Source organism: Curtobacterium sp. VKM Ac-2887, from assembly GCF_015350935.1.
Classification (GTDB): domain Bacteria; phylum Actinomycetota; class Actinomycetes; order Actinomycetales; family Microbacteriaceae; genus Curtobacterium.
On the sequence record NZ_JADKSB010000006.1, the window covers coordinates 173,015 to 229,439 of the forward strand.

General features: G+C 72.3%; 55 protein-coding genes (2 of these 55 cut by a window edge). 31 read left to right on the plus strand and 24 right to left on the minus strand.

The features are described 5' to 3' along the window. Together ITJ69_RS09085 and ITJ69_RS09090 are read left to right on the plus strand one after the other, a co-directional pair. A protein-coding gene (locus ITJ69_RS09085; RefSeq protein WP_123671673.1) for a dihydrolipoyl dehydrogenase family protein crosses the window boundary here: on the plus strand, positions 1-706 show its 3' portion. Its footprint begins 698 nt before the window's first position; 706 of the gene's 1,404 nt are visible here — the last part of the coding sequence; its start codon lies off the left edge, out of view; its stop codon occupies positions 704-706. 2 nt (positions 707-708) lie between these two features. After that, positions 709-1,077: a Fe-S oxidoreductase gene (locus tag ITJ69_RS09090; protein ID WP_194672581.1), complete on the plus strand. Its 369-nt coding sequence runs from the start codon at positions 709-711 to the stop codon at positions 1,075-1,077. 731 nt (positions 1,078-1,808) lie between these two features. Here ITJ69_RS09090 and ITJ69_RS09095 read toward each other — a convergent pair. Together ITJ69_RS09095 and ITJ69_RS09100 are read right to left on the minus strand one after the other, a co-directional pair. Next, positions 1,809-2,606, minus strand: coding sequence for an ABC transporter ATP-binding protein (locus ITJ69_RS09095; protein ID WP_243650039.1), 798 nt, complete (start codon positions 2,604-2,606; stop codon positions 1,809-1,811). Between the two features lie 26 nt (positions 2,607-2,632). Next, complete coding sequence (locus tag ITJ69_RS09100; protein WP_323743074.1) at positions 2,633-3,550, minus strand: siderophore-interacting protein; 918 nt, start codon at positions 3,548-3,550, stop codon at positions 2,633-2,635. A gap of 66 nt (positions 3,551-3,616) precedes the next feature. Between ITJ69_RS09100 and ITJ69_RS09105 the strand changes: the two genes are divergently transcribed. From ITJ69_RS09105 to ITJ69_RS09135, 7 genes are all read left to right on the plus strand, one after another. Further along, complete coding sequence (locus tag ITJ69_RS09105; RefSeq protein ID WP_194672582.1) at positions 3,617-4,558, plus strand: alpha/beta fold hydrolase; 942 nt, start codon at positions 3,617-3,619, stop codon at positions 4,556-4,558. 58 nt (positions 4,559-4,616) lie between these two features. Then, on the plus strand, positions 4,617-6,170 hold the full coding sequence (locus tag ITJ69_RS09110; RefSeq protein ID WP_194672583.1) for an ABC transporter substrate-binding protein: 1,554 nt from the start codon (positions 4,617-4,619) through the stop codon (positions 6,168-6,170). Between the two features lie 28 nt (positions 6,171-6,198). Further along, positions 6,199-7,152, plus strand: coding sequence for an ABC transporter permease (locus ITJ69_RS09115; protein WP_194672584.1), 954 nt, complete (start codon positions 6,199-6,201; stop codon positions 7,150-7,152). Further along, a complete protein-coding gene (locus tag ITJ69_RS09120; protein ID WP_194672585.1) occupies positions 7,149-8,036 on the plus strand; it encodes an ABC transporter permease in 888 nt (295 codons plus the stop codon). The genes ITJ69_RS09115 and ITJ69_RS09120 overlap by 4 nt, the downstream gene beginning before the upstream one ends. After that, complete coding sequence (locus ITJ69_RS09125) at positions 8,033-8,857, plus strand: ABC transporter ATP-binding protein (protein ID WP_194672586.1); 825 nt, start codon at positions 8,033-8,035, stop codon at positions 8,855-8,857. The genes ITJ69_RS09120 and ITJ69_RS09125 overlap by 4 nt, the downstream gene beginning before the upstream one ends. Further along, a complete protein-coding gene (locus tag ITJ69_RS09130) occupies positions 8,854-9,636 on the plus strand; it encodes an ABC transporter ATP-binding protein (protein WP_194672587.1) in 783 nt (260 codons plus the stop codon). Before ITJ69_RS09125 ends, ITJ69_RS09130 begins: the two co-directional genes overlap by 4 nt. Before the next feature lie 283 nt (positions 9,637-9,919). Continuing rightward, the gene (locus ITJ69_RS09135) at positions 9,920-11,512 is read left to right on the plus strand and encodes a DUF4832 domain-containing protein (RefSeq protein WP_194672588.1); all 1,593 of its coding nucleotides are present in this window, start codon (positions 9,920-9,922) and stop codon (positions 11,510-11,512) included. Positions 11,513-11,591: 79 nt separating this feature from the next. Here ITJ69_RS09135 and ITJ69_RS09140 read toward each other — a convergent pair whose 3' ends face one another. The 4 genes from ITJ69_RS09140 to ITJ69_RS09155 all read right to left on the minus strand — a co-directional run bounded on the left by ITJ69_RS09140 (position 11,592) and on the right by ITJ69_RS09155 (position 16,594). Beyond that, complete coding sequence (locus ITJ69_RS09140; protein WP_194672589.1) at positions 11,592-12,251, minus strand: ThuA domain-containing protein; 660 nt, start codon at positions 12,249-12,251, stop codon at positions 11,592-11,594. Then, positions 12,248-14,146, minus strand: a complete 1,899-nt coding sequence (locus ITJ69_RS09145) for a heparinase II/III family protein (RefSeq protein ID WP_194672590.1) — start codon at positions 14,144-14,146, stop codon at positions 12,248-12,250. The genes ITJ69_RS09140 and ITJ69_RS09145 overlap by 4 nt, the downstream gene beginning before the upstream one ends. 85 nt (positions 14,147-14,231) lie before the next feature. Continuing rightward, entirely contained in the window at positions 14,232-15,344 is a 1,113-nt protein-coding gene (locus tag ITJ69_RS09150) for a hydroxyacid dehydrogenase (RefSeq protein WP_228505244.1), read from the minus strand. Between the two features lie 146 nt (positions 15,345-15,490). Beyond that, on the minus strand, positions 15,491-16,594 hold the full coding sequence (locus ITJ69_RS09155; RefSeq protein WP_194672592.1) for a substrate-binding domain-containing protein: 1,104 nt from the start codon (positions 16,592-16,594) through the stop codon (positions 15,491-15,493). Positions 16,595-16,703: 109 nt separating this feature from the next. On the opposite strand from ITJ69_RS09155, the gene ITJ69_RS09160 reads away from it, so the two are divergent. Genes ITJ69_RS09160 through ITJ69_RS09170 form a run of 3 tightly spaced genes read left to right on the plus strand, consistent with a single transcriptional unit; the run spans position 16,704 to position 20,280 of the window. Continuing rightward, positions 16,704-17,687 carry an ABC transporter permease gene (locus ITJ69_RS09160; protein WP_123294248.1) on the plus strand — a complete coding sequence of 328 codons (984 nt, stop codon included), beginning with the start codon at positions 16,704-16,706 and terminating at the stop codon, positions 17,685-17,687. Further along, positions 17,684-18,577, plus strand: a complete 894-nt coding sequence (locus tag ITJ69_RS09165) for a carbohydrate ABC transporter permease (RefSeq protein WP_123294247.1) — start codon at positions 17,684-17,686, stop codon at positions 18,575-18,577. The genes ITJ69_RS09160 and ITJ69_RS09165 overlap by 4 nt, the downstream gene beginning before the upstream one ends. 47 nt (positions 18,578-18,624) lie before the next feature. Beyond that, complete coding sequence (locus tag ITJ69_RS09170) at positions 18,625-20,280, plus strand: extracellular solute-binding protein (protein WP_194672593.1); 1,656 nt, start codon at positions 18,625-18,627, stop codon at positions 20,278-20,280. 93 nt (positions 20,281-20,373) lie between these two features. Here the strand turns inward: ITJ69_RS09170 and ITJ69_RS09175 are convergent, their stop codons facing one another. Beyond that, positions 20,374-21,819 carry an amidase gene (locus tag ITJ69_RS09175; protein WP_194672594.1) on the minus strand — a complete coding sequence of 482 codons (1,446 nt, stop codon included), beginning with the start codon at positions 21,817-21,819 and terminating at the stop codon, positions 20,374-20,376. Between the two features lie 72 nt (positions 21,820-21,891). Further along, the gene (locus tag ITJ69_RS09180) at positions 21,892-22,758 is read right to left on the minus strand and encodes a 3-hydroxyacyl-CoA dehydrogenase family protein (protein ID WP_194672595.1); all 867 of its coding nucleotides are present in this window, start codon (positions 22,756-22,758) and stop codon (positions 21,892-21,894) included. 80 nt (positions 22,759-22,838) lie between these two features. On the opposite strand from ITJ69_RS09180, the gene ITJ69_RS09185 reads away from it, so the two are divergent. Genes ITJ69_RS09185 through ITJ69_RS09195 form a run of 3 tightly spaced genes read left to right on the plus strand, consistent with a single transcriptional unit; the run spans position 22,839 to position 25,180 of the window. Then, the gene (locus ITJ69_RS09185) at positions 22,839-23,603 is read left to right on the plus strand and encodes an acetoacetate decarboxylase (protein WP_194672596.1); all 765 of its coding nucleotides are present in this window, start codon (positions 22,839-22,841) and stop codon (positions 23,601-23,603) included. Between the two features lie 9 nt (positions 23,604-23,612). Then, on the plus strand, positions 23,613-24,296 hold the full coding sequence (locus ITJ69_RS09190) for a TetR/AcrR family transcriptional regulator (RefSeq protein ID WP_123937741.1): 684 nt from the start codon (positions 23,613-23,615) through the stop codon (positions 24,294-24,296). Continuing rightward, positions 24,293-25,180 carry an alpha/beta hydrolase fold domain-containing protein gene (locus tag ITJ69_RS09195; RefSeq protein WP_194672597.1) on the plus strand — a complete coding sequence of 296 codons (888 nt, stop codon included), beginning with the start codon at positions 24,293-24,295 and terminating at the stop codon, positions 25,178-25,180. The genes ITJ69_RS09190 and ITJ69_RS09195 overlap by 4 nt, the downstream gene beginning before the upstream one ends. Positions 25,181-25,279: 99 nt before the next feature. On the opposite strand, the gene ITJ69_RS09200 is transcribed toward ITJ69_RS09195, so the two are convergent. Beyond that, on the minus strand, positions 25,280-26,179 hold the full coding sequence (locus ITJ69_RS09200) for an NmrA family NAD(P)-binding protein (RefSeq protein WP_194672598.1): 900 nt from the start codon (positions 26,177-26,179) through the stop codon (positions 25,280-25,282). 98 nt (positions 26,180-26,277) lie between these two features. Here ITJ69_RS09200 and ITJ69_RS09205 point away from each other — a divergent pair, with 98 nt between their 5' ends. Next, positions 26,278-26,625 carry a hypothetical protein gene (locus ITJ69_RS09205; RefSeq protein ID WP_123339786.1) on the plus strand — a complete coding sequence of 116 codons (348 nt, stop codon included), beginning with the start codon at positions 26,278-26,280 and terminating at the stop codon, positions 26,623-26,625. Positions 26,626-26,734: 109 nt separating this feature from the next. Here ITJ69_RS09205 and ITJ69_RS09210 read toward each other — a convergent pair whose 3' ends face one another. Then, positions 26,735-27,040, minus strand: coding sequence for an EthD family reductase (locus ITJ69_RS09210; protein WP_123294430.1), 306 nt, complete (start codon positions 27,038-27,040; stop codon positions 26,735-26,737). 84 nt (positions 27,041-27,124) lie between these two features. After that, on the minus strand, positions 27,125-27,541 hold the full coding sequence (locus ITJ69_RS09215) for an HIT family protein (protein WP_194672599.1): 417 nt from the start codon (positions 27,539-27,541) through the stop codon (positions 27,125-27,127). Positions 27,542-27,622: 81 nt separating this feature from the next. Here ITJ69_RS09215 and ITJ69_RS09220 point away from each other — a divergent pair, with 81 nt between their 5' ends. Together ITJ69_RS09220 and ITJ69_RS09225 are read left to right on the plus strand one after the other, a co-directional pair. Next, positions 27,623-29,287 (plus strand): ABC-F family ATP-binding cassette domain-containing protein, encoded by a 1,665-nt coding sequence (locus tag ITJ69_RS09220; protein WP_173168680.1) that lies wholly within the window; start codon positions 27,623-27,625, stop codon positions 29,285-29,287. A 64-nt stretch (positions 29,288-29,351) separates the two neighbouring features. Further along, positions 29,352-30,266, plus strand: coding sequence for a L,D-transpeptidase (locus tag ITJ69_RS09225; RefSeq protein WP_194672600.1), 915 nt, complete (start codon positions 29,352-29,354; stop codon positions 30,264-30,266). On the opposite strand, the gene ITJ69_RS09230 is transcribed toward ITJ69_RS09225, so the two are convergent. After that, complete coding sequence (locus ITJ69_RS09230; RefSeq protein WP_194672601.1) at positions 30,263-30,790, minus strand: gluconokinase; 528 nt, start codon at positions 30,788-30,790, stop codon at positions 30,263-30,265. The genes ITJ69_RS09225 and ITJ69_RS09230 overlap by 4 nt on opposite strands. Beyond that, complete coding sequence (locus ITJ69_RS09235) at positions 30,787-32,337, minus strand: GntP family permease (protein ID WP_208320946.1); 1,551 nt, start codon at positions 32,335-32,337, stop codon at positions 30,787-30,789. Before ITJ69_RS09235 ends, ITJ69_RS09230 begins: the two co-directional genes overlap by 4 nt. A gap of 206 nt (positions 32,338-32,543) precedes the next feature. Between ITJ69_RS09235 and ITJ69_RS09240 the strand changes: the two genes are divergently transcribed. Continuing rightward, on the plus strand, positions 32,544-33,242 hold the full coding sequence (locus ITJ69_RS09240) for a FadR/GntR family transcriptional regulator (protein WP_131846445.1): 699 nt from the start codon (positions 32,544-32,546) through the stop codon (positions 33,240-33,242). 379 nt (positions 33,243-33,621) lie between these two features. Here ITJ69_RS09240 and ITJ69_RS09245 read toward each other — a convergent pair whose 3' ends face one another. The 5 genes from ITJ69_RS09245 to ITJ69_RS09265 form a co-directional block, all read right to left on the minus strand. After that, a complete protein-coding gene (locus tag ITJ69_RS09245; RefSeq protein ID WP_123294233.1) occupies positions 33,622-34,224 on the minus strand; it encodes a GNAT family N-acetyltransferase in 603 nt (200 codons plus the stop codon). A 9-nt stretch (positions 34,225-34,233) separates the two neighbouring features. Next, entirely contained in the window at positions 34,234-34,917 is a 684-nt protein-coding gene (locus ITJ69_RS09250; protein ID WP_194672602.1) for a uracil-DNA glycosylase, read from the minus strand. 5 nt (positions 34,918-34,922) lie between these two features. Beyond that, a complete protein-coding gene (locus ITJ69_RS09255; RefSeq protein ID WP_194672603.1) occupies positions 34,923-35,642 on the minus strand; it encodes a Type 1 glutamine amidotransferase-like domain-containing protein in 720 nt (239 codons plus the stop codon). Further along, on the minus strand, positions 35,639-36,172 hold the full coding sequence (locus ITJ69_RS09260) for a phosphoribosyltransferase (RefSeq protein ID WP_173168683.1): 534 nt from the start codon (positions 36,170-36,172) through the stop codon (positions 35,639-35,641). Before ITJ69_RS09260 ends, ITJ69_RS09255 begins: the two co-directional genes overlap by 4 nt. A 69-nt stretch (positions 36,173-36,241) precedes the next feature. Further along, the gene (locus tag ITJ69_RS09265) at positions 36,242-37,015 is read right to left on the minus strand and encodes an SDR family oxidoreductase (protein ID WP_194672604.1); all 774 of its coding nucleotides are present in this window, start codon (positions 37,013-37,015) and stop codon (positions 36,242-36,244) included. Positions 37,016-37,133: 118 nt separating this feature from the next. Here ITJ69_RS09265 and ITJ69_RS09270 point away from each other — a divergent pair, with 118 nt between their 5' ends. The 6 genes from ITJ69_RS09270 to ITJ69_RS09300 all read left to right on the plus strand — a co-directional run bounded on the left by ITJ69_RS09270 (position 37,134) and on the right by ITJ69_RS09300 (position 44,741). After that, the gene (locus ITJ69_RS09270) at positions 37,134-38,222 is read left to right on the plus strand and encodes an acyltransferase family protein (protein ID WP_123294229.1); all 1,089 of its coding nucleotides are present in this window, start codon (positions 37,134-37,136) and stop codon (positions 38,220-38,222) included. Between the two features lie 279 nt (positions 38,223-38,501). Then, positions 38,502-39,833, plus strand: coding sequence for a bifunctional o-acetylhomoserine/o-acetylserine sulfhydrylase (locus ITJ69_RS09280; protein WP_111086406.1), 1,332 nt, complete (start codon positions 38,502-38,504; stop codon positions 39,831-39,833). 264 nt (positions 39,834-40,097) lie between these two features. Next, a complete protein-coding gene (gene metX, locus ITJ69_RS09285) occupies positions 40,098-41,300 on the plus strand; it encodes a homoserine O-acetyltransferase MetX (RefSeq protein WP_194672605.1) in 1,203 nt (400 codons plus the stop codon). Between the two features lie 202 nt (positions 41,301-41,502). Continuing rightward, positions 41,503-42,660 carry a sensor histidine kinase gene (locus tag ITJ69_RS09290; protein ID WP_123294227.1) on the plus strand — a complete coding sequence of 386 codons (1,158 nt, stop codon included), beginning with the start codon at positions 41,503-41,505 and terminating at the stop codon, positions 42,658-42,660. Further along, positions 42,657-43,982 (plus strand): hypothetical protein, encoded by a 1,326-nt coding sequence (locus ITJ69_RS09295; protein ID WP_123339799.1) that lies wholly within the window; start codon positions 42,657-42,659, stop codon positions 43,980-43,982. Before ITJ69_RS09290 ends, ITJ69_RS09295 begins: the two co-directional genes overlap by 4 nt. 87 nt (positions 43,983-44,069) lie before the next feature. Continuing rightward, complete coding sequence (locus ITJ69_RS09300) at positions 44,070-44,741, plus strand: response regulator transcription factor (RefSeq protein WP_111086410.1); 672 nt, start codon at positions 44,070-44,072, stop codon at positions 44,739-44,741. A gap of 177 nt (positions 44,742-44,918) precedes the next feature. Here ITJ69_RS09300 and ITJ69_RS09305 read toward each other — a convergent pair whose 3' ends face one another. Together ITJ69_RS09305 and ITJ69_RS09310 are read right to left on the minus strand one after the other, a co-directional pair. Continuing rightward, positions 44,919-46,184, minus strand: coding sequence for an MFS transporter (locus ITJ69_RS09305; protein WP_123312344.1), 1,266 nt, complete (start codon positions 46,182-46,184; stop codon positions 44,919-44,921). A 306-nt stretch (positions 46,185-46,490) separates the two neighbouring features. Further along, the gene (locus ITJ69_RS09310) at positions 46,491-46,676 is read right to left on the minus strand and encodes a hypothetical protein (protein WP_131919968.1); all 186 of its coding nucleotides are present in this window, start codon (positions 46,674-46,676) and stop codon (positions 46,491-46,493) included. A 124-nt stretch (positions 46,677-46,800) separates the two neighbouring features. Here ITJ69_RS09310 and ITJ69_RS09315 point away from each other — a divergent pair, with 124 nt between their 5' ends. Continuing rightward, a complete protein-coding gene (locus tag ITJ69_RS09315; protein WP_194672606.1) occupies positions 46,801-46,995 on the plus strand; it encodes a hypothetical protein in 195 nt (64 codons plus the stop codon). A gap of 62 nt (positions 46,996-47,057) precedes the next feature. Here ITJ69_RS09315 and ITJ69_RS09320 read toward each other — a convergent pair whose 3' ends face one another. Continuing rightward, entirely contained in the window at positions 47,058-47,366 is a 309-nt protein-coding gene (locus ITJ69_RS09320; protein ID WP_123294222.1) for a thiamine-binding protein, read from the minus strand. Then, positions 47,363-48,628 (minus strand): glycosyltransferase 87 family protein, encoded by a 1,266-nt coding sequence (locus ITJ69_RS09325; RefSeq protein WP_194672607.1) that lies wholly within the window; start codon positions 48,626-48,628, stop codon positions 47,363-47,365. The genes ITJ69_RS09320 and ITJ69_RS09325 overlap by 4 nt, the downstream gene beginning before the upstream one ends. Positions 48,629-48,733: 105 nt before the next feature. Here ITJ69_RS09325 and ITJ69_RS09330 point away from each other — a divergent pair, with 105 nt between their 5' ends. Then, positions 48,734-49,444: a YceI family protein gene (locus ITJ69_RS09330; protein WP_185094174.1), complete on the plus strand. Its 711-nt coding sequence runs from the start codon at positions 48,734-48,736 to the stop codon at positions 49,442-49,444. A gap of 265 nt (positions 49,445-49,709) precedes the next feature. Here the strand turns inward: ITJ69_RS09330 and ITJ69_RS09335 are convergent, their stop codons facing one another. Beyond that, positions 49,710-50,570 (minus strand): ADP-dependent NAD(P)H-hydrate dehydratase, encoded by an 861-nt coding sequence (locus tag ITJ69_RS09335; protein ID WP_194672608.1) that lies wholly within the window; start codon positions 50,568-50,570, stop codon positions 49,710-49,712. A 24-nt stretch (positions 50,571-50,594) separates the two neighbouring features. Between ITJ69_RS09335 and ITJ69_RS09340 the strand changes: the two genes are divergently transcribed. The 4 genes from ITJ69_RS09340 to ITJ69_RS09355 all read left to right on the plus strand — a co-directional run bounded on the left by ITJ69_RS09340 (position 50,595) and on the right by ITJ69_RS09355 (position 54,906). Then, on the plus strand, positions 50,595-51,227 hold the full coding sequence (locus ITJ69_RS09340) for an HAD family hydrolase (RefSeq protein ID WP_194672609.1): 633 nt from the start codon (positions 50,595-50,597) through the stop codon (positions 51,225-51,227). Between the two features lie 10 nt (positions 51,228-51,237). Continuing rightward, entirely contained in the window at positions 51,238-52,320 is a 1,083-nt protein-coding gene (locus ITJ69_RS09345; RefSeq protein ID WP_194672610.1) for an NADH:flavin oxidoreductase/NADH oxidase, read from the plus strand. 157 nt (positions 52,321-52,477) lie between these two features. Continuing rightward, complete coding sequence (locus ITJ69_RS09350; RefSeq protein ID WP_194672611.1) at positions 52,478-53,872, plus strand: hemolysin family protein; 1,395 nt, start codon at positions 52,478-52,480, stop codon at positions 53,870-53,872. Next, entirely contained in the window at positions 53,869-54,906 is a 1,038-nt protein-coding gene (locus ITJ69_RS09355) for a hemolysin family protein (RefSeq protein WP_123294216.1), read from the plus strand. The genes ITJ69_RS09350 and ITJ69_RS09355 overlap by 4 nt, the downstream gene beginning before the upstream one ends. Positions 54,907-55,058: 152 nt before the next feature. On the opposite strand, the gene ITJ69_RS09360 is transcribed toward ITJ69_RS09355, so the two are convergent. Then, positions 55,059-56,425 carry the 3' portion of a GuaB1 family IMP dehydrogenase-related protein gene (locus ITJ69_RS09360; protein WP_194672612.1) on the minus strand. Its footprint extends 73 nt past the window's final position, so the window shows 1,367 of its 1,440 coding nt (coding positions 74-1,440); its start codon lies off the right edge, out of view; it ends in the stop codon at positions 55,059-55,061.

Genomic DNA, 56,425 nt, shown 5'->3' on the forward strand with positions numbered 1-56,425 from the left:
GGTCGACCGCGACGAGCACGGGCTCGTCACCACCACACTCGACGACGACACCACCGTCATCACGAGCGAGGTGCTGGCCGCCACCGGCCGCACCCCGCACACCGCCGACCTCGGCCTCGAGTCCGTCGGGCTCACCGCCGGCGACTGGCTCGAGGTCGACGACACGATGCTCGTGCACGGCACCGACTGGCTGTACGCCGTCGGCGACGCCAACCACCGCGCCCTCCTCACCCACCAGGGCAAGTACCAGGCCCGCGCTGCCGGCGAGGCGATCGCCGCCCGGCACCAGGGCACGCCGCTGCACACCGAACCGTGGGGCGCACACGTCGCGACCGCCGACCACGCCGCGGTCCCCCAGGTCACGTTCACCGACCCCGAGGTCGCGAGCGTCGGCCTGACCGAGAAGGCCGCGCGCGAGCAGGGGCTGAACGTCCGTGCCGTGGAGTACGACCTCGGCGGCGTCGCGGGTTCCGCGCTGCAGGCCGACGGCTACACCGGCCGCGCCAAGATGGTCGTCGACGAGGACCGCGGGGTCGTCGTGGGCGTCACCTTCGTCGGCCAGGACGTCGCCGAGATGCTGCACGCGGCGACGATCGCCGTCGTCGGCGAGGTACCGGTCGACCGCCTCTGGCACGCGGTGCCGGCCTACCCGACGATGAACGAGATCTGGCTCCGGCTGCTCGAGACCTACGGTCGCCCGGCCTGAGCATGCGCAGACTGGCACGCCGGACGCTGCTCGACTCCCCCGTGTCGCGGGTGGGCTGGCTGTTCGCCACGGCGGTGGGTCTGGCGATCGGCGTGCCGCTGTCGACCGGCCGCGTCCGCGTGGTCGACGGGCTCGTCGTCTGCTCGGGCCTGCCGCGGTGGGTGTTCCGTCGTGGTGGCACCTGCGTCGGTTCGGTGTACCTGACCCGGGACAACGACGGGCCCCGGGTGCTGCGGCACGAGCGGGTGCACGTCGAGCAGTGGCGGCGGTACGGCATGCTCATGCCCGTGCTGTACGCCGTCGCCGGCCGAGACCCGCTCCGCAACCGCTTCGAGGTCGAGGCGGGGCTGGAGGACGGCGGCTACCGCTGACGGGTGCCCGTGCGCGGCGCTCTTCCTGCTGCGCTGCCCTGCGTTGCCCTGTGCCGTGTGCCGTGTGTGCCGATCGGTCACGACACCCCGTCGGGCTGGCGCCGAGTGGTCGCAGACCGTCGGCGGCTCCGGCCGCATCCGACTGTCTGCGACCGCTCGGCGCGGCACGCGCGGCGCGGCGTGACTTCGGTGAGGGCCGGCGGGCGACGAGACGTGACCGAACGGCGGACGGGAGGCACGGATCACGGCCGCCACGGGCCTTCCGTCCGCCGTGGTCCGGCCCACCTGCCCGGCTGAGGAGCGCTGATCGGTCGCGGCACCCCGCCGGGGCGGTGCCGAGCGGTCGCTGACCGTCGGTCGCACCGGCCGTGGCCGACGGCACGCGGCCGCTCCGCGACGCGCGCGCGTCGCGCCGCGTCTCGTCGCGGTCGGTCAGACGCCCTCCACCCCTGACGCCGAGGTTCCACGACACGCCGCGTGCCTTGCGCCGAGGTTCCACGGGCGGCCCGGATGCGGCGCGAGATGCCGAGATCTCGGAACCTCGGGGAGTCGCCTCGGCGGCACGTGGAGCGCACTCGCGACTGGACGGGTGGGTGGGGAGCGATGCGTCTCCGCCGCCGCGAGGTTCCACGACATGCCGCGTGCGTTGCGCCGAGGTTCCGCGGACGGCCCGGATGCGGCTCGAGATGCCGAGATTTCGGAACCTCGGGGCGCGGGGGCGGGCGCGCGGGTCAGGCGGCGGGACGACGGGGGACGATGAGGGGCGTGCCGGTCTCGGGGTCGGGGACGACCACGCACGGCAGGCCGAAGACGTCCTCGACGAGGTCGGCCGTCAGCACCGCGGCCGGGGGGCCGGCAGCGACGATCGACCCCTGGCGCATCGCGATGACGTGGGTGGCGTACCGCGCCGCCTGGTTCAGGTCGTGCAGCACCGCGACGACCGTCCGACCCGCGGCGTGCAGGGCGGAGGCCAGCTCGAGCACGTCGTACTGGTGGGCGATGTCGAGGAACGTCGTCGGCTCGTCGAGCAGCACGATGTCGGTCTCCTGCGCCAGGACCATCGCGATCCACACGCGCTGCCGCTGCCCGCCGGAGAGCTCGTCGACGCTCCGGTCCGCGAGCTCCACCGTCGACGTCTGCTCCAGGGCGGCCTGCACGGCACGCCGGTCGGACCCGGACGACGGGTGCAGCAGGTCCTGGTGCGGGAACCGCCCTCGGGACACGAGGTCGCGCACGGTGATGCCGTCCGGTGCGATCGGCGTCTGGGGCAGCATGCCGACCCGCCGGGCCACGGCCTTCGGGCGGTAGGAGTCGATCGGCGCCCCGTCGAGGTACACCGTGCCGGCTCGGGGCTTGAGGGTGCGCGCGAACGACTTCAGCAGCGTCGACTTGCCGCACGCGTTCGGACCGACGATGACGGTCAGTTCACCGTCGGGGACGTCCACGTCGAGCCCGTCCACCACGATGCGGTCGTCGTACGCGAGCGTCAGCCCACGCACGCCGAGCGCGGTCGTCGGGACTCCGACCACGCTGGTCGGCAGTCCGGCTGCGGCGTTCAGTTCTCGGCCTTGCCGTGCCGCCAGTACCCCATGAACGCGACCTGCTTGCGGTCGATGCCGACCCCGCGCACCAGGTGCCGGCGGAGCTCCTTGACGCAGCCGGCCTCGCCCGCGATCCAGGCGTAGACGGGGCGCGACTCCTCGGTGGCCGGCACGTCCCAGAGGACCTGCTCGTCGACGTCGACGTCCGCCAGCTCGACGACGTCCCCACAGGCGGGACCCGCGGCGACAGGTGCAGCACCGGCGACGACCGTCGACGCCCACGCGTGCACCTGGTCGGTCATGCGGACGCCGTGGGTCGCACCGTTCCGGGCGATCCAGCGGACCTCGACCCCGGCGGGCGCGCTCACGGGCAGCCGGTCGGCGTCGGTCGGCACCTCGATGAAGACGTGTCCGACGGTCGAGACGTCGAGCGCCTCGAGGATGGCGCAGATGGCCGGGGCGGCGGTCTCGTCCCCGGCGAGCAGGATGCGGTTCGCGTGCCCGGGTGCGAACTCGGCGGCACCGGTCGGCAGGTCCTCGGGCGACTCCGGCACGCGGGGTCCGACGATCCGGAGTTCGTCGCCGACCCGGCAGGACGACACCCACCGGGATGCGGGTCCGGCGTCGCCGTGTGCGACGAAGTCGATGTCGAGCTCACGGGCATCGGGCCGGAACGAGCGGACCGTGTAGGTGCGCAGCGGGTTGCGTTCCGCGTCCGGCAGCGCACGCCAGGCGGCGTACCAGTCCTCGTCCTCGGGCAGTTCGGAGAACCCCACACCGTCGAGCGGCAGGACGACCTTGATCCGCTGGTCGAGCCCGACCGAGGAGAAGTCCGCCAGGGCATCGCCCGTCAGCGTCACCCGGACGAAGTGCGGGGTGAGCGACGTGACCGCTGCCACACGGACGGAGAAGACGCGGTACCGGGTTGCCACGGATCCGAGTATGGCATGCCTTACCTAACGTCTCCAGACCCCGCAGACGGTGCGAAGATCGGTTCCGTGCCCGATGCCCCCGACGACGAATTCGCAGACCTGGCCGCCCTCGCCCGCGCGAGCGGCGTGACGGAGCCGCTCCGCGCCTCCAGGCAGGTGGTCCGCACCGATGACGGGCAGGAGACGTCCGCCATCCGGTGGGGCGACCGGGAGGCCCGGATCACCTACCTGCACGGGCTCGGCATCGACGCCCACAGCTTCGACCAGACCGCGCTCGCCGTCGGCGAGCCGGCGGTCGCCCTCGACCTGCCCGGCCACGGGCGGTCGTCGTGGCGGGACGACGCCGACTACGGGGCGTCCGTGACGGCGCCGACCGTGCTCGCGGCGCTCGACGCCCTGGAGGTCCCGCCAGGGATCGTCGTCGGGCACTCGCTCGGCGCGATCCTGTCGGCACGGCTCGCGGCCACGGCACCGGAGCGGGTGACCGGGCTCGTCCTCGTCGACATGTCACCGGACTTCGCGCAGCGGGCGGTCGACCGGATCGCCCGCGCGCTCGAAGCCGAGGAGCCGTTCGCCACCCTGGACCAGGTCGTCGACCGGGCGATCGAGGCACGCGTCGGCGATGACCGGCACGTGCTGCTGCGTGAGGCGCGCCACACCACGCGGCTCGGTGACGACGGAGCGCTCGTGCGGCGCCACCACTTCCCGCACCTGCCCGCCGGCCGCACGTCGTCGGTGGGGCGCTTCGCCGACGCCTGGCCCGATCTCGAGGCCCTGCGCGTGCCGATCCTGCTCGTCCGCGGCGACCGCGGGTACGTGTCCCCGAAGCTGCACGCCGCGTTCGCCGAGCGGCTGCCGGACGCCGAGATCGTGACGGTCACCGCACGGCACGCGGTGCAGAACCAGGCACCCCTCGAACTGGCTTCGGCGATCCGGGCATGGGCCGCACGTCACGGATTGTTGCACCGGATCGATGAACCGTCGCGGGACCGTACCGGCCCCCGGTAACCTCGTGCGAGCGCGAGCTGTGACCATCGCCCTCGCGTCCGGAAGGAACCCACACCCCATGAGTCCGCTCCTGCCTCGCCGTACCGCTCGGGCTGCGCGCACCACGCGCCTCGGACGTGCTGCCCTCGCCGCCACCGCGGTCGCCGTCGTCTCCGCCCTCGCGCTGACCGGCTGCTCCGGCTCGTCGAACGAGGACGGCGGCGCCGACGCCACCGTCCGCGTCGGCCTGGTGCTCGAACCGACCAGCCTCGACATCCGCACGCAGTCCGGTGCAGCGCTCGACCAGGTGCTCATCGACAACGTGTACCAGGGGCTCGTCGGCCGGACCGCCGACGGCGACATCCGTGACGTGCTGGCCTCCGAGCACGAGGTCTCCGACGACGGCCTGACGTACACGTTCACGCTGCGCGACGGCATCACCTTCCAGGACGGCAAGGACGTCACCGCGGCCGACGTCGTCTGGTCGCTCGAGCAGGTCAAGTCGAACGAGACCTACGTCGACTCCGCCAAGCTCGCGGGCGTCACCTCGATCACGTCCCCGTCGACCGGCGTGGTCGAGCTCAAGCTGGCGAAGCCCGACTCGGACCTGCTCTGGAACCTGACCGGCCGCTCCGGCTTGGTGCTCGAGAAGGCCGCGACGAACGACCTGTCGGACACCGCGAACGGCACCGGCCCGTACGAGGTCGCGAGCTGGAAGCAGGGCGACTCGCTCACCTTCGACCGCAACGACGACTACTGGGGCACGAAGGCGAAGGTCGCGAAGATCATCTTCCGGTACATCACCGACCCGTCGACGGCCGTCAACGCCATGGCGAACGGCGACCTCGACGTCCTCAACCCGGTCGACGGCACACTCAAGAGCCAGCTCGACGGCAACTCGGACATCGCGCTGCACTCCGGCAAGACGACCGACAAGTACACGCTCGCGTTCAACGACCAGAAGGCGCCGTTCACCGACAAGAAGGTACGCCAGGCGATCCGGCAGGCGATCGACCCGAAGGCGCTCATCAAGGCCATCGGTGGCACGGGCGTCGAGCAGGGCGGCCCGATCCCGGAGCTCGACCCCGGGTACGAGGACCTGACCGACATCGACGCGTACGACCCCGACAACGCGAAGCAGCTCCTCGCCGCCGCCGGTCAGGAGAACCTGAAGCTCACGCTGACGTACGCGAACATCTACCCGGCGACCATCGGCGACGTGCTCAAGTCGCAGCTCGCCGACGTCGGGATCACCCTGACCGTCAAGCGCGTCGACTTCGCGACCTGGCTGTCGACGGTGTTCCAGGCGCCGAAGTCGGGTGAGCGCGACTTCGACCTGTCGATGGTGGACCACGTCGAGGCCCGGGACTTCGGCAACTGGGCGAACCCCGACTACTACTTCGGGTACGACAACGCCGAGGTGCAGTCGCTGTACGCCGAGTCGATCGCGGCCACCGACGAGGACGCCAAGGTCGACGCCCTGCGGAAGGCCGCGAAGATCGTGAGCGAGGACGCCGCCGGCGAGTGGCTCTACACGGCCACCGAGATCACCGCCGTGCGCACCGGCGTGACGGGCTTCCCGGTCGACGGCGGCAACTCACGACTCGACCTGTCGAAGCTCGCCGTCAAGTGAGACGACCCGCGCCCGGAGCTCCGAGCACGTGACCCGGTTCCTGGTCGGCAGGCTGCTGCTGTTCGTCGTCGGGCTGCTCGTCGCGAGCGTCATCATCTTCGCGACCCTGCGGGTGCTCCCCGGCGACGTCGCACAGGTCGTCGCCGGCACCCAGTCGACCCCGGCGCAGGTCGAGCAGCTCCGGCAGCAGCTCGGCCTCGACCGGCCCGTCGTGGTGCAGTACCTCGACTGGATCGGCGGGGTGTTCCGCGGCGACCTCGGCCGGTCCCTGGTGACCAACGGGCAGGTCGCGCCGGAGATCGCGCAGAAGCTGGCGATCACGCTGCCGCTCGCGGGCATGTCACTCGTCACCGCGCTCGTGATCGGCGTCCCCCTCGGGGTCGTCGCCGCGGTGCTCCGCCGCCGACCGGGCGGCGCCGTCATCGGGTTCGTGGCGCAGGCCGTCGCCGCGGTCCCGGTCGTCTGGGCCGGCATGCTGCTCGTCGCGCTGTTCGCCGTCACGCTGCACTGGCTGCCGACCCAGGGCTTCCCGCTCGACGGCTGGTCCGAGCCGGGGCGGGCGTTCGCGTCGCTCGTGCTGCCCGCCCTGACCATCGGCGCGGTCGAGGGTGCCGTCATCCTGCGCTTCACCCGGTCCGCGACGCTGTCGGTGCTCGACGCCGACCACGTCCGCACCGCGGCCGCGATCGGGCTGACGCGCACGCAGGCGTTGCTCCGGCACGGGCTGCCCTCGGTCGCCCTCACCGTGCTCGCCGTGCTCGGGGTGCAGATCGCCGGGCTGCTGGTCGGAGCCGTCGTCGTCGAGCAGCTGTTCTCGCTGCCCGGGGTCGGTCGCATGCTCGTGACCGACGTCGGGCGCCGCGACGTCACCAAGGTGCAGTCCGAGCTGCTCGTGCTCACCGGGCTCGTGCTGCTGGTCGGCTTCGCCGTCGACGTCGTGCACCGCGCCCTGGACCCACGCCAACGCGAGGTGTCCGGATGATCCGCCGCCTGCTCTCCCGCCCCACCGGGGTCTTCGCCGTCGTCGTGCTCGGCCTGCTCGTGGTGCTCGCCGCGGTGTCGCTCGTGTGGACGCCGCAGGACCCGTTCCGCGCCGATCCGTTCCACCAGTGGGAGGGCCCGAGCGCCGCGCACTGGTTCGGCACCGACGCCGCCGGCCGCGACATCGCGAGCTACCTGCTCGCCGGCACCCGCACCACCGTGCTCGTCGCCGTCGGGGCCGGGGTGATCGCGAGCGTCGTCGGCATCGTCCTGACCGCGATCGGGTCGCTCACCGCACGCTGGGTGCGCGAGGGCACGGCCGTCCTGCTCGACATCCTGGTGGCGTTCCCGACCCTGCTGACCGCGATGCTGCTGACCGCGGTGTTCGGCGGGTCGCTCGGGGTCGTCATCGTGAGCGTCGGCCTGTCCTTCGGGGTGACGATCGCCCGGGTCGCCCGCGGCGAGATCCGGCGCATCGCCCGCAGCGACTACGTCACCGCCGCCCGGGCCTCCGGCGTCGGTGGTGTCGGGGTGCTGTTCCGCCACCTGGTGCCGAACGCCGCGCCGCTGTTCACCGTGCAGCTCTCGCTCGCGATGGCCACCGCGGTCCTCGCCGAGGCCGGTCTGTCGTACCTGGGCTACGGCGCCGGGTCGGATACGGCGTCGTGGGGCAACCTGCTCTCCGACCTGCAGACCTACATCGGCGTGCACCCGTGGAGCGCCACCTGGCCGGGGGCCGCGATCGCGCTGGTCGTCGCGGCGCTCTCCCTGCTCGGTGACGCGATCCGCGACGCCACCGACCCACGGCTGACGACGAACGACCGCGCAGCGGGCGGCGACCGCCGCACCGACCCGGCCCCGACCACCCCGGGGGTGACCGCATGACCGACCGCAGCCACAGCCGCAGCGACACCGGCCCCGGCGGGCTCGCGGTGGTGGGGCTCTCCGTCCGCATCGCGGGGCGGACGATCCTCGACGACGTGACGTTCACCGTGCCTCCCGGCGAGCGCGTGGGCGTGATCGGCGCATCCGGATCCGGCAAGTCCATGACCTCGCTCGCCCTGATGGGCCTGGAGCCCGCCGGCGCGACCGTCACCGGCAGCATTCGCCTGGACGGCACGGAACTCGTCGGCCTGCCCGATCGGGAGCGCGCAGAGCACCGCGGCTCCGGCATCGGCATGGTGTTCCAGGAGCCCGGCACCGCCCTCGACCCGCTGCGCCGCGTCGGCGCGCAGATCGCGGAGCCGCTGCGCCTGCACCGCGGACTCGACCGGCGGGCGGCACGCGCCGCGGCGACCACCCTGGCGGCGGACGTCGGACTGCCGGACCCGGAGTCGCTGCTGCGGCAGTACCCGCACCAGCTGTCCGGCGGGCAGCGTCAGCGGATCTGCATCGCGATGGCGATGGCCGGGCAGCCCGCGTACCTCGTCGCCGACGAGCCGACCACGGCGCTCGACGTCACGACCGAGGCACGGATCCTCGACCTCTTCGAAGGGCTGCCGGCCGGCATGGTCTTCGTCACGCACGACCTCGCCGTGCTCGCGCGGATCGCCGACACCGCCGTCGTGCTCGACGGCGGACGGGTCGTCGAGCAGGGCTCGGTCGCGTCCCTGCTCGCCGCACCGCAGCACCCCGCGACCGTCGCGCTCGTCGACGCCGCGCGCGCCACCGCCCGTCGTGCCCGTCCGTCCGGAGGCTCCGCATGACCGCCATCCTCGACGGGGTCGGGCTGCACCGCACCTACCGGCTCCCCCGCCGCGGGCCCTTCGAACCGGGCCCCGTCCGCACCGCCGTCGACGGCGTCGACCTGACGGTCGCCCCCGGCCAGCGGCTCGGGATCGTCGGCGAATCGGGGTCCGGCAAGTCCACCCTGGTGCGGCTGCTCGCCGGCCTGGAGGCACCTTCCGCCGGTTCCGTGACCGCCTCCGGTCGTCCGGTGGTGGCGTCCGGGTCCGCGGCCGCGATGCGCTGGTTCCGTCGCGAGACCGGGGTGGTGTTCCAGGACCCGTACGCGTCCCTCGACCCGCGGATGCGCGTCGGCGCGATCGTCGGCGAACCGCTGCGGGCACTGCGGATCGACGGGGACCACCGGGCGCTGGTGCGCGACGTGCTGGAACGGGTCGACCTGCCGGCAGAGGTCGTCGACCGGTACCCGCACGAGTTCTCCGGTGGGCAGCGGCAGCGCATCGCGATCGCCCGGGCCGTGGTGCACGGGCCGCGGATCCTGTTCGGCGACGAGCCGATGAGCGCCCTCGACGTGGTGGTTCGGGCACGGGTCATCGAGCTGTTCCGCTCGCTCGCCGACGACCTCGGGCTGACCCTGGTGCTGGTGTCGCACGACATCGGTGTGGTCCAGCGGCTGTGCGACATCGTCGCGGTGATGTCGGCGGGGCGCATCGTGGAGCACGGGCCGGTGTCGTTGCTCGATGCGCCGGTGCACCCGGTGACGCGGGCGCTGGTGGAGGCTGCGCCGACGCTGCCGTAGCGGCGGGCGCGGGGCGGGGCGGCACGCGATTCGCGACATCCCACGAGTCGATCGACGCGTGGCCTGTCGGAACATGCACACGCACCGGATGCACGTGCATGATGCGACGATCCACGAGGTGATCGACGCGTGGCCTGTCGGAACATGCACACGCACCCGCCTCGCTCCCCATCGCGTCGCGAGGGGTGTGCGACTCCTGTTCGACTGGGCGGGACTCCTTGCCCACTGAGCGGGACGCCGAGACGATCGACCTGCACCGATCGCTTCTCGAAGGGGAGAACGCATGAGCAAGTCGCACGACATCACCAGGCGCACGGCACTCGGACTCGGCATCGTCGCCACCGCATCGGCAGCGAGCGGGGTGCTCGGCAGCACACCGGCGAGCGCCCACGGCCGCGCCCACCCCGGCACAGGCCCCGCCGGCCCCGGCCACCCCGGTCGCCCGCACCTCGCCGCAGCGGTCGAGCGGGAGTTCGCCGCCGACACCACCACGGTCCTGCGGAACCCGCTGAACGGCTGGGCGCTGTACGGCTCGTCGGCACCGCCCGCGAACTACTGGACGCAGTACGACGACGTCCCGCTGCCCGACGGCACCACGGTCACGGTGTCCGACCACGCCTCGGTCATGTACATGCGGGTCTCGTGGACGATCCTCGAGCCGTCCGAGGGCGTGTACGGCTGGGACACGAACGCGGCGTTCGCGGGCATCCTCGCCGAGGCCCGTCGCCGTGGGTTGCGGCTGGCCTTCCGCGTCGTGGTGGACAGTCGCGACAAGTCGTCGGACTTCACGCCCGCGTGGGTGCGTGCCGCCGGGGCCGCCGGGTACGAGACGCAGACCGGCAGCAAGACGGTGTGGAGTCCGTACCCGGACGACCCGGTGTTCCAGGCGAAGTACGCCGCGTTCGTCGCGGCCTTCGGCGAGCAGTACGACGACCCGGCCACGACGGACTTCATCGACGGGTACGGGCTCGGCAAGTGGGGTGAGGGCCACTCGATGCTGTACCAGGACGCGGCGAACCGCGAGCCGGTGTTCGACTGGATCATCGACCTGTACCAGGAGCACTTCACCCGGGTGCCGCTGGCGTTGAACTACCACCGGATGATCGGGGGCCCGAAGGACTGGGGCACCCCGGACCCCGAGAGCGAGCGGATGCTCGACGGTGCGTACGAGAAGGGCTACGTCCTGCGCCACGACGCCTTCGGCATGACCACGTACTACGCGGACTGGGAGAAGTCGATGGCCGCGAAGTGGCGGTACAAACGGCCGATCATCATGGAGGGTGGGTGGGTCACCGCCCAGCACGACGTCACGCAGGACCCGCGCGGGTACGTGACGACCGCCGACGTCCGTCAGGGCGAGTTCGACGACTCGGTCGAGGCGCACGTGAACATGATGGACCTGCGGAACGGCGAGGCCCTGTCGTGGTTCGCGGCGCAGACCTTCCCGTTGACGCAGCGGTTCGACGCCGAGGGCGGCTACCGCCTGCACCCGTCGCGCGTGGTCGTGCCCGGTTCGGCGTCCGCCGGCGCGACGGTGGACGTCACGCACGAGTGGACGAACACCGGGTGGGGCTACCTGCCCGACAACCTGCCGGTGTGGAACGGCAAGTACAAGGCGGCGGTCTCGTTGCTCCGTGCGGACGGCAGCGTGGCGGGGACGTTCGTGGACAGCGCGTCCGACCCGTCGACGTGGTTGAAGGGCTCCCCGACGTCGTACGCGTTCCGTCCGTCGCTGGCCGGTGTCGCGGCGGGTGCGTACCGGTGGGGCATCGCGATCGTCGACACCACCGCCGGCAACGCCCCCGGCATCGAGCTCGGTGCGCAGGGCGCGCAGCAGGCGGGCTGGCTGGTCGTCGGCGACGTCACCATCGCCTGAGACGCGACTGCCTGGAGGCCCGGTGCCGGTCCACGAGACCGGTACCGGGCCTCCAGTCGGTCGCCCCCACCCCGTCCCGTCAGCGCGCGAGGAACGTCACGGCGCGCGTCAGGAACGCGCGGTGCTCCGGCGACGCGAACGACGCGGCGGAGTGGCCGAGCGCGTCGTAGACGGTGGTGCCGCCGCCGGGTCGTTCGTGCACCCAGGCGAGCGGGTGCCGCTCCCCCTCGTGCTCGTGGTCGAGCAGGACCCGCACCGATGGCGAGACCCGCAGGTGCGTGTAGCGCTCGTCCTCCAGGGTGAAGTCCGTCAGGCCGGCGGTGATCGGGTGCGCGTCGTCGACCACGCGGACGGCCGCGGGCCCGAACGGCGGGTGCATCGTCGTGCCGCGCTCCCACACCCCGCCGAGGGCACGTTCCCAGTGCGGGTCGTCGGCGAACGACGTCGCGGCGACGTGCAGCACGAGCAGGGGCACGTCGCTCGCGAGCAGGCGGTGGAAGCCGGCCCGGGCGTCGGTGAGCGGGACAGGGCGGTCGTCCCGGGGCAACCCGACGTCGACGACGACGAGCGACGGCAGGGGTCCGGTCGCGAGGGCTGCAAGGGCGGTGTCGACGTCCTCCGGTTGCTCGAGGGCGACGCCGGCCGACGCAGCGAGCGCCGTGACCGCGGCGTTCGTCTCGGCGAAGGGGTGCCACGGGTCGGTCCAGCGTCCGGAGCCGCCGAGCAGGACCGCGCTCACGGTGTCGCCCGGGTCACGGTGAGCGCGTGCTCGCCGTCGGTGGACGCCTGCCGCGCGACGAACCGCACACGGTGCACCGCCGGGCCCCAGACCCGCTCGAGCTTCGCGTCGTCGACGTCCCGCCGCTCGACGTGCACCGCGAACCGATCGGTGTCGACGGACAGGTGGGCGGGGCCGACGCGCAGCCCGCCGTCGACGGGCACGGGTTCGTCGCGGGTCACGAGCACCAGGGTCATCGTGCCGGGCTCCGCGAACGTCCAGGTGTCGCGGATGACCACGCGTTCGGCGGCGCGGCCACGGGGCACCGCCCGGTCGAGCGTCGCGGTGCGGTGGAGCGATCGCAGTCCGCCGGTCGCCGGGTACGCGGCGGTCAGGTCGGCGGACCACGACGCGACGTCGCCGTCGTCCTCGAACACGGTGCCGGTCGCGCGGAACGCGGCACCCTCGTGCTGTTCGACGCCGTTCGGCAGCGGGACGGTGTGCCAGGCACTCCGCATCGTCCAGATGCCGTAGCGGTGCTCCGGCATGAACGTCTCGCGGCGGTACACGCCCACCCCGACGTCGATGAGCACCGGTTCGCCGTCGAGCGAGACGATCACCCCGCCGGCGTCGTTGTGGTTGTGGCTGACGTCGTTGTGCCCGCCCTTCACCGCGAGGACGAACCCGTCGGTCGCGCCGTCGTGGGCGCGGGCGACGGCGACCTCGGTGCCGGGCAGCCACAGCGACGCGGGCATCCCGGGCTCGGCCGGCCCGTCGGTCCACGAGGGGTCCCGCAGTTCGGCGAGCGTCCGACGGAACAGCGCGGCGAGCTGTCCGTCGAACCGCAACGCGTGCTGCCGGCCCATCCACCGGGCGTGCCGCACGACCCGGTCGTCGTCGACGCGCTCCCCGAAGCGGGCGAGCAGGTTCCAGTTCGCGTTCTCGGCCAGCGCCGGGGAGCCGTCGGAGTGGTTGACCTGCGTCGCGGCGCCGATCTGCATGCCCATCGGGAACCGGGCCATGGCGGCGACCGGCTCGACCGAGAAGCCGTCGAACGCGCCGCCGGTGAGGTCCTCGACCAGGTCCAGGGCCTCGAACAGGGTCGCGCCGGCCCACCACCAGTACGTGGCACCCTCGTCGCAGCTGCCGTCGGCGTCGTAGCCGGCGCGGAACCGGTCGAGGATCACGAGCGCACGGTCGATCGTCGCGGCGAGGCGATCGCGGTCGGGCTCGACCACGGCGGCGCACACGAGCACGTTCGACACGATCCACGGCGCCCAGTTGTTCGGCGGCCCGTCGACCCCGTGCCAGGAGTACACCTCCTGCTCCCACGGGTCGAGCACGCGGCGGCGGATCTCGTGGTGGACGTGCGCGCGGATGCCGGGGCGGTCCTGCTCGAGGCGCTCCCCCGCGATCGCGTCGATCGCCGCGAGCATGCCGCCGACGTAGGCGTCCGACAGGTCGAGCACGTCCCGACCGGGCACGGGCAGGAACGGCCGGCTGCCGTCCTCGGGCAGCGCGTAGTGCGACGGCAGGCACCAGGCGCGCAGCTCCAGGATCCGCCAGACCTGGTCGCCGAGCACGTCCGCCCACTCGGCGTCGCCGGTCACGCCGAGTGCCAGGGCCGCGGTCGCGGCGGACTCGAGCAGGTTCCGCTGGGCCCGCTCGTACGGCTGGCGGTTCCCGTCGCGACTGTACGTCGCCCACAGGGCGAGGGTCGGGAAGGTGACCGCCGCGGCGGCGCGACGGTCGTGCGCGACCGCGAGCAGGGCCTCCCGGTCGGCGTCCGCGACGTGCGCCCACGCCGGGCGGTCGCTGACGGGAGGCGCGGGTCGCCACGTGCGCGGACGGAGCGCCGCGCGTGCTGCCGGGGTGAACCGGTCGGTGAAGGACGGGGCGTCGACGGTGACGGTCATGGGGTGGGTCTCCGGGTGGTGACGATGGTGGACGGGTGGTGGCGGCTGGTGGGTGGCAGCTGGTGGCGGCGGTTGGTGGCGGGCCTCAGGCCTGGACGGCGAAGCCGTCGGGGACGATGGGGTCGGTGAACGCGCCGGTGGCCGCGAACGCGATGGTCTCGCGCACCGCGTTGTCGGCGAGCCGACGCAGCTCGTTGCCCAGGGACCCGGCGATGTGCGGCGTGATGAAGGTGTTCGGCGTCGACCGCAGTCGGGCGTCCGGTGGCAGGCGTTCCGGCTCGGTGACGTCGAGGACGGCGGCCAGGTCGCCGCGGTCCAGGCGGTCGGCGAGGGCGTCCTGGTCGACGATCGCCCCGCGCGCGGTGTTCACGAGCGTGGTGCCCGGCCGCATCCGCCCGATCACGGCACGGTCGACGAGCCCCCGCGTCGACGGCAGCAGCGGCGCGTGCAGGGTGACGACGTCGCTCGACGCGGCGAGGGTGCCGAGGTCGACGGCGGTGACGCCGAGCAGCGCGGCCTCGGCGTCGTCCAGGTACGGGTCGCTCACGAGCACGCGGACGTCGTAGTCGCGGAGCCGTTCGATGACGGCCCGCCCGACACGCGAGGCGCCGACGACACCGACGGTCACGCCGTGCATGCCGACGACCGGCCACGAGCCCTCGACGTCGACCGGGGCTTCGTCCGAACGCAGTGCGGCTGCGCTGGCGAAGGCCCGCTTGGCGGCGAGCACGATCACCGCGACCGTGAACTCGGCGACCGGGACGGCGTTCGCGGCGGCGCTCGACGCCACGGCGATCCGTCGCGCCCACACGTCGGTGTCGACGACGGGCTTGACCGACCCGGCGGAGTGCACGACAGCGCGGAGCCGCGGCATCCGGTCCAGACGGTCCGCGGACAGCACGGGGCTGCCCCACCCGGTGACGAGCACCTCGGCGTCGGCGAGCAGCGGGAGGTCGCACGGGTCGTCCGGGTCGAGCGGACGGTCGGCGACCAGCCGGACGGCCTCGGAGGCGTGCAGGGCGGCGAGGTCGCCGGGGTCGAACACCCGGGTGAAGGTCGCCTCGGGCATCACGAAGGCGACGGGGACGGGCGAGCGGTGCGCGTGGCCGCGTGGGGCGGGGGGCACAGGCACCGCCGGGGGCGCGGGCTGCGCTCGGGGCGCGGGCTGCGCTCGGGGCGTGACGGGGCGTGACGTCATCGTCGGACGGTTCCTCTCCGGGGGTACGGCGTCCCCATGCCAGCGTTCGGCGGTGTGCGGAGTCAAGCCGCGGGGCGCAAACGCTCACGAAGTGAACACGACGGGCGCGCGGATCGCGCGGATCGCACGGATCGCGCGTCGGCCGCTCACCGACCGGGGACGACCGCCGCGGTCGACGCCCGCACGCTCAACGTCGGCGCCAGGGTCATGTGCCGACGGGCGAAGCCGACCTGCGCCGTCGCCGAGATGCGCTCGAAGCACATCGTGGCCGCGAACCGGCCGACGTCGTTCTTCGGGGGCGCGACCGCGGTGAGCGGCACCCCGGCGAGCGCCGCGACCTCGTCGTCGTAGGCGACCACGGACAGGTCGTCCGGGATCGAGAGGCCCATCTCGGTGACGGTCTCGACGAACTCGACGGCGTACTGGTCGGAGTGCACGAAGACTGCGGTGGTGCCGGTGGCGAAGCAGCGCTCGATGAAGGCCCGGGTCGTGGCACCCACACCCTGGTCGTCCGGGATGACCTGGACCGGGGCGTCGGGGTCGAGGCCGAGTTGCCGGACGGCGCGGTCGTACCCGGTGCGGAGCTGCGGGGTGGTCGGGGTGTCGAACACGGCCATGCCGATGCGGCGGTGCCCGAGTTCGGCGAGGTGGCGGACCGCGATGCCGGCGCCGGACTCGTGGTCGCTGCGGACGGACTCGAGCGCGGAGCCGACGGGGGCCTCGACCACGGAGCGTTCGACCACGACGACGGGCATCGGTGCGTGGTCGAGGAGCTCGAGGGTGGTGAAGGCGTCGGCGACGGTGGTGGTGACGAGCAGTCCGTCGACGCCGGCGGCGATGAGGCGTTCGACCTGCTGGCGTTCGCGGGCGGGCTCGTAGCGGGAGACGCCGAGCACGACGCGGCCGCCCAGGGCCTCGGTGCGTTCGGCGACGCCGGCGACGATCTTCGGGAAGTAGTAGCCGGGGTCGGGGACGACGAGCCCGAGGGTGAAGAGCGCGCCGCTGCCGTCGGTGGTGTCCCGGTCGGGTCGGGGTGCGGGTCGGTGCGGTGCGCCGGCGGTGGGCAGGGTCTCGACGGAGACGGCGCCGCCGTGCACGCGCCGGAGCACGCCGCGGTCGGCGAGTTCGGACAGGTCGCGGCGGACCGTCATGGCCGAGATCCCCTCGCGCTCGGCGAAGTCCGAGGCGGACAGGGTCCCGTGCACGCGGAGCTCGGCGAGGATCCGTTCGTGGCGTCTGGTCGGGTGCATCGTCGCTCCCAGTGTTCGATTCGTGTGCGGGTGAATACCGCGGCTTGACCGTCATCATACGGACGCCACAGGATGACGAAACCCCCAGCCACGTGAGCAAAGGAGCCACATGAGCGCGACGCTGGTCGATCCGACCACCGAGCCCCGGACCACCCGGTCCGGCGGCGCCCCGGCCCCGCGGAAGGTCCCGTTCCTCGCTCGGCTGCGGCGCGACTACCCGCTGCTGCTCATGGTGGCGCCGGCGGTGGTCCTGCTGCTGCTGTTCGTGTACGTGCCGATGATCGGCAACGTCATCGCGTTCATGGACTACCAGCCGTACATCCCGATCGCCCAGAGCCCGTGGGTCGGGTTCACGAACTTCCAGCTGATGTTCGCCGACCCGGAGTTCTGGCGGGCGACGGTGAACACGCTGGAGATCACGTTCCTGCAGCTCATCCTGTTCTTCCCGGTGCCGATCGCGCTGGCCATCCTCATCCACTCGCTGGTGTGGCCGTGGCTCCGGGCGACCGTGCAGTCGGTGCTCTACCTGCCGCACTTCCTGTCGTGGGTGATCGTCGTGGGGTTCTTCCAGCAGTCGCTCGGGTCCGGCGGTGTGGTCAACCACACGCTGCGGCAGCTCGACATGGGGACCATCGGGATCATGAGCGACCCGGAGACGTTCAAGCTGCTGCTGACGTCACAAGTGATCTGGAAGGACGCCGGCTGGGGCACGATCATCTTCCTGGCAGCGCTCGCGGCGATCGACGACAACCTGTACGAGGCGGCGGCGATCGACGGGTCGGGAGCGTGGAGCCGGTTCTGGCACGTCACGCTGCCGGGCATCCGTCCCATCATCGTGCTCCTGCTGATCCTGCGGCTCGGCGAGGCCCTGTCCGTCGGGTTCGAGCAGATCATCCTGCAACGGAACGCCGTGGGGGCCGATGCCGCCGAGGTCCTCGACACCTACGTCTACTACCACGGCGTCGTCGACGGGAACTGGTCCACGGGCATCGCGGTCGGTCTGGTCAAGGGCCTGGTCGGGTTCGTCCTCATCATGGCGGCGAACAAGGCCGCCCACATGCTCGGTGAGCAGGGAGTGTATTCACGGTCATGAGCACCATCGCCCGTCCGGTCTGGGCCGGAAAACCCACACCCGTCGTCCTCGCACTCAAGGCCGTCGCGATCGTCCTGATCCTCGCCGTCGTGCTGTTCCCGTTCCTCATCGTCTTCTCGACGAGCGTGTCGAGCCAGGCGGACGTCACCGCTGCCGGTGGCTACGTCGTGTGGCCGCGGTCGTTCGACCTGTCCGCGTACGTGCAGATCCTGTCCGGCGGGGTCGTCACCCGCGCCGTGGTGGTCACGTTGCTCGTCACGGTCGTGGGCACCGTCATCAGCCTGGCGTCGACGGTGCTCGCCGCGTGGGCGCTCAGCCGACAGGGCTCGCTGTTCCAGCGGCCGCTGCTGACCTTCGTGCTCATCACGTTCCTGTTCGCGCCGGGGATGATCCCGCTGTACCTGATGGTGAAGCAGCTCGGACTCCTCGACAACTACTGGGCGCTGATCCTGCCGAGCGCGTTCAGCGTGTTCAACATGGTGGTCGTCCGCGGCTTCATGATGAGCATCCCGCAGGAGCTCATCGACAGCGCGAAGATCGACGGCGCCGGCGAGTTCCGCATCCTGTGGCAGCTCGTCCTGCCGCTGTCCCGCGCGGTGATCGCCGTCGTCGGCCTGTTCTACGCCGTCGGCTACTGGAACGCGTTCTTCAACGCGCTGCTCTACCTGTCGGACTCGACGAAGTGGACGCTGCAGCTGGTGCTGCGCACCTACGTCCTGCAGGGCTCCAGCCTGGTGTCCGGCGCCGGGTCCGACGCCTCGATGCAGCCGCCGGCGGAGTCGATCCAGATGGCCGTCGTGATGATCGCGATCATCCCCATCCTCGCCGCCTACCCCCTGGTGCAGCGCCACCTCACCAAGGGCGTCCTGACGGGCGCCGTCAAGGGCTGACACGGCCCCACCACCCCACTGCCACCCGACGCTTCAAGGGAGAAGCCATGACCGACACCACGACCGGCGGCCTCAGCCGCCGGACCCTCATCTCCGGCGCCGCCTTCGGCCTCGTCGCCCTCGGCGCTGCCGGCAGCCTGACCGGGTGCTCCACCGGCGGCAACGCCGCGACCATCTCGGACCAGGTGGCCGCGCTGCCGACCTACGTCCCCATCACCAAGGGGCCGAAGCCCGACCTGCCCGGCAACGGCGTCGTCCAGCCCGTGTACTACTCGTACCCGCAGGACAGCGAGCTCTTCACCTCGGTCACCGGCAAGGTCGGCAACGGCGAGAAGACCACCGGGTTCGTCGTGACCTACGCGGCGCCGCCGCCGGCGCAGAACTCGTTCCTCGACTACGTCGGGGGCCTGACGGACACCGAGTACGACCTGACGTTCGTGCCCGGCGACTCGTTCGCCGCGAAGTTCGCGACGATGACCGCCGGCAACGACATCCCGGGCATCGTCGAGTTCCTGACGTTCGCGATGCCGCCCCGGTTCCCGCAGCTGCTCGACGCGAAGTTCGCGGACCTGTCGGAGCACCTCTCCGGCGACGCCGTCAAGGACTACCCGAACTTGGCGAACATCCCCACCGCGTCGTGGCGGAGCGCCCGCATCAACGGGAAGATCTACGGCGTCCCCGAGCACCGGCCGCCGTTCGGGTCGGTGATGATCTGCCGCCCCGACCTCATCGAGCAGCTGACGGGCGCAGCACCGGCCCCGAAGGACAAGGACGAGTTCACCGAGCTGTGCACGGCCGTCACCGACGCCAAGGCCGGCCGGTACGCGATCGCCGGCCAGGGCGGGGCGAGCGGCGTCGACTGGGCGTACGACTTCATCGGCGCCACCTTCGGCGTGCCGAACCAGTGGGCGATGTCGAAGGGCGGCGAACTCACCCACAAGAACGAGACCGACGCGTGGCTCGAGACCCTCGGCTACGTCAAGAAGCTCTGGAACCTCGGCGTCTTCCACCCGGACACCCCGAGCCTCGAGAGCGCGAAGGCGAAGACGTACATCAACAACGGCACCGTGCTCATGCACCTCGACGGCATCTCCGCACTGCTCGACGTGTCCATGCCGAAGGGGATCGTCACGGGTGGCATCGTGCCCTTCGGAGCGACGGGCGGCCCCGGTGCGAACTACCAGGGCACGTCGAGCTTCTCGTTCGCCGCCCTGAAGAAGACGACGCCCGAACGCATCAGGGCCCAGCTCCGGCTCATCGACTACCTCTCCGCACCGTTCGGGTCGAAGGAGGCGTTCACGCTGACCCACGGCGAGAAGGGCGTCCACCACACCGGCAGCGGCCCGGACGCGACGCTGACGAAGGCCGGCGAGCAGACCATCAACGCGAGCGCGCTGTACCGACTCGGCGCCGGCCCGCAGGTGCTGAACACCGCGGTCCGCATCGACGAGCAGCTGCGGCAATCGCACCAGTACCAGACCAAGACGCAGGACATGCTCGTGAAGAACCCGGTGGACGGCTTCTACTCCCCCTCGGCCGCGGCGACGGCGTCGGCGAGCACCGCGTTCAACAGCGTGTGCAACGACTACGTGCTCGGGCGGACGAACCTGGCGAAGGTGAAGGCCGCGCGGGCGACGTGGGTGTCGGCCGCCGGGGACAAGATGCGCCGCGAGTACTCCGAGGCGATCGAGAAGCAGAGCTAGCCCGGGCGGCGGCGGGTCTGGCCGACTCGGATCGACATCATCGAAGTCGTACGACGACGATGATGTCGTTCCGCATCGATCTCCCCCACGCGGTCAGGCGGTCCAGGCAGCCGGGTGCCGCCGCTGCCAGCGCAGCCGCCGCTCGAGCTGGGCCCCGATCGCGAGCAGCACCCGCTCGCCCCCGGGACGCCCGATCAACTGGACGCCCATCGGCAGGCCGCCGCCGTCCGGGTGGTCGTCGGCGGTGACCCCGACGGGCAGGGTGATCGCGGGGAGCCCGGCCACGTTCGCCATCGAGGTCCACGGCGAGTACGCGCACTGGCGGCGGAAGTCCTCGTCCGGGTCGTCGCCGTACCAGCCGAGCGGCCGCGGGGTCAGTGCGAGGGTCGGTGACAGGACGGCGTCGAACCGGTCGAACGCACCGATCAGCGTCGCCGAGAACGTGTCGAGCACGGTCATCGCGTCGAGCACCTGCGTGCCGGTGAGCCGCTGTCCCCGCTCCACGAGCCACGCCACCAGCGGCGTGAGCGCCGTCAGGTCGATGCCGGGGACCATCGGCAGCCGCGCCGCGGAGCTCTCCCACGCCACCCGGAACGCGTTGGCGTACAGCGCCCGCGGCATCTGCACGTCCTCGACGCCGTGCCCCAGTTCGCCGAGCACCCGCACAGCGGTCTCGACGGCAGCGCGCGCCGCGGGGTCGACCACGACGTCGACGGTGTCGTCCCACGGTGAGCCGTCGAGCAGCCCGACGACGAAGCGTCCCTCACCGCGGACGGCCGCCGCGGTGAACGGACCGTCACCGCGGGACGGTGTGACCAGGGCGTACGGCGACGGTTCCGGCAGGCCGGTCGGCGCGACGAGGGCGTCGAGCAGCATCCCTGCGTCCGCGACGGACCGGGCCAGCGGCCCGGCGACGGAGAGCCCGCCGACACCGGAGCGACCGGGCATCGACGGCACCCGCCCGCGGCTCGGCTTCAGGCCGACGAGTCCGGTCGCCGCGGCCGGGATCCGGACCGATCCCCCGCCGTCGGACCCGACGGCCGCGGGCAGCAGCCCGGCCGCCACGGCGACCGCCGCCCCGCTCGACGACCCCCCGGGCGCGCGGGTCGTGTCGTACGGGTTCCGCGTCACGCCGAACCGCGTCTCCGACGACGAGGACATCCCGAACTCCGGCGACGCCGTCTTGCCGAGGCTCACCGTGCCGGCGGCGTCGAGCGCCGCGACGAGCGGGTGGTCGGCCCCGGCAGGGCGCTCCGGCAGACTCGCGGTGCCGGAGCGCGTGGGGACCCCGGCGCGGTCGTACAGGTCCTTGTCGGCGGACGGGAGGCCCCACAACGGTCTGGACGTCGGCACCAGGTGCCCGAGACGGTCGGCTCTCGTGCGCGCGGCGTCCGCCGTGACCGTCACGAACGCACCGAGGGCCGGGTCGAGGCGCTCGATGCGGGCGAGGTAGTGCTCCGTCACCTCGAGCGCGGTCGCCTCCCCCCGGCGGATCCAGTCCCAGAGTTCCTGCGCGGCGAGGTGGTGGAGTTCGAACACGGTTCTCGAGCCTAGGCGGCGACGGTGCCGGTCGTGCGTCAGTGCTGGTCGTACGTCAGTGCTGGTCGTACGTCAGTGCTGGTCGTACGCGTAGAAGCCGCGGCCGGTCTTCACGCCCAGGTGCCCCGCGTCGACGTACTGCCGGAGCAGCTGCCGCGGGCCCTCGGGCAGGTGCGGGTCCTCCGCCGCGTAGTGCTCCTCGATGTCCAGGACCACGTCGAGCCCCACCTGGTCCATCATCCGGAACGGCCCCGCGGGCGAACCGGTGTTCACCGCGAACATGGCGTCGACGTCCTCCGGCGTGGAGACCCCGTCGGCCACGACCGCCAGGGACTCGCGCTTGATGGCCGCCCAGATGCGGTTGAAGATGAACCCGGTCGACTCCTTGCGGGCGACGAACGGCCGGACGCCGTAGGTCGGCAGGACCTCGAGCAGCAGGTCGATGACCGCGGGGTCGGTCTCCCCGTCGCTCATCAGGTCGACGGCGTTCTGCGCCGGCGGCATGGAGAAGTGCATGTTCAGCACGCGCTCGGGGTGCTCGACCTCGTCGATCACGAGTCGGCTCGCGTACGACGACGAGTTGCTCGCCAGGATCGTGTCCGCCCCGACGGCGCGGTCGAGCTGCCCGAACACCGTCGTCTTGAGGTCGAGGCGCTCCGGGATCGCCTCGACGACGAGCCACGAACCGGCGACGGCCTCGTCCAGGTCGTCGAACGCGCGGACGGTGCCGACCGCGCCCCCGTCCCGCGCCGCGGCGAGCGCCGGGAGCTCGCGCTCGACGTACTCGACGGCGGCCGTGCGGACCGGCTCGGCGAGGTCGTACACGCGGGACTCGCCGCCGGCGCTGGCGAACACCAGGGCGATGCGACGACCGAGGGTCCCACCGCCGATCACGGTGACGGGTCGGTTGCGGATGTCGGTCGGCAGGGAGAAGCCCATGGTGTCCTTCGTTCTCGGGTGTACGTTCGATACACAACGTACTCAGTACGGAACGTATCGCAACTCGACAAGGAGTTCCCATGCAGGCCTCGGACGTCCTCCGCCACGCCACCACCCCCCTCACCGGGCCGGTCTACCCGCTGCGCCCGACGCGCTTCACCGATCGCGAGTACTTCAACGTCGTGTACCGGACCGACCCCGACGCCCTCCGCGCCGTCGTGCCGGAGCCGCTGCAGGTCGACACGCCGCTGGTCCGGTTCGAGGTCATGAAGATGGGTGACGTCGACGGCTACGGCCCCTACGTCGAGTCCGGTCAGGCGATCCAGGTCACCCACGACGGCGAGGTCGGCGAGTACCTGCACGCCATGTACCTCGACAACTCCGCGGCGACGCTCGCCGGTCGCGAACTGAGCGCCTACCCGAAGGTGCTCGGGACCCCGGGGTTGCGCGTCGACCAGGGCGCCCTCGTCGGCACGCTCGACCGCGGTGCCGAGCGCGTGGCGACGGCGACCATGGCGTACCAGTGGGAACCGATGGACCCGGTCGAGGCCGCGGCGCAGATCACGGTGCCGACCTGGATGGTGAAGCTCGTCCCCGACGTGACGACCCTGGGGCTGCGCGCCGCCGACCTCGTGCGGACCGAGATCACCGACATCGTCGTGAAGGGGGCCTGGACCGGGCCCGCCCGCCTGCAGCTGTTCGAGCACGCCCTCGCGCCGATGGCCGACCTGCCGATGCTCGAGGTCATCAGCGCCTCGCACGTCCTGACCGACCTGACGCTCGCGCCGGTGCGGTCCGTGCACGACTACCTGGCCGACCCGCGCCGGTCGGACGACGCCTCCTAGGATGAGCCGATGTCCCCACGAGTGAGCGACGACACCGCCGCACCCGCCCGCCCCACCCGGCGGCGCAGCAGCACCCGCGCGGAGCTCGTCCGCGCGGCCGAGGCGCTGTTCGACGAGACCGGCTCGGCCTCGGCCAGCGTCGAGGCGATCGTCGCGCGTGCGGGGTTCACGCGCGGCGCCTTCTACTCGAACTTCGCGACGACCGACGAGCTCTTCTTCGCGGTGTACGAAGCGCAGGAGGCCGTGGTCGTCGAGCGGCTCGAGGACGGCTTCCGGGCCGCGCTCGGCACGACCGACCCGCAGTCCGTCGACGCGATCGTCTCCGGGGTCCTCGGCGGCCTGCCCCCCGAGGGCAAGTGGTACGCGATCCGCTCGGTCCTGCTGTCCCGGGCGCGACACGAACCCGAGCTCCGGGCACTGCTCCGAGCGCACACCGACGCCTTCCACGCGGCACTCGAACCGCTGCTCGTCGAGTCGGTCACGGCACAGGGCCGGCGACTGACCGTCGCCCCGGACGTCTTCACCCGGGCGGTCGTCGCCGCGCACGTCGGCGCGGTCAGCCAGACGGTGCTCTACGACGACGCCGCGACCATCCGCGTCGCCGCGGTGCGGGGCGCACTCCTCGGACTCAGCGAGCCGGCGCGCGAGCCCGACGGTGCCGACGACACCGATGACACAGGAGGTACAGCGTGATCGTCCCCGAAGCCGCGGTCCCGCTGTTCCTGCGGGCCACGCACGCGAACGCGCCGTTCGTCACCGAAGCGGGAGCGCACCGAGCCGTCCGCCGACAGGCCCTCCGCCCCGAGCCGTTCGGACCACCGAAGCGCCTCCGGCCCGACGTGCGCGTCGACGTCCACCGGCAGGGTGGCACCCCCCTGTACACCGTGACCCCGAGCCGACAGCCGCCGCTCCGTGACCTCGTGTACGTGCACGGCGGCGGGTGGGTCCACGAGATCGCCCCGCAGCACTGGGCGCTCATCGCCCAGCTCGCCGCCGAGGCGCGCGCCACCGTGACCGTGCCGATCTACCGACTCCTGCCGGACGGCAACGCTCGGCAGGCGCACGACCTGGTCCTCGACGTCGCACGCCGCGTGATCGACCGGCGCGGACGGGTGCAGCTCGCCGGCGACTCCGCCGGTGGGCAGATCGCGCTGTCGGCCGCCCAGACCCTGCGCGACCAGGGCGTCCGGTCGCTCCGGACCGTCCTGGTGTCACCGGCGCTCGACCTCGGCTTCTCGAACCCGCGCATCCCCCAGGTGCAACCGAGCGACCCGTGGCTCGGTCGCGACGGGGGCCGTGTCCTCGGTCACCTGTGGGCCGACGGCCTGTCGATCGACGACCCGGTCGTCAGTCCCCTGGCCGGATCGTTCCACGGCCTCGGCCCGATGCTCGTCCACACCGGGACCCACGACGTGCTGAACCCCGACGCGCACCTGCTCGTCGAGGCCGCCCGGGCCGCGGGCGTGGACGTCACGCTGCGCGAGCGCCCCGGCGCCCTGCACGTGTTCCCCCTGCTGCCGACGCGCAGCGGACGAGCAGCACGGCAGGAGATCGTCAGGGCCGTCCGCGGCGCCTGACCGTCAGCGCAGGACCCGGCCGGCGCGTGCCCGTGACGGCCACGGCGGCGGACCGCCGGCCGTCCTGCGCGAGGAGGGGCGGGCCTCCCGGTCGGACAGTCAGACGCCCAGGTGGGCGGCGAGCACGTCGCGGACGCTCGTCCAGTCGTGCGGACCGTAGCGGTCGTCGTCGACGTGGTGGAGCTCCGCCTCGCCGCTGAACATGCTCACGAAGTACTGCATGCCCTGCCAGGCCGGGAACGGTTCGGCGTCGTCCTTCGACAGCCGACGGCCGATCCGTGCCATCGCCGACAGCGTGCCGGTCGTCCCCGCCCACTGCAGCCGGAACGGGGTGCCGGTCAGTCGGGACATCGTGTCGGCGATCGACCGTGCCGTCACGCGGTCACCGGCGACCTCGACCACACGGGGTGCGTCCGCGTCGACTGCGACGAGCGCCGTCACGCGCGCGACGTCGTCCTTCGTGGTGAAGTCGAGGACCTGGTCGGCCGACGACCAGTAGAGCACCCGCTGGCGGTCGAACAGGATCAGCGGCGCCTGACCGGTGAGCATGTCCGTGAACGCCCCGTTCAGCACCGAGGTCGCACGGATCGGCGCGGCGTCGAGGGCGGCGGCGAACTCGCGGCGGAGCTCGAAGTTCCGGTTCGAGCCGGGCGTGATCGAGCGGTAGTCGGCGGCGTAGTCCGAGGGGATGAACCGCGGGACGCCGGCCTGGACCGCGGCGTCGAGCAGGGCGCGCTGGGCGTCCACGATCACCGCGCGGGTACCGCTGACCGTGGACACGACGACGTCGACGCCGGCGAGCGCCGTGACCAGCGCCGGTGCGTCCGTGTAGTCCGCGGTGACGACGTCGACGCGGTCGTCGTCGGCGAACTGCCGCTGGGCGCCGGTGCTGGACCGGCGGGTGAGGACGCGGACGCGGGTGTCGTGCTGCAGGAGCTCGCGGACGATGCGTCCGCCGAGGTCTCCGGTGGCGCCGGCGACGAGGACGGTGGTGGTCATGGCCGCCACGCTACGGGTGCGCGGGTGCGGCGGGCACAGGTGCGCTGGCGGCGGCGCCGGTGCGCTGGCGCCGGGTTCTGTGGCCCTATCCTGCGGAGGTGGACACGACTCTCCCCTCCGGCACGACGAAGCGCCGGATCGAGCTCCGGCTCGCTCGCCCCCTGCTCACCTGGTTCGCCCGCCCGACCGTCACGATCGATGGAGTCGGCCACCCGGCGCAGTGGGGCACGGGCACGTGGGCGGTCGCCGACGACGGCCGGACCGTGATCGGGGTGTACCTGTTCAACCGGGCATGGCGCTTCGGCGCGGCGACGGTGACCGTCGGCGATGCGGAGGTGCTCGAGTACCGCGCGGGTGTACTGCCCGTCGGCGCGGGCCGGTTGGCGCCCGTGCCGGTGCCGGGCCTGCCGGGCGTGCCGGACCTGCCGGGCCGAGGTTCGCGCTGAGCGACACTCCACGCGGCGCGGGACCCGAGGAGTGTCGCTCAGCCCGAGACCCGGGCCCGGCGCCCGGCCAGGCCCGGCCAGGCCCGGCCCGGCCCGGCCCGGCCCGGCCCTACTCGTGCTCGATGTCGGAGAACAGGCCGGTGAACGTGGCACCCGTGCCGCCGAGCTGCTGGAAGAACGCCCCGGCCTCGGCGGTCGCCACTGCGTCGGAGGCATCCCCGTACGAGGCGAAGTACAGGTCGAGGGTGCGGTGCGCCGGTGTCGGCGTGCCGTCCTCCTTCGGCCAGACCTTCGCCGCCTCGAGCCGCTGCAGGCCGGGCAGCTTCGCGGCGAGTGCCTCGAGCTCCACGTAGGACTGCTCGAACGCCGACGGGTCGGCCGGGTTGTCGATGATCAGGGTGATCTTCGTGGTCATGGTGTGCTCCTGCGGGTGTCGGTGGGACGGGTGACGGTGCAGCGCCCACTCCACTCCGTTCCGCGCACCGCTGCCCGGGATCGGCTACTCGAACATCTCGGCGAGGAGTGCGTGCGGGTCACCGTCGACCACGTGTGCCGAGGGCGGCTCCGGCCAGTGCGTCGTGCCGTCGTCCGGCCAGCACGGCACGACGTGGAAGTGCAGGTGCCGCACGCTCTGCCCGGCATCGGCGCCGGAGGCCTGCAGCACGACGGTGCCGGTGGCCCCGAGTGCGCCCCGCATCGCCCGAGCGACACGCTGCGCGAGCGCGACGGTGGCGGTCAGTGCCACCGGGGCGGCACCGAGCAGGTCGTCGGCGTGCTCGACCGGTGCGACGAGCGTGTGCCCGGGCGCGAGCGCCGACCCGGGCAGCGGCGCGAACGCGACGGCGTGTTCCTCGCGCTCGACCCACACGGCCGGTTCGTCGCCGGCGATGATCGCGCAGAAGACGCAGGATGCCATCCGTCCAGTGTGCTGCACCCGGAGCACCTGGCGCTCCGAGGGCGGTGCCGTGCGCGCGCCGCCGCGTGGGACGATTGGCGCATGACCGCCACGCTCGTCGCCAAGGGCCTGTCCGGCGGGTACGCCGCTCGCACGCTGTTCGACTCCCTCGACCTCACGGTGGCACCGGGCGACGTGATCGGCGTCGTCGGCGTGAACGGTGCCGGCAAGTCCACCCTGCTCCGACTGCTGGCGGGTGTCGACGAGCCCCTGGCGGGCACGGTGTCGCTCGCGCCGACCGACGCGTTCGTCGGCTGGCTCCCCCAGGAGCACGAGCGGATCGCGGGCGAGACCGTCGCCGCGTACATCGCCCGACGGACCGGCTCGGCCGAGGCGACCGAGGCCATGGACGCCGCGGCTGCCGCGCTCGGCGACCCGGACGCCGGCGACGCTGCCGCGGACCGCTACTCGACGGCGCTCGACCGCTGGCTCGCCGCGGGCGCCGCTGATCTGGAGGACAGGATCCCCGCCGTCCTGGCCGACCTCGGCCTCGAGACCGGAACCGATGACGACGGCGTCGGGCCGGACTCGCTCATGACCGCGCTGTCCGGTGGGCAGGCCGCTCGGGTCGGGCTGGCGGCGCTGCTGCTGTCGCGGTTCGACATCGTCCTGCTCGACGAGCCCACCAACGACCTCGACCTCGACGGGCTGGACCGGCTCGAGGGGTTCGTCCGGGGCCTGCGCGGCGGGGTCGTGCTCGTCAGCCACGACCGGGAGTTCCTGGCACGGTCGGTGACGAGCGTGCTCGAGCTCGACCTGGCGCAGTCGTCCAACCGGCTGTTCGGCGGCGGCTACGACTCGTTCCTCGAGGAGCGCGAGATCGCCCGGCAGCACAAGCGCGACGCGTACGAGGACTACGCCTCCACCAAGGCCGACCTGGTCTCCCGCGCCCGCACACAGCGCGAGTGGTCGAGCCAGGGCGTGCGCAACGCCATGAAGAAGGCCCCGGACAACGACAAGATCCGGCGCAAGGCCGCCTCGGAGTCGAGCGAGAAGCAGGCGCAGAAGGTCCGCCAGATGGAGTCCCGCATCGCGCGGCTCGACGAGGTCGAGGAGCCCCGCAAGGAGTGGCAGCTCGAGTTCACGATCGGCAGCGCGCCCCGGTCCTCGGCCGTCGTGGCCACCCTGTCCGACGCCACCTTCACGCAGGGCGACTTCACGCTCGGGCCGGTGTCGTTGCAGGTCGACGGCGGCGACCGCATCGGCATCACCGGACCGAACGGCGCCGGCAAGTCCACGCTGCTCCGGGCACTGCTCGGCAAGCAGGCGCCGACGACCGGCACCGCCTCGCTCGGGTCGAGCGTCGCCGTCGGCGAGGTCGACCAGGCCCGTGCGGCCTTCACCGGCGACCAGTCACTCGCCGCGGCGTTCGAGGCGATCGTGCCCGAGTACACCACCGCCGACGTCCGGACGCTGCTCGCGAAGTTCGGGTTGAAGGCCGACCACGTCGGACGGCCCGCGTCGGCGCTCTCCCCCGGCGAACGGACCCGCGCCGGACTGGCGCTGCTGCAGGCCCGCGGGGTGAACGTGCTCGTGCTCGACGAACCGACGAACCACCTCGACCTGGTGGCCATCGAGCAGCTCGAACAGGCGCTGGAGTCGTACGACGGCACCCTGCTGCTCGTCACGCACGACCGGCGCATGCTGGAGACCGTCCGCCTCGACCGGCAGTGGCACGTCGACGCCGGCCGGGTCACCGAACGCTGACGACACCAGGAGCACACACCCAGACGACGAGCGCACGCTGGACCAGGAGCACAGGGGGATGCCGATGCGACGCAGGGGCTGGATCGCCGTGGTCGGGGGTGCAGCGGCGCTCGCCGTCGCGGCCGCCGTCGTCGTCGGGGTGACCGCCGACCGTCCGGACACCGACCCGACCCACGTCGCACGAGCCACCCCGACCGCGACGCCGACGCCGACCCCCACCCCGACGCTCGCGGCCGTCCCCCGAGCGCCGTCGGCCGCCACCCTCGCCGCCCTGCCCTTGGCGTTCCACGACGGCGTCGTCCCGGAACTGCTCGACGGCGGGGACGTCCGCCCCGCGGACAACTGGCAGATCGCCACCCCGCGGCACGACCTCGTGGCCCTGTACGCCAGCCCGTCCAGCCGCGCCCGCCCGGTGGCCACGCTGTCGCACCTGGTCTCGACGATCGACCTGCCCGCCGCCACCGCCGTCTGGGGCCGGTCGCCCGGCGTCGACGGCGGCATGCTCCTCGTCTCGACCCCGGCCCGGAACCGCACCCCGGGCGACGGCGGTGACCCGGACGCGCCGAGCGCCACGTTCGCCTGGGCACGGGCCGCCGACTTCACGGTCGCCGACACCGACCGGATGATCCGCGTCGACGTCGCCCGGAGCACGGTCTCCGTCGTCACCCGGAGCGGCCAGGTCACCGCGACCGAGGCGGCCCGGCTCGGCACCCCCGAGGACCCCACACCGTCCGACACCGCCACCTACGTCGAAGCGGCGTACGTGGACACCCGCGTGACCTACACGCAGGGCAACCCGATCATCCTGACCGGGGCGCACTCGTCGCGGATCCCGTCGTACGGCGGCAACGCGGCACTGACGGCGCTGCACTACTACCCCGACCCGACCGGCAGTTCGCACGGGTGCGTGCGGATCTCGGCGGAGATGACCCGCACCCTCGCCGCCCTGCCCGTCGGCACCCCGATCCGGTTCAGCTAGCGGCCGCCGCCGAGCCCGAGCCGCTCGACGACCTCGGCGCTCTCCTCCTCCGGAGTGCGGTCGGCTGCGATCGTCAGGTGCGCCTCGTCGTCCTGCGGCGGCTCGAGCGTCGCGAGCTGGGACTGCAGCAGCGACGTCGGCATGAAGTGGCCCGACCGCTGCGACATGCGCTGCTCGATCAACGCGCCGTCACCGGCCACGTGCACGAACACCACGCCGGGCGCCCGCAGCACGTCGCGGTACGACCGCTTCAGCGCCGAGCAGGTCACGACACCGTGGGTGCCGGCGTCGAGGTGCCCGCGGATCCAGCCGGCGACGACGTCGAGCCACGGCCAGCGGTCCTCGTCGGTGAGCGGTGTGCCGGCGTGCATCTTGTCGACGTTGGCCTGGGGGTGCATGGCGTCGCCCTCGGCGAAGTCCCACCCGAGCTGCTCGGCGACCATCGCGGCGACGGTCGACTTGCCGGAACCGGAGACCCCCATGACGACCAGGACACGCGCATCCAGAGCGGAGCCGCCGCTCATCGGATGAACACCCCGGCCAGCAGCACCCCGAGCAGACCGAGCACCGAGATGAGGCACTCGAGCACCGTCCACGTCTTGAAGGTCTGTCCCACGGTGGTGTTGAGGTAGCCCTTGACGAGCCAGAACCCGGCGTCGTTGACGTGCGACAGGAACACCGAGCCCGCACCGATCGCCAGTACGAGCAGCGAGGTCATCGGCGTGGACAGGTCGGCGGCGATCGGGGCCATGATGCCCGCCGCGGTGACGGTGGCGACCGTGGCCGACCCGGTGGCGACACGCACCAGGGCCGACACGACCCAGGCGACGAGGAGCACCGAGACGCCGGAGTCCTTCACGGCGTCGGCGATCACCCCGCCGATGCCCGTGTCGATGAGCACCTGCTTGAACCCACCGCCGGCACCGACGATGAGCAGCACCCCGGCGACCGGGGGCAGCGCGCTCTCGAGCGACTTCGCCACGGCGGACCGGTCCATGCCGCCGCCGATCGCGAAGAAGACCATCGCGTAGATCGCCGCGATGCCGATCGCGATCATCGGCGACCCGAGGAAGTCGAGCAGGCTCACCCACGAGCCAGCGGCGTCGGGCATCGTGGCCTCGCGGACGGCCTGGGCGAGCATGAGGACGACGGGCAGCAGGATGCCGATGAGCGCGACGGTGAACGACGGGCTGCGGGGCTCGCTGATGACGCGCGTGAAGTCGCTCTTGCCGTTGGGAAGGGACGCGGTGTCCTGCGTGGCGGGGCCGCGCCGGGCCTCCCGTCCGCCCGAGGCGGGGTCCTGCGGACCGGACGCCGAGCCAGAGTCCGACCCACGCGACCCGAACATGTCGGGCGCGGGGATGTCGACCCAGCGGGCCGCGAACTGGGCGAACACCGGACCGGCCAGGATGATGACCGGGATCGCCAGCACGATGCCGAAGGCGAGCGTGGTGCCGAGGTTCGCGCCGACGGTCGAGATCGCGACGAGCGGGCCGGGGTGCGGCGGAACGAACGCGTGCATCGTCGACAGGCCGACCAGGGCGGGCACGGCGATCTTCATGATCGGCACGGAGCTGCGCTTCGCGACGAGCACGATGATCGGGATGAGGAGCACGAGGCCGACCTCGAAGAACATCGGCAGGCCGATCAGCGCACCGATCAGGGCCATCGTCCACGGCAGCGCGGCCTTCGACGACCTGCGCACCAGGGTGTCGACCACGCGGTCGGCGGCGCCGGAGTCGACGAGCATCTTGCCGAACATCGACCCGAGCCCGACCAGGATGCCGACGCTCGTCATCGTCGCACCGAAGCCGTTGCCGAAGCTCACGACGGCCTTGTCCGGCGCGAGCCCCGCACCGATGCCGACGCCCAGGGCTCCGATCACGAGCGCGATGAACGGGTGCACCTTGAGCCAGGTGATGAGCGCGATGATCACGACGATGCCGACGAGGGCCGCGATGATCAGCTGCGGGATCGGCCCGGACGGGTCGACCGTCTCGGTGCCGCCGCCCTCGGCCGCGAGGACCGTGCCCACGGGGTGGGCGAGCAGGTGGACTGGAGCGTGAGGCATCGGTGCCCCTTCCTGGAGCCGCTGCCGCGCGGCTCCGTCGCCTTCGTGTCGAGGGGCGGCTGGCGCTGCGCGCACCGACCCTCAATAATCTGATTAATCAGACTATACGACGATCCGCCGCGCGCCATCCGCCCTCGGACGCAGTCTGCCGTTTCGATGGGACCGACGTCACGCCGACCGCGCGACCCGTACTGCACGGAGGAACGATGCCCCCAGCCCGCGGACTCCACGCCCACGTGCTCGACACCCTCGGGCAGCGCATCGTCGACGGTGCGCTCGACCCTGGCACGGTGGTCCGCCCCGAGCTCGTGGCGGACGAGTTCGGCGTGTCCCGGTCGGTCGTGCGCGAGGCGCTCCGCGTCCTGCAGTCGCTCGGACTCGTCGAGCCCCGGCAGCGCGTCGGCACGCAGGTGCTCGGCATCGGGTCGTGGGAACTGCTCGCCCCGACGGTCATCCGGTGGCGTGGCGCCTCGCCCGCCTACTTCGTGCAGCAGCGGGAACTCCTCGAACTGCGGCTCGGCGTCGAACCCGTCGCAGCGTCGCTCACCGCCGGCGGCTCCGGGGCGTCCGCCGTCCTCGACGCCGCGCAGGACATGCTCGCCGCCTGCGCGCGCGAGGACAGCCGCGCGTACCTCGAGGCCGACGTCCGCTTCCACCGCGCCCTGCTCACCGGCTCCGGCAACGCCGTCTTCGCGCACTTCGCCGGCACCGTCGAGGCGCTGCTGCGCACCCGCACGTCGGAGTCGCGCGACACCATCACGCGCTGGACGCGCGAGGCAGCACTCCGCCACGAGGCCGTCGGGCACGCGCTCGTCGCGGGTGACGGGGCCGCCGCGGCGGCCGCGACGACGGCGCTCGTCGGCGTCACGCGCGACGAGTTCATCGCCGAGGCCCCGCGGCCCTGACGGGGTGTGCGGGGTGCGGGGGCGGGCGAGGGGCGGGCGAGAGCCGGCACGCCGGGCGCTGACCGCCGAGGTTCCACAACACGCCGTGCGCTGGTCGTCGAGGTTCCACAGCACGCGCGATCGCACGCCGAGATGCGCAGATCTCGGAACCTCGGCGCGGCCCGAGACGCGACCGAACGACGGACGGGAGGCCCGTGGCGACGCGCCCACGGGCCTCCCGTCCGACAGCCGCCCGGGTTCCACAACACGCCGTGCGCTGGTCGTCGAGGTTCCACAACGCGCGCGATCGCACGCCGAGATGCGCAGATCTCGGAACCTCGGCGCGGCCCACCGCGACCGAACGACGACGGACGACGAACGACGACGGACGACGGACCGGCTACTTGCGCGCGAAGAGGCGGGGACCGCGCAACCGCAGGCGCATCGTCACCGTGCCGAGCCACCGGTCGTACTTGTAGCCGACCTTGCCCATCCGGCCGACCTCCTCGAAGCCGAGCCGCTCGTGCAGGCGGATCGAGGCCTCGGCCTGCCGGTCGGCGATGACCGCGACGACCTCGCGGACCCCGGCGGACCGGCACTCGTCGAGCAGGGCCTCCATGAGCGCACGGCCGAGCCCCTTGCCCCCGGAGGCCGCTCCGAGGTAGATCGAGTCCTCGACCACCCGGTTCGACCGGTCGCGCGGGTTCCAGGCGTCCACGAGCGCGTAGCCGAGGATCTGCCCGGCGGGGTTCTCGGCCACCAGGAAGGGCAGCTTGCGCTTCCGGATGTCGTCGTAGCGCTGCTTCCACCGGGCGAAGGTGAACGCCGACGGGTCGAACGTCACCGACGAGTTGCGGACGTAGTGCGTGTGGATCTCACGGACGTCGGGCAGGTCGCTCGCCTCGGCGGCACGGATCCGGTACTCGAACGCGGTCTCGCTCGCCGGCCGGGCACGCAGGTGTCGCGGCAGGACCCGCCGTCGCTGGTATTCCTCCTCGAGCACGTGCCGAGCCTACTGAGCGGGCAGCGACCAGTCGACCGGTGCCGCGCCCTGTTCCTGCAGCAGCGCGTTGACCTGCGAGAACGGCCGGCTGCCGAAGAAGCCCCGCGAGGCGCTCAACGGGCTCGGGTGCGCCGACGCCACCACCGGGGTGTCGCCGAGCAGCGGCCGGACGGACGCGGCCTGCGCGCCCCACAGCACGGCGACGAGCGGGGTCCCCCGGGCGACGAGTGCGCGGACCGCCTGGTCGGTGACGGCTTCCCAGCCCTTGCCGCGGTGGCTGCCGGCGTCGCCCGCACGGACCGTGAGCACACGGTTGAGCAGCAGCACGCCCTGGTCCGACCACGCACGCAGGTCACCGTGCGCCGGCGGGGTCACGCCGACGTCGGCGCTGAGCTCCTTGTAGATGTTCGCCAGGCTGCGCGGCACCGGACGAACTGCCGGGTCGACGGCGAACGACAGCCCGATCGGGTTGCCCGACGTCGGGTAGGGGTCCTGCCCCACCACGAGCACCTTCACGGCGTCGAACGGCGTGGTGAAGGCCCGGAGCACGTCGGCGCCGGCCGGCAGGTAGGTACGGCCAGCCGCGGTCTCGTCACGCAGCCAGGCACCCATGCGGTGCACGTCGGCCTCCACCGGAGCGAGCGCCGACGCCCAGCCCGGGTCGACCAGGTCGGCGAGCGGTCGTGGTTCCACGACGGCTACGCGCCCATCGTGGCGACGGCCACCGACTCCTCGCCGGCCATGACCCGCCAGACGCTGCCGGTGCCCCGGACCTCGAGCGCGCCCTCGCCGACGACGAGGGCGGTGTCCTCGTCGATCGCCAGGCCGGCGGTGACGAACTCGGCCTCGGCGCTCGCGATCAGGCGGGCGAGGGTGCCGGCCTGCACCGCGTGGACGTCGATGGTCAGGTCGACCAGGCCGAGCCCTTCGCGGAGTTCGACCTCGTCGAGGCCTTCAGAGGCTGCCTCGGGGCATATCTCGACGCCGCCGATGCGCCAGCCGCCCACGAGCGCGCGGTCGGCGGCGATCATCGCACCGGCCGAGTAGCCCAGGTAGGGCAGGCCGTCGGCGACGAGCAACCGGAGCTGGTCGACGAGTGGGGCGATCGCGCCCAGGTAGTCGGGGGTGACGCCGCCGCCGACGACGAGCGCGTCGACGTCGCTCAGGACGGTCGTGTCGAACACCTGGCCGGCCGCGACCTCGGTGACGACGACCTCGGCCGTGCGGGCGCCACCGAGCACCTCGGCGATGTCGGCGGTCGACGACGGACTGCCGCCGTCCGGGCCGGCGACGGAGAGCAGGGCGATGCGCGGGACCGTCCGGCCGACGGCGGCCGAGCGTGCGGTGGCCTCGGCGAGGAAGGGCGCTGCGGCGTCCGAGGCGGCGAAGAGTCCGCCGCCGACGAGGTGGATGCTCACGACTCGGCCGTCACCGGTGCGAGGGCGCTCCACGGGAACGTGATCCAGCCGTCGACCCGGCGCCACACGTGGTCGGGCTCGAGGACGGTGCCGGGCTTCGAGTACAGGCAGGCGCTGCGGACGTCGGCACCGGCGTTCCGGATGATGTCGACCACCAGGCGCAGGGTCCGACCGGAGTCCGACACGTCGTCGACGACGAGCACGCGCTTGCCGGCGAGGCTCGGGGCGTCGAGCGCGGGTGCGAGCACGACGGGCTCGTCCAGGCGCTGCTCGACGTCGGTGTAGAACTCGACGTTGATCGAGCCGCACTCCTTGGTGCCGAGCGCGTAGGCCACGGCACCGGCGATGATCAGCCCGCCGCGGGCGACGGCGACGACGACCTCGGGCTCGAAGCCGGAGGACAGCACGTCCTTCGCGAGCAGGCGTGCGGCGTCACCGAACTCCAGCCATCCGAGCACCTCGGGCCCGCTCGTCACGGTCACGGTCGACTGAGCCGGGGCCGTGGGCTCGGGTTCGCTGCTGATCGGCATCCGTCCACGGTACCGGCAGGGACCCCGCGCCCGCGACCCGTGGCCACCGCCCGGGCGCTGCGAACGCGATCAGCGCGGCGCGAGCGTCCCGCGCGCGAGCTTGTGCTGCGCCGACTGCGCGACCGGTCGGATCGTGACGAGGTCGAGGTTCACGTGTGGCGGCAGTTCCACCGCGTGCACGATCGCCTCGGCGACGTCGTCGGCCACGAGCGGGTCAGGCACGTCGTCGTAGACCGCAGCGGCCTTCTGCTCGTCGCCGCGGAAGCGGGTGAGCGCGAACTCGTCGGTCTTCACCAGGCCGGGAGCGATCTCGACGACACGGATCGGTTCGCCGTTCAGCTCGAGCCGGAGCGCGCCGACAAGGGCGTGCTCGGCGAACTTCGCGGCGTTGTAGCCGCCGCCGTTCTCGTACGCCACGAACCCGGCCGTGCTCGTCACCGTGACGATGTCCGCTCCCCCGGTGTCGCGTGCACGGTCCCGCAGGTGCGGCAGCAGCGCGGCGACGACGCGCTTCGTGCCGATCACGTTCACCTCGAACATGGCCCGCCAGTCGTCGACGTCGGACTCCTCGACGCTGGCCGAGCCGAACGCGCCACCGGCGTTGTTCACGAGGACGTCGGCGCCGCCGAGCTCGGCGACGCGGGCGGCGAGCGCCTCGACGTCGGCGGCGCTCGTGATGTCCGCCACCAGGACCTCGGCCCCGGTCTCCGCGGCGAGCGCCTCGAGCTTCGACGCCCGGCGGGCGACGGCGAGCACGTCCCAGCCCCGCGAACGGAACAGCCGGACGGTGGCCGCCCCGATGCCCGAGCTCGCTCCGGTGACGACTGCGCGCCGTGCTGCCATGTGATCTGCCTCCTGCGTCGGTGTCGGGGCAACGATCGCCCCGGTGTCGGGACGACTGCTCGCCCCGGTCCCCACCGTACCGACCCTCCCAGGTCACGATCCGGTAACGTGACCGGCGATGACGACGGATGCCGCCCCTCCCGCACCCTCGGCCCCGGCGACGCAGCTCGAACCCGGCCGGGCACCGCGCCGTATCCCGATGTGGGACACCGCGCGGTTCGTCGCGGTGACCCTCGTGGTGATCGGCCACGCGATCCAGCGCCAGACGACGGCGAGCGAGCACGCCCTGGCGCTCTACACGTTCATCTACGCGTTCCACATGCCCGCGTTCGGTGTGATCAGCGGCTACTTCTCGTCGGCCGACACCCCGACGGCGAAGCGCATGCGCCGGACGATCACCGACATCGTCGTGCCGTACATCATCATGCAGACGATCTGGACGGTGGTGCAGGGCATCGTCGAGGGCGGCAAGGACTTCAACCCGACGCAGCCGACCTGGACCCTGTGGTTCCTGCTGGCCCTCGGCATCTTCAAGCTGATCCTGCCGTACCTGGCGCAGCTGCGGTGGCCGTTGTTCTGGGCCGTCGTGTTCAGCATCGGCGTCGGCTATTTCGACAACGTCGACTCCACGCTGTCGTTGTCCCGCGCGATCAGCCTGCTGCCGTTCTTCCTGCTCGGGTGGCAGGTCAAGCAATGGGGGCTCTTCGACCGCTGGTACGAGGCCTCACGCCGTACCGTGGTCCGGGTGCGCGTCGCCGCCGGCGTGGTGTTCGCCGCGTGGGCCGTGTCGTGCGCGGTGTGGATCCCGCAGTTCAAGGAGTTCGACCTGCACCACTGGTTCTTCTACGACGACTCGTACTCGGGTCTCGGCGAGGACGCCTGGTGGGCGGGTGCCGTGCGCTTCGGCCTGATGCTGCTCGCGACGCTGCTGACCGCCTCGTTCCTGGTGCTCATCCCCCGCCGGAACATCTGGCTCACGCAGTTCGGTGCGGCGACGATGTACGTGTACCTGCTGCACACCTTCGTGCTCTACCCGATCCGCGAGTCCGGCGTGCTCGCCGGTCCGCACTCCGCGTGGCCGTTCGTGCTCCTGATGGTCGCGATCGCCTGCGCGGTCAGCCTCTTCCTGGCGCAGCCCTTCGTGCGGCGCGGGATGCGCTGGCTGCTCGAACCGAACGTCGGTTGGCTGTTCCGTCGCGACAATTGACATTTCCGCGCAAGCAGTCGTCTTCGCTGCGCTCAGTCGGCAGCGCGCGACGTCGCGGCAGGCCGCGACCGATCCCCGTGGTCGCCGCCGTCAGACGAGCGCGCAGGCTCGACCGGGAGGCCCGTGGCGCGTCGGGCGTGCGCGTTACGCCCCGAGGCGGGTGCGCTGGTACCAGCGCGACCACCTGCGTACCGTGACACCCGACGCACAGACGCGCCGCGCCTCCAGGCCGAGCGCAAGGCGACCCGACGACCAGCCGCACCGGACAGGAGCACCAAGATGACCGAGCACGACGCCGCGCAGTGGCGGTTCGAGACCACGCAGGTCCACGCCGGCGCACAGCCGGACCCGACCACGGGCGCCCGCGCCACCCCGATCTACAAGACGACCTCGTACGTCTTCGCGAACTCGGACGAGGCCCGCGACCTGTTCGCCCTCGCCAAGCCGGGCAACATCTACTCCCGCATCATGAACCCGACGAACGACGTCGTGGAGCAGCGCATCGCGGCACTCGAGGGCGGCAGCGGCGCACTCCTCGTGGCGTCCGGCCAGGCGGCGGAGACGTACGCCGTGCTGAACATCGCGGGTGCTGGCGACCACATCGTGTCGTCGTCGTCGATCTACGGCGGCACGTACAACCTGTTCAAGTACACGCTGGCGAAGCTCGGGATCGAGACCACGTTCGTCGAGGACCAGGACGACCTCGAGGAGTGGCGCCGCGCCGTCCGCCCGAACACGAAGCTCTTCTTCGCCGAGACCATCGGCAACCCGCGGATCAACGTCCTCGACATCACCGGCGTCAGCGACGTCGCGCACGAGTCCGGCGTCCCGCTGATCGTCGACAACACGATCGCGACGCCGTACCTGATCCGTCCGTTCGAGCACGGGGCCGACATCGTCGTGCACTCGGCGACGAAGTTCCTCGGCGGCCACGGCACCGTCATCGGCGGCATCATCGTCGACGGCGGGAAGTTCGCCTGGTCGCAGCACCCGGACAAGTTCCCGGAGTTCAACACGCCCGACCCGTCGTACCACGGCGCGGTCTTCGCCGAGGCCGTCGGCAACGAGCTCGCCTACATCGTGAAGGCCCGCGTGCAGCTGCTCCGCGACCTCGGGGCGTCGAACTCGGCGGACACCGCGTTCGCACTCCTGCAGGGCATCGAGACGCTGTCGCTCCGCATCGAGCGCCACGTGTCGAACGCGCAGGAGATCGCCGAGTGGCTCGACCAGCACCCGGACGTCGCGACCGTCGCCTACGCCGGCCTCCCGACGTCGCCCTGGTACGCCGCGGCGAACCGGTACGCGCCGAAGGGCGTCGGTGCCGTGCTGTCGTTCGAGCTCAAGGGCGGTGTGCCCGCGGGCAAGGCGTTCGTCGACAACCTGCAGCTGTTCTCGCACCTGGCGAACATCGGCGACGTGCGCTCGCTCGTGATCCACCCGGCGTCGACCACGCACTCGCAGCTCACGCCCGAGCAGCAGCTCACCACCGGGGTCACGCCGGGCCTGGTGCGCCTGTCCGTCGGCATCGAGAACATCGAGGACCTGAAGGCCGACCTCGAGGCCGGGCTCGCCGCGGCCCGTGCGGTCTCGCAGGAGGGGCAGCGCGCCTAGCGTTCGCCCGGCCCGAGGCACCGCGCGCTCGATGCGTGTGCATGTTGCGACGTCCCACGAGTCGATCGACTCGTGGGACGTCGCTCGTTGCGCACGCATCCGGTGCGTGTGCATGGTGCGACGATCCACGAGTCGAACAACGCGCACGATGTCGGAACATGCGCACGCACGCAAAGGGCGAGCGCGGCCTGCGACCCGGCCACGGGGCGGGCGTGACGTAACACGGCGGCGGCGACCCGCGCCTCCCGGCAGACTGGACGCACCATGGACTGGCAGACGACCCCCGAGGACTCCGTGCCGTCCACCCTGGTGCCCGGCGCCGAACTCGGCACCATCGGCAAGCCGCCGGTCACCGGCGCCTGGCGCCCCGGCGACCAACCGGGTGCCCGCCACTTCGCGTCCCTCGGCGAGCAGTGGGTGCGCGGCGGGCGGCTCCCGGCCGTGCGGGTGGCGTACGAGTCGTGGGGCACGCTCAACGCGGCGCGCGACAACGCCGTCCTGCTGTTCCACGCGCTGACCGGCGACTCGCACGTCTCGGGCGCACCCGGTCCGGGGCACCGCACCGCCGGCTGGTGGGGCGACGTCGTCGGACCCGGCCTGGCGATCGACACCGACCGCTGGTTCGTGATCGCGCCCAACATGCTCGGCGGCTGCCAGGGCACGACCGGGCCGTCGTCGGTGGCACCCACCGGGGTCGAGTGGGGCTCGCGGTTCCCGTTCGTCACCGTGCGCGACCAGGTCGAGGTGCAGCGCCAGCTCGCCGACCGACTCGGCATCGACGTGTTCGCTGCCGTCGTCGGCGGGTCGATGGGCGGGATGCACGCCCTCGAGTTCGCGGTGTCGCACCCCGCACGCGTCCAGCGGCTGGCGGTGCTGGCCTCGACGGCGCAGACCACCGCGGACCAGATCGCGGCGAACTCCCTGCAGCGGTCGGCGATCCAGATGGATCCGGCGTTCGCGGGCGGCGACTACTACGAGGCCGACGCCGGCGAGGGCCCGCACCGCGGGCTGGCGCTCGCGCGGCGGATGGCGTTGATGACCTACCGGGCGTCCGACGAGCTGAACGGCCGGTTCGCCCGGTCGTGGCAGAGCGACGTGTCCCCGCTCGGCGACGACGGGCGGTTCTCGGTCGAGAGCTACCTCGACTTCCACGGCAACAAGTTCACCCGGCGCTTCGACGCGTCGTCGTACATCACGCTCACGCACGCGATGGACTCCCACGACGTCGGGGCCGGGCGGGGCGGGGTCGCTGCCGCGCTCGAACTCGTGACGGCCCGCACGCTCGTCGTGGGGATCTCGAGCGACCGGCTGTTCCCGATCGAGGACCAGCACCGGATCGCCGCGGGGGTGCCGGACACGCTCGACGGGGACACGGCCGCGGTGATCGAGAGCGAGTTCGGGCACGACGGGTTCCTCATCGAGCACGAGCAGGTCGGCGCGCACCTGCGGCGGTTGCTCGACGGCTGAGCGCGACACGGCGCGCACCGGGGGTAGCGGCACGCGCCGGGGCCGCAGCAAGCGCCGGGGCGGCGGCGGCACGTGCGGCACGGCGCGCCGAACACCCCCCAACGGGTGTCGCCCGTGGTTGGATGGCTGCGAGCCCGGACTGAACGAGGCTCGGTTTCCCCGCACGACCCGTCACACCAGCTCGTCACCAACCAGGACATCGATGGAATTCATCGCACAGGAACGCGACCGCTTGCTGCGGGCGACGACCCGTGTCGTGGGCATCGTCTGCGCGCTCATCAGCGTCGTCGGCGTGGTCTCCGCCGCCGCGGTCTCCGCCCTGCCGCTCGTGGGCGCCCTGCTGTGCATCGCCGCGATGGTCGCCGCGTTCGTGTTCTTCGGGCGCAGTGGCACCGTGTGGTGGACCGCCGCGATCCTCGTCACGGGGCTCGCCTCGCTCGCGCTGCTGTTCTCCGGCGTGGACGAGTCGGTCCGCCCGCTCGTCGCCAGCGCCGTCATGCCGCTCGCGGGCGGCTCGCTGTCCGCCCCGCTGATGGCGCAGCGCGGCCAGCCGTTCGGCCTCGGACTCACGATCGGCACCGGCGCGATCGTCGTCGTCGTGATGGTGTGGGCCACCGGCGGGCTCCTGTCGACGCCCGTCAGCGGCGCCCTGCTCGGCTGGGTGCTCATCGCGGTCGTGGCCGTGTGGATCTCGCGCAGCATCCCCCGCGTCGCCCGACGGATCTACAGCATCGGCACCGCGCACCGCGCCGAACGCCAAGCCAGCGAGACCGAGGCACAGCGGCGGCAGGGTGCTCGGCTGCTGCACGACACGGTCCTCGCGACGCTCACGCTCCTCGCGCACTCCGGCGTCGGGGTCTCCGAGCAGGCCATGCGTGAGCAGGCCGCCGAGGACGCCAGACTCCTGCGCCATCTGCGACTCGGCGCGACCCCGCAGCCGTCGCAGTCCGGCGACTACTCGCTCACCCGCGAAGAGGAGTCGCCGCTCGGCCAGACCCTCGAGTCGGTGAAGCAGCGCTTCGGGCGGATGGGCCTCGAGGTCAGCTGGCACGGCACCGGTCAGGTGCTGCTGCCGTCGCACGTGCTCGACGCCTTCCTGCTCGCGCTCGGCGAGTGCCTCGAGAACGTCCGCAGGCACGCCGGCGTGGGCGAGGCACACGTCACGATCGTCCACGACAACGACATGGTGCGCGCCATGGTCACCGACTCCGGCGTCGGGTTCGACCTGACCACCGTCAGCGCCGAACGACTCGGCTTCAAGGAGAGCGTCGTGAGCCGGCTGCGCGAGGTCGGCGGCGACGCCAAGCTGTTCTCCGCGCCGGGCTCCGGCACCACCGTCGTCCTGGAGGCACCTCGATGACCCGGGTCCCCGAGGACACCATCAGCCGCGGCCTGCCCGGCGAGTCGACCGGCCAGCAGCCGCCCCGCACCCGTCGCGAGGCGCGCGAGCGCTACCGCACCAGCGAGCGCCGGCAGGCCCGCGGGCTCCCCTCGACCTCGACCGGCGCACGGTCGCTCCGCCAGGCGGCCAAGCCCGGCGCCTCGCTCGGAGCCGGGTACCTCGGCCTCGGCGCAGCGGTGCTCACCGCCATCGAGGCCGTCTCCGGCATCGTGTACTTCCTGGTCCGCTGGTCCGACTTCTCCGACCCGTGGTTGCCCGCAGCCGCCTGGATGCTCTACATCGTCGCCGCGGTCGGGGTCGGTCTGAGCGTGCTGACCTACGGCGAGCGGTTGACCGGGCTGGCCTTCGTGCTGATCTGCGTCGTGCTGGCGTGCGTCGTGACCCTCGACTTCATCGGCATCTGGCCCGAGCACGACATCGCCCACACGGCATCGGCGTCGATCGCCGCGGGCTTCGCGCTCCTGCCGATCGCCACGCTCCGGCCCGCCCGCGAGGTCGCCGCCGCCATCGCGGTCCTCGGCCTGGCGTTCGTCGGCATGAGCGTCGCCTCGACCCCGATCACCAACGACACGCTGCCGGGCATCGTGTCCTTGCTGGCCCTGGTCGTCGTGCCGCCGTCGATCGCCCTGTACGTCGTGCAGCGGTTCCGGCAGCTCGTGCAGCGGGAACTCGACCGGGTGCTCGTGCAGAGCAACGTGCAGGCGCCGCAGTTCGCCGTCGGCATGCTCGCCTCGGACGAGCTCGCCCGACTCGACCTGGCCGCCGAGAAGCTGCTCGACGCCGTCGCGAACGGCACCGATCCCCTGCCGCTGTCGGACGCCTCGAGCTCCGTCGCCGCCTCGCTCGCGACCGAGCTCCGCCTGCACCTCATCGAGGGACGGCGCGAGACCTGGCTGTACCACGCGATCACGGAGTCCGACCACCTCGGCCGTTCGGTGAGCGTCGCCGACCCGGGCGCCCTGGCCGGACACCTCTCGCCCGCGCAACGCGACGGACTGCTGCAGGCCCTGTGGCAGATGGTCGGCGACGGCCGCACCGCCACCCCAGGCCTGCCGGTCGTCTCGGTCACGCTCGGCCCGGTCGGGTCCGACGGCCACCCCGTCACCGACGAGCGGATGGACGTGCCGGTCGTGATCGAGTCCCGCGGCGTCCAGCGCCGACGCCTCGGCCCCACCGCCTGGAGCGCCCTGCAACGCATCGGTCCGTACACCGAGACCGTCCGCGACGGCGCGCTCCACATCGTCGCCCACTGCGTCGTGGACCGACATCCGTCGATGTAGCTGCCGGACACCCGGACAGCCTGCCCGTGCCACGTGCCCCTCCCTCCTAGGATCGGGCACGAACTGCCCCCGAGAAAGGACGCCCGCATGGCGACTCCAGAGGAACCCATCCGACTCGCACTCGTCGACGACCACAGGATGCTCCTCGGCGCGCTCACGGAGTGGATCCGGAGCGCCGCCGACGACATCACGCTGGTGGCCGCGGTCACGACCTGGCCCGAGCTCCTGACGAGCCCGGCGTTCCCGGTGGACGTGGTGCTGCTCGACCTGGACCTCAAGGACTCCATCCCGGTGTCGCTGAAGATCTCGACGCTCAAGACCGCCGGTGTGAAGACCGTCGTGATGAGCACCTACTCGGAGCCGAACGTCGTGCGCGAGGCCCTGGCGGCCGGCGCACTCGGCTACCTGGTGAAGAGCGAGGACGCCGACATGATCGTCGAGGCGATCCGCTCCGCCCAGCGCGGTGAGCAGTACGTCTCCGCCGAGCTCGACCTGGCCATCAACAGCGGCGACGTCGGTGGCGTCCCGAAGCTCAGCGCCCAGGAGCGCCGCGTCATGGCCCTGTACGGCGGTGGCGAGCCCGTGAAGAGCGTCGCGTACCAGCTCGGCATCTCCGAGGAGACCGCGAAGAGTTACCTCAAGCGCATCCGCGAGAAGTACCGCGTCGCAGGCTTCGACGTGGGCACGAAGGTGGCGCTCCGGAAGCGGGCGATCACCGACGGCATCATCGTGCAGGACGGCGGCCCGCTGGGCCTGTAGCGCGGCGCGCGCGGGCGCTTGCCCGCCTCGTGAGCACAAATGGTCGGGTCCCATCACGGGACCCGACCATTTCTGCTCACCATCGGCGGTCTGCCGCACACCACGTCGGACGGGAGGCCCGTGGCGGCGTCGCCACGGGCCTCCCGTCCGGTGCGTGGGCACGCCCACCGCGCGCGATCAGTGGATCGGGACGGGCGCGGTGATCGGGCCGGTGCTCGGCGACGGGGAGCGCAGCGCGGCACGGCGCGTGGTGCGACGCTCGACCGAGTAGCTGAACATCGTGACGAGGACGCCGAGCAGCGCGAGGACGATGCCGAGCCAGCCCGGTGCGACGAACCCGAAGCCGGCAGCGATGACCGCACCGCCGAGTGCTGCGCCGAGCGAGTTGCCGATGTTGAACGCCGAGTGGTTGAGCGCCGCGGCGATCGTCCGGGCGTCGCCGGCGACGTCCATCAGGCGGGACTGCACCGCCGGCGGGATCGCCGACGAGGTCGCACCGAGCAGGAACGCGCCGAGCAGCATCCCCCAGAGCCACTGCGCGGTCAGCACCGTGAGCAGCAGCGCGCCGATGAGCGAGAACATGCCGAAGTAGATCGTGCGCTTCACGCTGTGGTCGGCGAGGTGTCCGCCGAGCACACCGCCGACGACCATGCCGATGCCCACGACCACCAGGACGATCGGCACGAACGACTCCGGCATGCCCGTGACGTGCTGCACGAGCGGCGAGATGTACGAGTACACGGCGAAGAACCCACCGAACCCGACGGCGCCGAGGCCCATCACGATCCAGACCTGCGGCACGCGGAAGGCGCGGAGCTCCCGGCCGATCGTCGCGTGCTCGTCACGGGCGCTCTTCGGCACGAAGGCCGCGACGGCGAGGAACGTGAGCGCGAACAGTGCGGCGACGACGCCGTAGGCGATCCGCCAGCCGGCGAGCTGGCCGACCCAGGTGATCGCGGGGACGCCGACGACGTTCGCGACCGACAGACCGAGCAGCACCATCGCGATGCCCTTGCCGCGCTTGCCCGGGCCCATCATGTCGCCCGCGACGATCGAGGCGATGCCGAAGTAGGCGCCGTGCGGCAGACCCGCCACGAACCGGGCGACGAGCACCAGTCCGAACGACGGCAGCAGCGCACTCGCGATCGTCGCGAGGACGAACCCGACGAGCAGCACGAGGATCAGGCCCTTGCGCGGGAACTTCGCCGACATCGCCGCGATGGTGGGAGCACCGACGACGACCCCGAGGGCGTAGGCACTGACGAGCCAGCCCGCGTGCGCGATGCCGGCGTCCGGGTCGAGGCCGTACTGCTGCGGCAGCAGCGCCTGCGCGATGTTCGGCAGCAGGCCCATCGCGACGAACTCGGTCGACCCGATGGCGAAGCCGCCGAGGGCGAGCGAGATGAGCGCGGCGGTGCGACGCGCAGGCGTGAGCTGTGACATGGGGCCTGTTCTCGGACGACGTCCTGCACGGGCGGCGTCGGATCGGGGTGTCGGCTGGACGGTGTCGCCTGGGCGACGGTGGTGACGGAGGCGTCCCGCGATCGTCGCGGTCCACGTGCCGATCGGCAGCGCGGCCACGCCCGAACGGGGTGCCGGTCCGGGTTCAGCAGCGAACGGGACGGTCCGGGTGGCGACGACCATCCGGTCCGAGCAGTGTAGACCGCTCCAAAGGCCGAACGGAAGTCACCGTGCACGGCCGGCACGGGTCGCACCGGGCTGGCCCGGCCGTACCCGAGGAGAACCGGGTCAGGCCGCCTGACGCTCCGTGTGGGCGGGACGCGTCGACGCAGGTGCGAGATCGGGCAGCTCGTCGCGGTGCGTCCAGCCGGCGCCGCACTCGGCGCACGTGGCCCAGGCGTTCTCGCCTTGTTCGTCCGTGTCGATGACGACCGTTCGCAGGTCGCAGTCGGGGCACCAGCCGTCGTGGGTCATCACGCGCTCCTCGTCGTCTCGGGGCCACCGGATGTGGCTCGACACGGGCAATGAGACACCCGACCACCGACATCCGCGGGAGGGCGACGGCGTGTCGTGCGGGCCCTCGTTGTTCAATGAGCACGTGACCCTCACGACGACCGTGCTCGCCTCCTGCGCCGCCGGTGCGCCCGCGAACTGCGAGGACGCCACCGACCCGATGGGCATGGTCATCGTGCTCATCGCGGTGCTCGCCGGCATCGCGCTGCTGACGGTGTTCGTGGTGCTCGGGCCGGACCCCCGCCGGCAGACCCGGGCACGGCGGCGCGACAAGCGCTGAGCGCGAGCGCCGAGCGACAGCGCCGAACGCGAGCGCCGAGCGACAGCGCCGGCCGCTGAGCGCTACTCGCCGAGCGCCGCTTCGAGCCGCTCGAGCTTGCCGTCGATCTCGCCGGTGTGCCCCGGTCGGATGTCGGCCTTGAGCACGAGCGACACCCGCGTGCCGTAGACGCCCACGGCCTCGGTGGCGCGCTTGACGACGTCCATGACCTCGTCCCACTCCCCCTCGAGCTCGGTGAACATCGACGACGTGCGGTTCGGCAGGCCGCTCTCACGGACCACCCGCACGGCTGCGGCGACGGCGTCGTGCACGGAGCCGTCCGCCTGTTCGGAGGGACCACCGGACGGAGCAACGGAGAAGGCGACGATCATGCGTCCATCCTGCCCGCACCCCGTCCCATGCGCACGAGCTCGACCACGGTCCACGCCAGGATCGCCACCTCGAGCACGTTCCGCAGCGTCAGCACCACGAGCATCCACGGCTGCAGCGTGAGCACCTGGTCGTAGTACGCCGGGTAGATCAGCTGCGTCAACACGGCGGTGGGCAGCGCGGCGATCGCGATCGGCACGAACCGGCGCACACTCGGCGTCCCGGCGGCCAGTCCCCACACGATCGGCACGGCGAGCCACCCGATGTACTGCGGCGACCCGACCTTGTTGGTGGCGATGAGCGCGGCGACGAACAGCAGCGCGAGCACGGGCGCGAGCTCGGCCCGACGGGCGCCACGGCGTGCGGCCCACAGCGCGAGCACGACACCGGCGACGACCACGAGGGCCATCAGCGGCGTCGAGACCGCGGCAGCGGCGTGCGTGCCGGCACCGGAGACCTCGAACGTCAGGATCTGCTGGTTGTAGAACACGGCCGCACCAGGAGCCCCGAACGCTGCCGCCCACATGAACGGCGTCGCGAGCGGTGACTCGATCTGCAGCGCCCGACCGGTCTGCTCCCCGATGAACGACAGCAGGTACGGCGCTCCGCCCCAGAGCACGTCGACGAGCACGATGAGCGCACTGAGCACGAGGGCGCCCGCCAGCACACCGCGGCGGTGCCCCTTCCGCAGGAGCAGCAGCACGCCGACGAGGGCGGCCGGCCAGACCTTCGTCCACGCACCGGCGGTGAACAGCGCCGAGGCGACCGCCGGCCGCGAGGCGACGAAGGCCACCCCGACCAGGGCGAACACCGTGGCGACGGTGTCGATGCGACCGAGCGCGATCGGCCCGAGTGCGAGCAGGAACGCGAGCCACCACCACACGACCCGCACGCCACGCGACGACGAGCCGTCCGCACGCGAGCCGAACGCACCGCGCGCCTGGAACCGCCACAGGAACGCACACGCGACGGCGTCGAGCAGCACCATCAGCAGCAGCCACCCAGAGCCGATCGACGCGATCCCACCGAGTGCTGCGGCGGCCATCGGCACGATCGCCAGGATCGGGTAGACCCACTCGCCGTCGATCCCGACCCAGAAGTCCGCGCTCCGCCCGGTCTCGATCCACCGGCTGTAGGTGATGGTGACGTCGCCGAGCGGCAGGTTCGCCGAGATCGCGGTCAGCCACCACAGCGCCGCGTGCACGGCGGCGAACGCCAGGACGAACCCGACGCGTTCGATCCACGGGTTCCCGGTCCTCAGCACCGGACGAGCGTACCGGCAGGGAGCGCACCCGAACCCGCAGCGAGCGCACCCGAACCGGCTGAGAATCCCAGGCTCCCCCAACCATGACGTGTCACCGTCTTGCTCGTGACCACCGAAACCCCGCGCGGGCGCCGCAAGGCCGTCATCTGGATCTCCGTCATCGCCGCCGTCGTCGTGCTCGGCGTCATCGGGGCGATCGTCGCGACGAACGTCTACACGAGCAACGAGAACGCGAAGGCGTCGGCGGCACCGTCCGTGGCCGCCAGCCGCGAGGCCTCCACCCTCGACGACTCCGACCTGTCCGGCGCGTGGACGGTCGGCGGCGACTCCGAGGCCGGCTACCGCCTGCACGAGGTCCTCAACGGCTCCGACGTCACCGTCACCGGCCGCACCGACAGCGTCTCCGGCAGCGCCACCGTCGACGGCACGAGCATCACGAAGGCAACGATCACAGTGCAGGTCGCCGACATCGCCACCGATTCGGACCAGCGTGACTCCTACTTCCGCGACTCCGCGATGGACACCGCCGCCTTCCCCGAGGCCACGTTCGAACTCTCCGAGCCGATCGCCGACGCGGTCCCGAGCGGCTCGGACACGACGAAGGTCACCGCTGCCGGCAAGCTCACGCTGCACGGCGTCACGAAGGACGTCACCGCCGACCTGCAGGTCGGCCTGAACGGCGACGGCGTCGACATCTCCGGCTCGATCCCGGTCACCTTCTCGGACTACGGCGTGCAGGCGCCGAGCCTCGGCTTCGTGAAGGTCGACGACTCCGGCACGGTCGAGTTCCTGGTGCACGCGACCCCCGCGAGCTGACGGCCGCGACGCGCGTCACGCCCGTGACGTGCGCGACAGGCGGACGGGAGGCCAGTGGCGGCCCCGCCACGGGCCTCCCGTCCGTCCCCTGCTCGTGTCCCAGGCCGCGCCCTCTCGCGCATGCGTGCGCATGTTGCGACCTTCCACCTGTCGAACCGGTGGTGTCCCGTCGGAACATGCGCACGTACCCATTGCGTGCGCATCTTCCGACAGAACACGCGTCGATCACCTCGTGGATCGTCGGAAGGTGCACGCGCACCGACCGCTACCCGCGCGCGTCGCCGTTCACGACCAGGTCCCGCACGACCCCGGGCAGCTCGCCGATGAGCCCGGTCATCGGGAACGGCCCGCCACCGGACGCCCGCCGCGCCGCGAGCCCGTGCACCACCGCGGCCGACGCGGCCAGGTGCGCGAGGTCCGACGGCGTCAGCGACGACCCCGCAGCCTCGACGGACCCCTGCCGCGCGGCCACGAGCGCCCCGAGCACCCCGCCGAGCACGTCCCCGGCACCGGCCGCAGCGAGCCACGGCGTCGCCGACGACGCCACCAACCGGACCGACCCGTCGGGCGTGACCACGTGCGTGCGCTCGCCCTTGAGCAGGACGACGCTGCCGGTCTGCGCGGCGGCACGGAGCGCTGCTGCGGCGGGATCCTGCTCGATCGACTCGCGGGAGACGCCGAGCAACGACGCGAGCTCCCCCGCGTGCGGGGTCAGGACGGCGAGCGGGCCGAGGTCGACGAGCGGGATCGCGCCCGCGTCGACCACGACCGGGACGCCGTCGTCCGAAGCGTGCGTGAAGGCCGAGGCGGTCGTGTCGTCCAGGTCACCGAGCGACGACGCCGAGATGCCCGAGCCGACGAGCCACGCCTGCACCCGACCGACGCCGGCGACGGACTCGGGGCGACGCGCCAGGACGTGGTCCGACGCCCGCGACGGCCCGACGTACCGGACCATGCCGACACCGGTGTGGACCGCGGCGTCGACCCCGAGGACCGCGGCACCCGGGTACTGGTCGGAGCCGGTCGCGATGCCGAGCACCCCGCGGCGGTACTTGGTGGACTCCCCCGTCGGCGCGGTGACCCACGCGGCGGCATCGGACGGCTGGACGGGCACGAAGTCGTTCACCGGGCCCACGTTACGGTGGAGCGCATGAGCCTGTTCCTGCCTGGTCGCGTGGTGGTCTTCGACTACGGCGAGGTGATCAGCCGGACGCCGCACGCGTCGCGCGATGCCCTCGTCGAGTTGACCGGGGTGCCGGCCGACGAGCTGTTCCCCGTCTACCAGGAGCTCCGCCACGACCTCGACCGCGGCGACCTGTCCGTCGTGGCGTACTGGCGGGCGATCGGCGAGCGCGTCGGGCGGAGCTGGAGCGTCACCGACATCCACCGGTTCTGGGCCGTCGACTTCACCGGGTGGTTCGAGGTCGAACCGGAGACCCTGGCGATCGTCGAGGAGCTGCACGACGCCGGCACCCGGGTGGCGCTGCTGTCGAACGCCGGCTTCGACTTCGGTGACCCGTACCGACGCTCCCCGATGGGTTCGCTGTTCGAGACGGTGGTGGTGAGCGCCGAGGAGCACGTCCTGAAGCCCGACGCATCCATCTACCGCGACACGTGCGCGCGTCTGGGAATCGAGCCGCAGCAGATGGTGTTCGTGGACAACAGGGCCGAGAACGCCACCGGCGCGGAAGCGATCGGGGCGGTCGGCCACCACTACACGTCGTCGGCGTCACTGCGGTCGTTCCTGACGGAACTCGCGGCCGAGCCGGCGCCCGTCCCCTGAGGAGTCCCGCGTGACGCACGCCCTGTTCGAGCCGATCACCATCCGCGACCTGACGGTCCGCAACCGCATCTGGGTCTCCCCGATGTGCCAGTACTCGGCCGAGGAGCAGGACGGCGTGCCGACCGCGTGGCACCTCGTCCACCTGGGCGGCTTCGCCAAGGGCGGTGCCGGTGCGGTGGTCGTCGAGGCGACCGGGGTGGTGCCGGAAGGCCGGATCAGCCCGCAGGACCTCGGGCTCTGGAACGACCAGCAGCGCGACGCGTTCAAGCCGATCGTCGACTTCCTGCACGCGCAGGGCGCTGCCGCCGGTGTCCAGCTCGCGCACGCCGGCCGCAAGGCGTCGACGTTCCGCCCGTGGGAGTCCACGCACGGTTCGGTCCCCGCCGACCAGGGCGGCTGGTCCACCGTCGCCCCGTCCGCCGTGGCCTTCGACGGGTACGCGGTCCCGCGCGAGCTGGAGACCGAGGACATCCGGGTCGTCGCACTGGCGTTCGCGCAGTCCGCTCGCCGCGCCGTCGAGGCCGGGTTCGACCTGGTCGAGATCCACGCCGCCCACGGGTACCTGCTGCACCAGTTCCTCTCGCCGCTGAGCAACCACCGCACGGACCAGTACGGCGGGTCGCTCGAGAACCGCGCCCGGGCACTGCTCGAGGTCCTCGACGCCGTCCGTGCCGAGGTCGGCGAGGGCTTCCCGATCGTCGTGCGGTTCTCGGCGACCGACTGGGTGGACGGCGGGCTCACGCTCGACGAGACCACGCAGGTCGCCCGGTGGGCTGCGGAGCACGGCGCGGACCTGGCTGATGTCTCGACCGGCGGCAACGTCGCGAGCGCGCCGATCCCGGTCGGCCCCGGCTACCAGGTGCCGCACGCCGCGGCGATCAAGCGCGACGCCGGCATCGGCACCATCGCGGTCGGCATGATCTCCGAGGGCTTCCAGGCCGAGCAGATCGTCGCGACCGGACAGGCCGACGTGGTGATGGTGGGCCGCGAGTTCCTGCGCGACCCGGGCTTCCCGCTGCGCGTGGCCGTCGAGCTCGGCGTGACCGTCGACTACGAGCCGCAGCAGTACCACCGCGCGCGGGTCACGGCGTAGACGCGCGGCCTTCCTGAACGGATCCTCGGTCGGCCCCTCGGGCAGGCAGTACGATTGGCAGCACTGTGGACGATCCCCCGAATAGTTCTTCGCCTCACTCATCCGCCGCTCACTCGGTGAGCTGCACGTCATCCCCGTGCGCGGACGGGGGTGAATCATGAGTCCGATCGACATCGTCATGCTCGTCGGCGGCATCCTGCTGACACTTGGCACCGGCGTCTTCGTCGCGTCCGAGTTCGCGCTGGTCAACCTCGACCGCGCCGACGTCGAAGCGCGTCGCGACCGCGGTGAGCCGGGCCTGGCACCCGTCATCGGGGCGTTGAAGGTCACCTCGACGCACCTGTCGAGTGCGCAGCTCGGCATCACGCTGACCACGCTGCTCACCGGCTACCTGCTCGAGCCGTCCATCGCGAAGCTGCTCGAAGCGCCGTTCCTGGCGATGAACCTGCCCGAGGGCATCGTCGAGACCGTCGGATCGATCATCGCGCTCGTCATCGCGACCCTGCTGTCGATGATCCTCGGCGAGCTCGTGCCGAAGAACTTCGCGCTCGCACTGCCGCTGCAGACCGCGAAGCTCGTCGTGCCGTTGCAGATCGCCTTCACGACCGTGTTCAAGCCGGCGGTCGCGGTGCTCAACGGCACCGCGAACGCCGTGCTGCGGTCGATCGGCATCGAGCCGCAAGAGGAACTCTCCGGTGCTCGCAGCGCCGAAGAGCTCACCTCGCTGCTCCGCCGTTCGGCGTCCGAGGGGTCGCTCGAGCAGGACACCGCGACGCTGCTCCAGCGGACGATCTCGTTCTCGGAGCTCAGCGCCAGCGACGTGATGACGCCGCGCCCGCGGCTCTCCACCATCCGGGTGTCCGAGTCCGCGCAGGACGTCATCGCCCTCGCACGCAAGACCGGCTTCAGCCGCTTCCCCGTCATCGAGGAGGACGCGGACGACGTCGTCGGCATCGTGCACGTCAAGCAGGCCGTCGCCGTCCCCCGCGAGAAGCGCCCGGAGGTCCCTGTCGGAGCACTCATGACCGACGCCGAACGCGTGCCCGAGACGATGCCGGGCGACACCCTGCTCGCCGAGGTCCGCGGCCGCGGCTACCAGATGGTCATCGTGGTCGACGAGTACGGCGGCACCGCCGGGGTCGTCACGCTCGAGGACCTCATCGAGGAGATCGTCGGCGAGGTCTCCGACGAGCACGACCGCGCGCGCATCGACGTGGTCCGCTCCCGCGACTGGCTGACCTTCCCCGGTCTCCTGCGTCCCGACGAGCTCGAGGACCGCGCCGGCGTGAAGGTGCCGGAGGACGGCCCCTACGAGACCGTCGGCGGCTTCCTCATGTCGACGCTCGGCCGCCTGCCGGTCGTCGGTGACGAGGTCCCGCTCGACAGCGGTGTCTTCCGGGTCGAACGCCTGGACGGCCGCCGGATCGACCGCATCCGCTGGACCCCGACGCCCCCGCCGACGGACACCGCGGCGACCGCCATCATCATCCCCGCCACGAAGACCACCACCAAGACCGCGAAGCGGTCGGAGACGAAGGAGACCACCCGATGAGCTCCGACTGGTGGGGCATCTTCTGGCTCTTCGTGCTGCTGCTCGGCAACGCGTACTTCGTCGCCGCCGAGTTCGCCGTCATCTCCGCCCGCCGCTCCCAGATCGAACCGCGCGCAGAAGAAGGCTCGAAGGCTGCGCAGATGACCCTGTGGGCCATGGAGCACGCCACCCGCATGCTCGCGACCACGCAGCTCGGCATCACGGTCTGCTCGCTGCTCATCCTGAACGTCTCCGAGCCGGCGATCCACCACCTGCTCGAGGTCCCGCTGCACCTGACGGGCTGGAGCGTCGAGGTCATCGGCACCGTGGCGTTCGTGGTCACGCTGCTGCTCGTCTCGTTCCTGCACGTGGTGTTCGGCGAGATGGTCCCGAAGAACATCTCGTTCTCGATGCCGGACCGGGCAGCACTGCTGCTCGTGCCGACGCTCTGGTACATCGGCCACGGCCTGCACTGGGTCATCGTCGGCCTGAACGAGGTCGCGAACGCCGTGCTGCGCCTGTTCCGCGTCGAGCCCAAGGACGAAGCCGTCAGCGCCTTCACGGTGGAAGAGGTGCAGACGATCGTGGAGCAGTCCCGCCGCGAGGGCACCCTGACCGACGACGGCAAGCTCGCCCTGGCGTTCGAGTTCACCGAGAAGAAGGTCCGCGACGTCGCCGTGCCGATGGCCGAGCTCGTCACCCTGCCCGAGGACGCCACCCCGGCGGACGTCGAGCGTGCGGTGGCGCAGCGCGGGTTCTCGCGGTACGTGCTCGTCGGCGAGGATGGCTCCCCCACGGGCTACGTGCACGTGAAGGACGTCATCGACCTGCGGCCGGACGAGTTCGACGACCCGGTGCCGCCGAAGCGCATCCGCCAGCTCATCTCGCTCTACACGGAGATGGACCTGGAGGACGCCCTGGCCACCATGCGCGCCGCGGGCCGCCACGTCGCGCGGGCGTTCGACGCCGACGGCCGGACGCTCGGCGTGCTCTTCCTCGAGGACATCCTCGAGGAGCTCGTCGGCGAGGTCGAGGACGCGACCCGACGCCGGTAGCCGCACCGCAAGTCCCGCCAAAGCGACAGATTCCCGCGAACGTTCCGCAGGGATCTGTCGCTTTCGCGATGGCGGACGGGAGGCACGTGGCGGTCTCGCCACGGGCCTCCCGTCCGTTCGTGGTCGCGACCAGGGCCGCGCCCGCCGGCGCGCTACCAGCTGACGGGGAGCGGCTTGCCCTCTTCGTAGCCGGCGGCGGACTGGATGCCGACCAGGGCACGCTCGGAGAACTCGGCCAGCGACGCGGCGCCCGCGTAGGTGGCGGAGCTCCGGACGCCCGTGGTGATCATGTCGAGCAGGTCCTCGACGCTCGGGCGCTCCGGGTCGAGGTAGATCGTCGACGACGAGATCCCCTCGGCGAAGAGCTCCTTGCGGGCCCGCTCGTACGGGTCGAGCCGCTCGAAGCGCTCGCGGACGGCCTTCGCGGACGCCATCCCCCAGCTCTCCTTGTAGGCCTTGCCGGCGGCGTCGCGACGGAGCATGCCCGGCGCTTCGAGGGTGCCGGCGAACCACGAGCCGATCATCACGGCCGAGGCGCCGGCCGCCAGTGCGAGGGCGACGTCGCGCGGGTAGCGCACCCCGCCGTCGGCCCAGACGTGCGCGCCGAGGGACCGGGCGGCGGCGGCGGTCTCGAGGACGGCGGAGAACTGCGGCCGACCGACGGCGGTCATCATGCGCGTGGTGCACATGGCGCCGGGTCCGACACCGACCTTGATGATGTCCGCGCCCGCGTCGACGAGGTGGGCGACGGCGTCGGCGGTGACGACGTTGCCGGCGACGAGCGGGATGCCGAGCCGGAGCCCCGCGACGGTGCGGAGCGCGCGGAGCATGCTCTCCTGGTGGCCGTGCGCCGTGTCGAGCACGAGCACGTCGACCCCGGCGGCGGCGAGGGCCTGCGCCTTGGCGGCGACGTCGCCGTTGATGCCGATCGCGGCCGCGACGCGCAGGCGACCAGAGACGTCGACGGCCGGCGTGTAGATGTCCGAGCGGATGGCGCTGGTCCGGCTCGTGGTGCCGACGACCTTGCCGTGCCGCACGACGGGTGCGAAGTCGACCTCGGCGCCGCTCAGGACGTCGTAGACGTGGCGGGGCGTGCCGGCGTCCTCGGCGTCGATCGCGGTCGAGGCGCCGTGCAGCAGGTCGCCGAGCGTCGCGTCGGGACCGGCGTCGCCGAGCCGGCTGGCGGGGACGCACCCGAGGTACTCCCCGGCGGCGTCGCGGACCACCACGCCCCGACCGGCGACGGGCAGCAGCTGCTCGAGCGCCTCGGCGACGGTGGTGGACGAGCCCATGTCGTAGGCGGTGTCGTAGTCGACCGGCTGGTCCTTCACCCAGCGGATCGCGGCGTCGAGGTCCTGCAGGTGCATGTCCTGCGGCAGGACGCCGAGGCCCCCGCGCCGGGCCAGGGTCGCGGCGAGGCGCGGACCCGTGACCGAGTTCATGTTGGCGCTCACGATCGGGATCGTCGCACCGCTGCCGTCGTTCGACGCGAGGTCGACGTCGAAGCGGCTCGTCACGC

Bases quoted from the DNA above. Each gene is read 5' to 3' on its own strand.
- ITJ69_RS09295 (WP_123339799.1), top strand. From the start codon at position 42,657: ATGACCCGGGTCCCCGAGGACACCATCAGCCGCGGCCTGCCCGGCGAG.
- ITJ69_RS09190 (WP_123937741.1), top strand. From the start codon at position 23,613: ATGTCCCCACGAGTGAGCGACGACACCGCCGCACCCGCCCGCCCCACC.
- ITJ69_RS09240 (WP_131846445.1), top strand. From the start codon at position 32,544: ATGCCCCCAGCCCGCGGACTCCACGCCCACGTGCTCGACACCCTCGGG.
- ITJ69_RS09180 (WP_194672595.1), bottom strand. From the start codon at position 22,758: ATGGGCTTCTCCCTGCCGACCGACATCCGCAACCGACCCGTCACCGTG.
- ITJ69_RS09265 (WP_194672604.1), bottom strand. From the start codon at position 37,015: ATGGCAGCACGGCGCGCAGTCGTCACCGGAGCGAGCTCGGGCATCGGG.
- ITJ69_RS09110 (WP_194672583.1), top strand. From the start codon at position 4,617: ATGAGTCCGCTCCTGCCTCGCCGTACCGCTCGGGCTGCGCGCACCACG.
- ITJ69_RS09225 (WP_194672600.1), top strand. From the start codon at position 29,352: ATGCGACGCAGGGGCTGGATCGCCGTGGTCGGGGGTGCAGCGGCGCTC.
- ITJ69_RS09230 (WP_194672601.1), bottom strand. From the start codon at position 30,790: ATGAGCGGCGGCTCCGCTCTGGATGCGCGTGTCCTGGTCGTCATGGGG.
- ITJ69_RS09145 (WP_194672590.1), bottom strand. From the start codon at position 14,146: ATGACCGTCACCGTCGACGCCCCGTCCTTCACCGACCGGTTCACCCCG.
- ITJ69_RS09300 (WP_111086410.1), top strand. From the start codon at position 44,070: ATGGCGACTCCAGAGGAACCCATCCGACTCGCACTCGTCGACGACCAC.
- ITJ69_RS09165 (WP_123294247.1), top strand. From the start codon at position 17,684: ATGAGCACCATCGCCCGTCCGGTCTGGGCCGGAAAACCCACACCCGTC.
- ITJ69_RS09350 (WP_194672611.1), top strand. From the start codon at position 52,478: ATGAGTCCGATCGACATCGTCATGCTCGTCGGCGGCATCCTGCTGACA.
- ITJ69_RS09125 (WP_194672586.1), top strand. From the start codon at position 8,033: ATGACCGACCGCAGCCACAGCCGCAGCGACACCGGCCCCGGCGGGCTC.
- ITJ69_RS09260 (WP_173168683.1), bottom strand. From the start codon at position 36,172: ATGCCGATCAGCAGCGAACCCGAGCCCACGGCCCCGGCTCAGTCGACC.
- ITJ69_RS09270 (WP_123294229.1), top strand. From the start codon at position 37,134: ATGACGACGGATGCCGCCCCTCCCGCACCCTCGGCCCCGGCGACGCAG.
- ITJ69_RS09310 (WP_131919968.1), bottom strand. From the start codon at position 46,676: ATGACCCACGACGGCTGGTGCCCCGACTGCGACCTGCGAACGGTCGTC.
- ITJ69_RS09090 (WP_194672581.1), top strand. From the start codon at position 709: ATGCGCAGACTGGCACGCCGGACGCTGCTCGACTCCCCCGTGTCGCGG.
- ITJ69_RS09160 (WP_123294248.1), top strand. From the start codon at position 16,704: ATGAGCGCGACGCTGGTCGATCCGACCACCGAGCCCCGGACCACCCGG.
- ITJ69_RS09215 (WP_194672599.1), bottom strand. From the start codon at position 27,541: ATGGCATCCTGCGTCTTCTGCGCGATCATCGCCGGCGACGAACCGGCC.
- ITJ69_RS09355 (WP_123294216.1), top strand. From the start codon at position 53,869: ATGAGCTCCGACTGGTGGGGCATCTTCTGGCTCTTCGTGCTGCTGCTC.
- ITJ69_RS09150 (WP_228505244.1), bottom strand. From the start codon at position 15,344: ATGACGTCACGCCCCGTCACGCCCCGAGCGCAGCCCGCGCCCCGAGCG.
- ITJ69_RS09320 (WP_123294222.1), bottom strand. From the start codon at position 47,366: ATGATCGTCGCCTTCTCCGTTGCTCCGTCCGGTGGTCCCTCCGAACAG.
- ITJ69_RS09185 (WP_194672596.1), top strand. From the start codon at position 22,839: ATGCAGGCCTCGGACGTCCTCCGCCACGCCACCACCCCCCTCACCGGG.
- ITJ69_RS09120 (WP_194672585.1), top strand. From the start codon at position 7,149: ATGATCCGCCGCCTGCTCTCCCGCCCCACCGGGGTCTTCGCCGTCGTC.
- ITJ69_RS09170 (WP_194672593.1), top strand. From the start codon at position 18,625: ATGACCGACACCACGACCGGCGGCCTCAGCCGCCGGACCCTCATCTCC.
- ITJ69_RS09130 (WP_194672587.1), top strand. From the start codon at position 8,854: ATGACCGCCATCCTCGACGGGGTCGGGCTGCACCGCACCTACCGGCTC.
- ITJ69_RS09155 (WP_194672592.1), bottom strand. From the start codon at position 16,594: ATGCACCCGACCAGACGCCACGAACGGATCCTCGCCGAGCTCCGCGTG.
- ITJ69_RS09305 (WP_123312344.1), bottom strand. From the start codon at position 46,184: ATGTCACAGCTCACGCCTGCGCGTCGCACCGCCGCGCTCATCTCGCTC.
- ITJ69_RS09200 (WP_194672598.1), bottom strand. From the start codon at position 26,179: ATGACCACCACCGTCCTCGTCGCCGGCGCCACCGGAGACCTCGGCGGA.
- ITJ69_RS09220 (WP_173168680.1), top strand. From the start codon at position 27,623: ATGACCGCCACGCTCGTCGCCAAGGGCCTGTCCGGCGGGTACGCCGCT.
- ITJ69_RS09340 (WP_194672609.1), top strand. From the start codon at position 50,595: ATGAGCCTGTTCCTGCCTGGTCGCGTGGTGGTCTTCGACTACGGCGAG.
- metX (WP_194672605.1), top strand. From the start codon at position 40,098: ATGGACTGGCAGACGACCCCCGAGGACTCCGTGCCGTCCACCCTGGTG.
- ITJ69_RS09210 (WP_123294430.1), bottom strand. From the start codon at position 27,040: ATGACCACGAAGATCACCCTGATCATCGACAACCCGGCCGACCCGTCG.
- ITJ69_RS09235 (WP_208320946.1), bottom strand. From the start codon at position 32,337: ATGCCTCACGCTCCAGTCCACCTGCTCGCCCACCCCGTGGGCACGGTC.
- ITJ69_RS09135 (WP_194672588.1), top strand. From the start codon at position 9,920: ATGAGCAAGTCGCACGACATCACCAGGCGCACGGCACTCGGACTCGGC.
- ITJ69_RS09290 (WP_123294227.1), top strand. From the start codon at position 41,503: ATGGAATTCATCGCACAGGAACGCGACCGCTTGCTGCGGGCGACGACC.
- ITJ69_RS09280 (WP_111086406.1), top strand. From the start codon at position 38,502: ATGACCGAGCACGACGCCGCGCAGTGGCGGTTCGAGACCACGCAGGTC.